The sequence below is a fragment of the Pseudomonas sp. S1(2024) genome (genome assembly GCF_046557535.1).
Map to the genome: position 1 here is coordinate 1 of NZ_JBKGFP010000087.1, position 57363 is coordinate 57363.

Genomic DNA, 57363 nt, shown 5'->3' on the forward strand with positions numbered 1-57363 from the left:
AAAGGGCCAGTGAAACCCTCATCAAAGCAAGGGTGATCCCCCATTACAGACCAAGGGGTGAAAACCTCCCCCCCGGATGCAGTACAATCGCCCCCTTTTTCTTGGCAACGAGTCGAAGCCAATGATCGAACCCAAGCGCGTCCTGCGCGCCCTAGCCGAACACTGGGCCCTGATCGAGCCGCTGTGCGAGCGTTTCGACCAGGGCACCCTGAGCCTGGTCGAATTGCGTCAGCATGTGGCCCGCCAGCAGGTCGAGAGCACCCCGCAGGACATCACCCAGCTGCTCGACGTGTGGATCCGCCTGGATATCCTGGTCCCGGTGGCCAAGAGCCCGAACCGTTTCGAGCTCAACGCGCAGATCCACGACTTCCTCGCCTACCTGCGCCGCGAACACCGGCTGGGCCTGTGCCTGGAGATCGAAGCCTACCTGCGCCACCTTGAGCGCCTGGCCGGGCATATCCAGGACGCCTTCGACAACCGCGACAGCGACGACCTGGCGCGCCAGCTGCGCCTGCTCGACATGCGGGTGCGCGATGTACTGAAGAAGCTCGACAACGACGAACAGGCACTGGTGGCCGTGGCCGAGCGGGCCAAGACCAGCAACCGCCAGATCCCGCTGCGCCAGCGCTATGCCGAAGTACTGGCGACCTGGGACGAGTACGTCGAGCCGATGATCCAGCTGGTCAACGCCGACGGCGCCTTCGAACAGGGCGTGCGCAAGGTCGAGACCGTGCTGCTGAAGCTGCTGGGCGAACAGGCGCGCCTGGGCCACCTGGTCGACGACGACATGCTGCTGCGCACCCACGCGCGCATCCTGGAAATGCAGACCAGCGCCCAGCTGACCCTGCGCCACGCCCGCGAATTGCTGTTGCCGCTGCGTGAAGAAGCCCGCCGGCACAACGCCGTGACCCGTGGCGCCGCACTGGCCCTGTCGGTGATCCGGCGCAAGGGCATCGACGCCGTACCGCAAGCGGCCATGCCGATGTTCACCCGCCCGCAAAGCACCTTCCTCGGCAGCGCCAGCCAGGTCGAGGCCTATGTCTACGCACTGGCCCGCTTCGAGCCCAAGCCGGCGCGCTTCCCCAAGGCCCACAAGACCCAGTCCGGCGCCCTGCCCCGCGCACCGCGCACGGTCAAGGAAATGGCCGAACGCTGCGAACAGGCCCTGCCGCTGCCCGACCTGATGGTCTGGCTGCTGGAGCAGGAACCCGAAGGCGCCACCGACGAGCTGCTGTACTGGTTCTCGCGCCTGTCGCGGGAAAAGCGCTTCAAGCGCGAACGCCTCGACCGCCGCGAGTACATCACCCAGGAACACCTGGTCAGCCTGCGCTCGTTCGCCCTGACCTCCAGCCGCGAAGACGCCGCCAGCGCGCCTACCGAATCCAACGCGAGCCCAGCCCATGCATCTTGATCTTTCCGAACTGTCCCAGCTCGCGCCGATCTTCCGCGAGCTGTTCAAAGGCTTCCACGTCAGCCGCCGCGACCCCGAGCTGTACGCCCAGCTGTCGAACTTCCAGGACCAGTACCGCACCCTGTTCAAGGCCCTGGGCTTCGAACTGGTGTGCGACACCCGTGGCTTCTACTACTTCGTGCCGGACATGACCGCCGCGCAGGTCAACAAGACCGCGCAGCGCCTGTCGCTGTTCACCTTCATCCTGGTCGAACACCTGGCCGACCAGGGCCGCGACCCGATGGCCGTGCTCGATGGCGGCAGCATTGGCCGTGACGAACTGCCCTCGCTGCTGGACAAGTACCGCGACCTTTTCCTGCAGGCCGAAGTGCAGACCGTGGACGAGCTGGAAGAAAAAATCCTGCGCCGCATGACCCAGCTCGGCTTCGCCTTCGAGGAAGGCGGCATCTACCGCTTCCTGCCGCCGATGCATCGCTTCCTCGACGTGTGCCTGGCCGTGCAGCAGGACCGCGACCTGGCCGCCACCCTGCACAGCGACCTGCCGCTGCCGACCCCGGTACTGGTCGAGGAAGAAAGCCCCGAAGAACTCAACCGCACCGACGACCCGCTCGACCTCAGCCCCTTCGAGGGCGAGGAAAGCGAAGAGGAAGCCCTGGCCCGGGCCATCCGCGAAGAGCAACAGGAGATTGACGCATGAGCCAGGAACGCTACGGCATCCGCCGCTTCGCACTGCTCAACACCGCCGGCTACAGCCTTGGCCTGTTCCCGCTGGAGCACCCACTGTCGGTATACGGTGCCAACAACCTGGGTAAATCGGCGTCGATCAACGCCCTGCAGTTCCCGATCCTGGCGCGCATGTCGGACATGAGCTTCGGCAAGTACAGCCTCGAGCAGTCGCGCCGCTTCTACTTCGCCAGCGACACCTCGTACATTCTCTGCGAACTGAGCCTGCCACACGGCCCGCACGTCATCGGCGTTGTCGGCCGCGGCCCGGGCGGCGGTTTCGGCCACCAGTTCTTTGCCTACAAGGGCGAACTGGACCTGGCCCACTACCAGAAGAACGACACCTGCCTGCGCCAGAAAGAGCTGTTCACCAACCTCGAGCGCCTGGGGATCAAGGCCTACGAGCTGAAGCCTGACGAACTGCGTCGTCTGCTGGTCGGTGGCCACACCTCGGTGCCGCTGGACCTGACCATGATCCCGCTGCGCTCGACCAGCGAGCAAAGCCTGAAAACCTTCCGCGCGCTGTTTATCAACCTGCTGCACATGCGCGAAATCACCGCCGCCAAGCTCAAGCAACTGTTCCTCGACGCCTTCGAGCACAGCCTGCGCTCTGGTAGCGTCGACTATATCGCCGCGTGCGAGGAAGCCTTCCGCGACGTGCGCCGCATGGAACAGGACTACAACGCCCTGGTCGCCGCCGGCCCGCTGGTCGAGGCCCTGGCCGGTGGCGTGGCCCAGCGCGACATCCTGCGCGGCAAGCTGCACCGCATTTCACCAGTGCTCGACACCCTGCTGGGCACCTGGCAGGAATACGCCATGGCGCGCAAGGAAGAGCTGGTGATCCAGGCCGAGCACTACCGTGGCGAGCAGGACCGCCTGCAGAACGACCAGCGCGGCGGTACTCAGGAACTGATGCGCCTGGAGCGTGAAATCACCGGTATCCAGCGCTGGCTGGGCGAACTGTCGGTGCTCAAGCATCGCTTCGCCCTGGTCGATGACGTCAAGGTGCTTGAGCAGCAACTGCTGGCGGCCAAGGACGCCCACGACGAACTGGCCGGCGCCCTGGCCCAGTCGCGGCAGTTCAGCGCCGAAGACCTGGACGAACGCGTCCGCGACCTGGAAAAGCGCCTGAAGCAGGTCAAGCAACAGCTCGACCACGCCGACAACAACAGCTACGCCCGCCTGCGCGAAGAGTTCTCGCAGCAGGACGTCGACCGCCTGATGCGCCTGTTCAATGGCGCACTGTTCAGCCTGCCGCTGGGTGAGCGCGGTATCGAACTGGACGACAGCGACCTGTGGGTAAAATCGCTGGAAGCGGTGCTCGACGGCTTCAAGGGCGAACGCTTCGAAGCCCCGGGCCTGTCCATCGACCTGTCGCACATCGACCCGCCGGCACTGCAGGCCCTGGCCGACCGTGCCGCCCTGCGTGACCAGAAAGAGCGCCTGGAAAAAGAGCTGAAGCAGCTCAAGACCCAGCAAGCCGTGGCCGCCGACCGCTCCGCCTCCAAGGCGCAGACCGAAGCCCTTTACCAGGAAGTACTGGACGCGCAGAAAGCGCTGGAAGACTTCCGCCGCAGCGAAACCCTGGCCGCCGAAGAGCCCGAGAAGCTGGAACAGCTGTCGCAGCTCGAAGCCGCCCAGGACGAACTCAAACGCTCCAGCGACGCCTTCACTGAACGTGTCCAGCAGCTGTCGGCCAAGCTGCAGCTGGTCGGCCGGCAGATCGGCGACCTCGAGGCCAAGCAGCGCACCCTGGAAGACGCCCTGCGCCGTCGCCAGCTGCTGCCGGCCGACCTGCCCTACGGCACGCCGTACATGGAAGCCATCGACGACTCGATGGACAACCTGCTGCCACTGCTCAACGACTACCAGGACAGCTGGCAGAGCCTGCAACGGGTCGACAACCAGATCGAGGCGCTGTACGCCCAGGTGCGCCTGAAAGGCGTAGCCAAGTTCGACAGTGAAGACGACATGGAACGCCGCCTGCAGCTGCTGGTGAATGCCTACGCGCACCGCACCGACGAAGCCCTGACCTTGGCCAAGGCCCGCCGCGCTGCGGTCACCGACATCGCCCGGACCCTGCGCAACATCCGCAGCGACTACGACAGCCTCGAGCACCAGTTGGCGCTGTTCAACCGCGAGATCAACAAGCGCCAGGTATCCAACCTGGAGAGCTTCCGCGTGGTGCTGGCGCCGAACAAGGAAGCGCTCAAGCACATCGACCAGATCATTCACAGCGCCGGTCAGTACGAAGAAGGCGAAACCCTGTCGGTATTCGACCTGACCCAGAGCGCCGAGCAGGACAACAAGAACGAAGAGGCCAAGGAATACCTGGCACGGCTGGTGGCGGCCAACCACAACCAGCTGGGCCTGAAGGACCTGTTCGAGCTGGCATTCGAGATCACCAAGGTCAACGGCCAGCCGGTGATCCATGCCGACATCGACGGCGCGGCATCCAACGGCACCACCATGACCATCAAGGCGCTGACCAACATGTACCTGTTGCTGCACCTGATGGACCGCGACCTGGCCGGGCGTATCCGCCTGCCGTACTACCTGGACGAAGCGGCGGACATCGACGAACGCAACCAGGCTGCACTGCTGGAGACCAGCCTGCAGCTCGGCTTCGTGCCGATCCTGGCGAGCGTGAAGCCGCAGGTGTCGGCGCGCGTGGCGATCGACCTGGAAGGTGGCAGTGGGCCGAATGGCATCTACATCGACGAGGCGGACTGGAAGTTCATCAGCCGTCGCGATGAGGTGAAGGCGGTTGTGCGTGAGGATCATCAGGCCGAGGAATTGGCCTGAGGTAATTGGGGCCGCTTTGCGGCCCTTTCGCCGGCAAGCCAGCTCCCACAGATATTGCACAAGCCCCGAGGCCTGCAATGTACCTGTGGGAGCTGGCTTGCCGGCGATGGAGGCCAAAGGCCTCCCGGCGATCTGTCAGGCTATCAATGAGCCCAAGGCAGAATCGGAATCGCGGTCACCGCATTCTGCGGGCTGCCTTCGATCATGCGGTCGCTGTACACCAGGTACACCAGCGTATTGCGCTTCTTGTCGAGGAAGCGCACCACCTGCATGGTCTTGAACACCAGCGAGGTGCGTTCCTTGAACACTTCCTCGCCATCCTTCAGCTCACCCTTGAAGTTGATCGGCCCGACCTGACGACAGGCAATCGATGCCTCCGCCCGGTCCTCCGCCAGCCCCAGCCCACCCTTCACGCCGCCGGTCTTGGCCCGCGACAGGTAGCAGGTCACGCCCTCGACCTTGGGGTCGTCGAACGCCTCGACCACAATACGATCATTCGGCCCGAGGAACTTGAACACGGTGGACACCTGGCCGATTTCCTCGGCCCCGGCCAGCATTGGCAGCACCAATGCCGCCACGCCGATTACCCGTTTCAGCACGCTCATACCAGCACCAGGTTGTCGCGGTGCACCAACTCCGGTTCTGCGCTGTAGCCCAGCAGGCTTTCGATGGCATCGGAGGGCTGGCCGATGATCTTCTGCGCCTCAAGGGCGCTGTAGTTGGCCAGCCCACGGGCTACTTCCAGGCCGTCCGGGCCGACGCACACCACCATCTCGCCACGACGGAAGCTGCCCTGCACGGTCTTCACGCCAACCGGCAGCAGGCTCTTGTTGGCCTGGCGCAGCGCCTGCACGGCACCGGCATCCAGCACCAGGGTGCCACGGGTCTGCAGGTGGCCGGCCAGCCACTGCTTGCGCGCGGCAAGCATGCCGCGCTCGGGCGACAGCAAGGTACCCAGGCGTTCGCCAGCCTTGAGGCGATCCAGCACGCGCTCGATGCGGCCACCGATGATGATGGTGTGGGCACCGGAACGGGCAGCCAGGCGCGCGGCGCGCAGCTTGGTCTGCATGCCGCCACGACCCAGCGCGCCACCGGTACCGCCGGCCACGGCATCCAGTGCCGGGTCGTCGGCGCGAGCCTCGTAGATCAGCTGGGCTTCGGGATTGTTGCGCGGATCTGCGTCGAACATGCCATCGCGGTCGGTGAGAATCACCAGCAGGTCAGCCTCGACCAGGTTGGCCACCAGCGCCGCCAGGGTGTCGTTGTCGCCGAAGCGGATCTCATCGGTGACCACGGTATCGTTTTCGTTGATCACCGGCACCACGCCCAGGTCGACCAGCGTGCGCAGGGTGCTGCGGGCGTTCAGGTAGCGCTTGCGGTCGGACAGGTCGTCATGGGTCAGCAGGATTTGCGCGGTGTGCTTGCCGTGCTCGCCGAAGCTCGACTCCCAGGCCTGCACCAGGCGCATCTGGCCGATCGAGGCAGCCGCCTGCAGCTCGTTCATCGCACTCGGTCGCGACGTCCAGCCCAGCTGGCTCATGCCGGCAGCCACGGCCCCGGAGGAGACCAGTACCAACTCCACGCCTGCCTCACGCAGCGCGACCATCTGCTCGACCCAAACGGCCATGGCACCGCGATCGAGGCCTTTGCCATCGGCGGTCAGCAGAGCACTGCCAATCTTCACGACCCAGCGCTTGGCGCCCGTCACCTTGCTTCGCATCTTCTTCCAACCTATGTCGAATCTGTAGATACCGTGGATACAAAAACGCCGCTCCAAAGAGCGGCGTTTAGTGTACTGCAACCGGTCAGTCGCGCACGTAAATGATTTCCGGGCCGTCTTCGTCGTCCTCGAAATCATCGTCCCAACCATCATCGTCGCCGATGTCGTGCACGCTCTTGACACCAGTACGGCGCAGGGTACGGGCATCGTCCAGGGCCTGCAGCTGGGCACGGGCTTCGTCTTCGATGCGCTGGTCGAGGTCGGCCAGCTCTTCGGCGTAGGCCGGGTCGTTGGCCAGGCGGTCGGCGCGGTCTTCGAGGTAGCGCATCAGGTCGTGGCTGAGCTTTTCGGTGCCCTGCTTGGAGATGGCCGAAATCACGTAGACCGGGCCCTCCCACTGCAGGCGCTCGACCACCTCCTTGACCCGCTCGTCGCGCTCGTCATCCATGACCATGTCGGCCTTGTTCAGCACCAGCCAGCGCTCACGCTCGGCCAGCGACGGGCTGAAGCGGGTCAGCTCGTTGACGATGACTTCGGCGGCATCGGCTGGGCTGCTTCCGTCCAGCGGCGCCATGTCCACCAGGTGCAGCAGTACGCGGGTACGCGCCAGGTGCTTGAGGAAGCGGATACCCAGGCCGGCGCCTTCGGAAGCACCTTCGATCAGGCCGGGAATGTCGGCGATGACGAAGCTCTTCCAGCGGTCGACGCTGACCACACCCAGGTTCGGCACCAGGGTGGTGAACGGGTAGTCGGCCACCTTCGGCTTGGCGGCCGAAACCGAGCGAATGAAAGTGCTCTTGCCGGCATTCGGCAGGCCCAGCAGGCCGACGTCAGCCAGCACTTTCATTTCCATCTTCAGGTCACGCTGGTCACCTGGCTTGCCCGGGGTGGTCTGGCGCGGTGCACGGTTGGTGCTGGACTTGAAGCGGGTGTTGCCCAAACCGTGCCAGCCGCCCTGGGCGACCATCAGTTTCTGGCCCGGGGTGACCAGGTCACCGATCACTTCCTGGGTGGAGGCGTCGATCACGGTAGTGCCGACCGGCACACGCAGGTACAGGTCGTCGCCCTTCTTGCCGGTGCAGTCGGTGCTGCCGCCGTTGGCGCCACGCTGGGCCTCGTGGTGACGGGTGTAGCGATAGTCGACCAGGGTGTTGAGGTTTTCGTCGGCGATCATGTACACCGAACCACCGTCGCCACCGTCACCACCGTTGGGGCCACCGTTCTCGATGAATTTCTCGCGACGGAAGCTCATGCAACCGTTGCCACCGTCACCGGCCTTGACCCGAATGGATACTTCGTCAACAAACTTCATTCAAAACCGCCTCTCGCCTGCTGGCGAGTTGAATACCTGAAAAACCTGAGGCTCTTGCAAAAATGAGCGCGGCGGCCCCGTACGACCGTAGAAACCCACGCCGGCAGCCCATACAAACAGCTTTGCAAGAGGCTCACCACAAACGAAAAAGCCCCGTCGCATGACGGGGCTTCTGGAGCGACGTCGCGATTAAGCGGCGACGATGCTCACGTAACGGCGCATGAACTCGCCTTTTTTCTCGAACTTGATCACGCCTTCGATCTTGGCGAACAAGGTGTGATCCTTGCCCATGCCAACACCGTAGCCAGCGTGGAATTCGGTGCCGCGCTGACGGACGATGATGTTGCCTGGCTTGATAACCTGGCCGCCATACATCTTCACGCCAAGGCGTTTCGATTCTGAGTCGCGACCGTTACGAGTACTACCACCAGCCTTCTTGTGAGCCATGGTTCAATTCTCCAAATAAATTCAGGGGATCTAGGGGATTAAGCCTGGATACCGGTGATTTTGATCTCGGTGAACCACTGGCGGTGGCCCATACGCTTCATGTGGTGCTTACGACGACGGAACTTGATGATGCGAACCTTGTCGTGGCGGCCTTGCGAAACGACTTCGGCCACTACTTTAGCGCCAGCAACAACTGGAGCACCGATGGTGACTTCTTCACCGTTGGCGACCAGCAGGACGCGATCGAAGGTCACGGATTCGCCAGTGGCGACTTCCAGTTTTTCGATCTTGAGGAATTCACCTTCAGCGACTTTGTACTGCTTGCCGCCGGTAACGATTACTGCGTAAGACATGGTATTTCTCCGATAATCCTGCTCACCCAGCGCTTTATATGATGAGTATTGGCTGGCATGGCTGCACAGGGCTGGAACGGCCCGGCGCAATTGCGTAAGGCAGGTGCTGCCCAGGAAGTTAGGGTGCGCGATTGTACGCAACCGCGGTTTTGCTTGCAAGTGCCGCCCCCGGGGCGCTGGCACCGCGCCTTGACACACCGGGACCCGCGACCTAGCATGCCGCGCAACCTCACTGGAGCAGCCGATGCAACCCCAATCCTTCTACCGCGCGGTGGCTGATGATTTCAGCGCCGTCGACGAGATCATCAAGAAGCAGCTGACCTCGCGCGTGCCGCTGGTATCGAAGATCGGCGACTATATCACGTCCGCCGGTGGCAAGCGCCTGCGCCCCCTGCTGGTGCTGCTGTGTGGCAAGGCCCTGGGCCGCGAAGGCGACGACCTGCGCCTGCTGGCTGCCACCATCGAATTCCTGCACACCGCTACCCTGCTGCACGACGACGTGGTCGACATGTCCGGCATGCGCCGTGGCCGCTCCACCGCCAATGCCCTGTGGGGCAACGCGCCGAGCGTGCTGGTGGGCGACTTCCTCTATTCGCGCTCGTTCGAGATGATGGTCGAACTGGGCTCGATGCCGGTCATGCAGATCCTGTCCAAGGCCACCCGCGTGATTGCCGAAGGTGAGGTGCTGCAGCTGTCGCGGGTACGCGATGCCAGTACCACCGAGGAAGTCTACATGGAGGTCATCCGCGGCAAGACCGCGATGCTGTTCGAGGCTTCGACCCACAGCGCCGCCGCACTGGCCGAAGCAACCGACGAACAGCGCGAGGCCCTGCGTACCTTCGGTGACCACCTGGGCGTGGCGTTCCAGCTGGTCGACGACCTGCTGGACTACAAGGGCGACTCGCAGACCCTGGGCAAGAACGTCGGTGACGACCTGGCCGAAGGCAAGCCTACCCTGCCGCTGATCTACACCATGCGCGAAGGCACCGCCGAACAGGCTGCGCTGGTGCGCCAGGCGATCCAGAAGGGTGGCCTGGAAGACCTGGAGCAGATTCGCGTGGCAGTCGAGGAGTCAGGTGCTCTGAAGTACACGGCGGAGCTTGCGCGTGACTATGTGAAGCGTGCCATCCAGTGCCTGGAAGTGCTGCCGGCCAGCGAATATCGTGATGCGCTGGTCGAGTTGAGCGAGTTTGCTGTCGCGCGTACTCACTGATAGACCGAGTCGTCTTCATTCGCGGGCAAGCCCGCTCCTACAGGATTGCGTCGCCTGTATGAGCTGGCTTGCCCGCGATGCTTTTGTCCGGACATAATCACTTCTGAAAAAATACCTTATACAATTCGGGTTTTTAACCGCCCGTCTGTTTGTTTGAGGAACCGAAGTGAGCACTCTGCCACCCTGCCCGAAATGCAACTCCGAATACACCTATGAGGATGGCACGCAGCTGATCTGCCCTGAATGCGCCCACGAGTGGTCGGCCAGCGGCGACGCCGAAGCGGCCAGCGACGAGGTGGTGAAGAAGGACTCGGTCGGCAACATCCTGCAGGATGGCGACACCGTCACCGTGATCAAGGACCTCAAGGTCAAGGGCTCGTCCCTGGTGGTCAAGGTCGGCACCAAGGTCAAGAACATCCGCCTGTGCGACGGCGACCACGACATCGACTGCAAGATCGACGGCATCGGCGCCATGAAGCTGAAGTCCGAGTTCGTACGCAAGGTCTGATTTTCCATAAAACCGCCAATTGGCGCTTGCTATTCAGATAATAAGAATTATTCTCATTGGGACTGCTATCCAAGGAGAATAGCCATGACTTATCTGATCGACGCCTGGCTGGACCGCCCTCACCCCTACCTGCGCATTCTTCATCGGGAAACCGGCGAAGTGTGCGCGGTGCTTGAAGAAGAAGCACTCGACGAGCTGCGTGACCAGGGCGACCTGGACATGAGCGGGCTGAATTCGAGTGAACCGGGGGTACTCAAGGAGCTAGTGCGGAATCTGTTTCTGTTCTGCTATGCGCGGGCGTTGCGCCCCGGAGGGATAGACTGGAACTGACGGACCTGGCGAGGGCTTCGCCCTCGATCACGACACAAGGCCGCTCCTACAGGTGTATGCGTTCCCCTGTAGGAGCGGCCTTGTGTCGCGAATGGGCCGCAAAGCGGCCCCGAGGGCATTACAGAACGTCGAGCAGCTCGACGTCGAACACCAGCACGCTGTGCGGCGGGATGCTGCCAACGCCTTGGGCGCCGTAGGCCAGCTCGCTCGGCACGTACAGGCGCCATTTGCTGCCAGCGTTCATCAGCTGCAGGGCTTCGGTCCAGCCAGCGATCACACCACCTACCGGGAATTCAGCCGGCTGACCACGGTCGTAGGAGCTGTCGAACACAGTGCCGTCGATCAGGGTGCCGTGGTAGTGGGTGCGCACATTGTCTTCGCGGGTCGGCTTGGCGCCTTCACCTGCGGTCAGTACTTCGAACTGCAGGCCCGAAGCCAGGGTGGTGATGCCGTCACGCTTGGCGTTCTCGACCAGGAATGCCTTGCCAGCGGCAGCAGCGGCTTCAGCCTTGGCAGCTGCTTCGGCTTGCATCACTTCGCGGATCACCTTGAAGCTGGCCGACAGGTCGGATTCGCTAACGCGGCTGTCGGCGCCGTTGAAGGCATCGGTCAGGCCAGCCAGGATGGCTTCCAGGCTGACGCCCGGTGGCGGGTTGTCGCGCAGCTGGCCGCCCAGCTGACGGCCGATGCCGTAGCTGACGCGCGTTTCGTCGGTGGACAGGTTGAGTTCGGACATTATCGTGCTCCACTGCAGGGCGCAGTGAAGCCGCGCCCTTGATGAAAAGGGCGAGCAGCCTAGCACACTGGGGCGCTGCGAGCAGCTACCAGGCCGAGCGCTGGGAAATCGGCACCTTCAAGTCTTCTTCCGGGTGCGTGCCCATGCCGCACATTTCGTCCTGCACCGACCAGTGCACCAGGTTCATCGAGACCATGGGGATGGTTTGCAGCAACTTGCGCGCATCCTCCACCGAATGCACGCGCAAGCGTTCACCACGGGCATCGGACAGGGGATGGGGGTGGCCTTTGATCCGCGCTTCGAGCAGGTAGTCACCGCCTTCGATGGCGATCAGGTTCAGTTCGTCGACATGGCCAGCCCTGGCCTCGGTGTTGAGCTGATGCAGGTTCATGAGAGCACCTCGCGATGGGAACCACGCATGAGAGCTCATTTTTTGTACAGAAAGGGCGAATGCACAAGGCATGACTGACGCCGCTCGTCAGTTAGACCGTGCCGGCCTCTTCGCGGGCTTGCCCGCTCCCACAGGGATTGCGAAGAGGCCTGAAAGGTTCAGTGCTTGGTCAGCTTGTCCAGGTAACCCATGCAGAATGCCGAGACCACGAAGGTCATGTGGATGATCACGTACCACATCAGGTAATCGGTGGAGATGTTCTGTGCGTCCATGAACACCCGCAGCAGGTGGATGGACGAAATGGCCACAATCGATGCAGCAACCTTCATCTTCAGCGACGAAGAGTCCATCTTGCCCAGCCAGTTGAGCTTTTCCTTGCTCTCGTCGATGTCCAGTTGCGAGACGAAGTTCTCGTAGCCGGAGATCATCACCATCACCAGCAGGCCGCCCACCAGCGACATGTCGATCAGCGACAGGATCACCAGGATCAGGTCGGCTTCGCTGAGGGCGAAGACGTTGGGCAGGACGTGGACCACTTCCTGGAAGAATTTCAGCGCCAGGGCCAGCAGGCCGAGGGACAGGCCGAAGTAGATGGGGGCGAGCAGCCAGCGCGAGGCATACATCGCATTTTCGAGGATACGTTCCATGGAGTGTCGGGACTCATCAGGTGACTAAAAAAGCGACGGCGAGTATAGCCAGCCACCTGTTACAGCAAAAGCCCGGTGAACGGGGCTGCTTTGCAGCCCAATCGCCGGCAAGCCAGCTCCCACAGGTTGAGCACCGACCTGTGGCCTTTGCTTTACCTGTGGGAGCTGGCTTGCCGGCGATGAGGCCAGTAAAAGTTACTCAGGTCTCAGGATGAAACTGGTAATCCCCCAGATTCCGACACCGCTCACCGTTGATCCGCCGCAACTGCGCCTGCAAATGCAAACACCAGATCTGCGGATCCTCGGCCACCTGGTACCCATGCAAGGTCAAGCTGTCGACAATGGCATTGAGCACAGATTCGGCCACCAGCGGCCCATGGAACGGCCCTTGGGCCTTGATCGCGGACGGTTGTTCACCGGCCATGCCGGCGGCGAACAGCAGCGTCCACATGCCGTTATCCCCGGCCAGCGGACGGATGCTGCATTCGATGCGGGTCACCAGGCCCAGGCACTGGCGTGTGAGGCTGAGATTGCGCATGGCCGCGCCCCCTCCAATAAGCCTTGTTCAGCCTGAACCTCAGGCTGTTTCCATCCTGAACGCTGTTACCGTCCTTAAGTTCCAGCATAGAAGAACGGTACAGAAAGATGGAAAACCGGCGCTGAACGGTAGCACATCGCCGCCAGCGCCGGCTTTTTGACTCAGGCCGGCTTGGCCTGGGCAATCACCTCTTCCAGGCGCTCTTTCTCCGCCTTCTCGATTTCTTCCTCGCTGATCATCTCGGCAATCTCACGCAGGCGCTCCACCACCCGGGCGTTGACGCTGCCTTCGGTGAACTGGCCCTTGTCATCCAGCACACCGGCCTCCTCGCCCACCAGCAGGCTCAACGCCTCGTCGGCCTGGCTGACCGCGTACACGTGGAACATGCCGTTCTCCACTGCTTGCAGCACACGCTCGTCGAGCATCAGCGTGGCAACGTTGGCACGCGGGATGATCACCCCCTGCTCGCCGGTCAGGCCACGCGCCTCGCACAAGCGGAAGAAGCCTTCGATCTTCTCGTTGACCCCACCCACCGCCTGCACTTCACCAAACTGGTTGATCGAGCCGGTGATGGCGAAGCACTGCTTGAGCGGCGTACGCGACAAGGCCGAGATCAGCGTGCAGGCTTCGCCCAGCGAGGCGCTGTCACCGTCCACATAGCCGTAGGACTGTTCCAGGGCGATGCTCGCCGAGATCGCCAGCGGGAACTCCTGGGCATAGCGGCTGCCCAGGTAACCGGTGAGGATCATCACACCCTTGGAGTGGATCGGCTGCCCGAGGTTTACCTCACGCTCGATGTCGACGATACCGCTGCCGCCCGGGTACACGGTGGCGGAGATACGCGCCGGCATACCGAACGCCGAATCACCCACTTCCAGCACGGTCAGGCCGTTGCATTTGCCGATGGCCGCGCCTTCGGTGTCGATCAGGATGATGCCGGCGAGCATGTCGTCCAGCACCCGCTGCGAAACACGCCCGGTGCGGGTGGCCTTGGCCTTGAGCGCACGCTCGATGTGCCCGGCGTCGGTCATTTCGTCACTGGCCAGCTGGCGGATGAAATCAGCTTCGCTGACCAGCTGGAACAGGTCGCCGATACGTGCCGACAGGCGCGACTGGTTTTCTGCCAGGCGGGCGCTGTAGGTGGCCAGACGCGCCACCGCGTCACTGGTCAGTGGCGCCATGCCCTCTTCGTTGGTGCGGGTGCGCAACAGCTGGGCGAACTGCTCCAGGTTCTCATCGACCATGGGCATGTCTTCGTCGAAGTCCACCAGCACCCGGAACATCTCCTGGAAGTCCGGGTCGTGGTCCTGCAGCGCGTAGTAAAGCTGGCGCGAACCGATGATGACCAGCTTGATGTTCAGCGGGATCATCTGCGGCGTCAGGCTGACGGTAGCCACCCGCCCCAGCTCGCCCAGTGGCGACTCCATCTTCAACTTGCGCGACTGCAGCGCACGCTTGAGCGCGTCCCAGACGAACGGCTCGCCCAACATTTTCTCGGCTTCCAGAATCAGGAAGCCGCCGTTGGCGCGGTGTAGCGCGCCTGGGCGCAGCTGACGGTAAGAGGTGTACAGCGCACCCTGGTCGGTGCTGTATTCGATACGGCCAAACAGGTTGTCGTAGGTCGGGTGCGGCTCGAACACCACCGGCGCACCGCCGTCGGCGTGGTGGCCGACCACCAGGCTTGGCGCGTACTGCTCTTCCAGCAGCTTGCGCGCAGCCGCGTCGGTCTTGCTGTCATCGACCAGTTGCTCGACCACGGTACGCAGCAGGTTCAGCTGCACCGACTGCAGGTAGGCGCAGACCGCAGCGTTCTCGGCGTACTTCTCCGACAGCGGCGCCAGCAACGGCTGCAGGGCCAGGGTGATGGTTTCCTCGTTGAGCTGGCGCAGCTGGTTGTTCGACTCGCGTTTCCATTGCGGCAGGCTGGCCAGCTCTTCGTTCAGGCGTTCCTCGAGCAGGGCGATATCCTCGTGGAACTGCTCGCGCACCTCTTCCGGCAACTGGGCGAATTCGGCTTCATCCAGCGCCTTGCCGTCGGCCATCGGGGTGAAGGCGACGTTGCTGGCATCGCGGTACAGGGCCACGTCCTTTTCCAGCGAGGCGCGCTCGATCACATCCAGGGCGCGGTCGTAACGCTGGTTGAAGGCGCGGTCGATGGCGCCTTTCTTCTGCTGGTACGACGGGTGCTCGAATACTGCAGGGAAGGTCGACAACAGGTTGTCGATCAGCCCGTTCATGTCGGCGATGAACGCCCCGGCGGTGCCGGACGGCAATTCCAGTGCGCGGGGTTCGCGTGTGTCATCGAAGTGGTTGACGTAGACCCAGTCGGCCGGGGTCTGCTGACGCTTGCCCTCGGCCTTGAGGTAGCGCTTGACGAACGAGAAGCGGCCGGTGCCGGGCTCGCCCATCACGTACACGTTGTAACCAGGGCGCGGCATGGCCACGCCAAACTGCAGGGCCTCGACAGCACGCTCCTGGCCCAGGACTCCGCGAAACGGCTCCAGATCGTCGGTATTGGTAAAGGCAAACTGCTCGGGGGAGAAACGCCGGGTCAGGGCTTCAGGCGCGAGACGCAGGCGCGCAGCGACAGGATCGGGCATTGGGTTTCCTTACTTCGGCGGGGCAGATACGCAGCATTCTGGCGCTGCCCGCGCGCGCCTTGCAAGGCTCCGCAGGACTTTATGTCGCAGCCGGTGCGGGTCATGCAGCAGCAAATTTTTCGCAATCAACAACGCAACTCTTAGATCGTGCCTAAACTCCAAGCTGCGCGGGTGGGTGAAAAGCTTTCCCGACCTGGCAACCGAGTTGCCAGAAACCCTGACCCTTGGTTAAGTCAAATAGAGAACAAATGCTATGAAACGGATTCTTCTGGGTACTCTGTTCACCGTGGTCTCGATCAATGCCATGGCCGAAGCGCCAGGCGGCCCGAACTGCGGCTGGGGCAACATGCTGTTCGAAGGCCAGCGCGGCACTCCGGCACACTTCCTGGCTTCCACCACCAACGGCACCTCCGGTAACGCCACCTTCGGCATGACCTCCGGCACCAACGGCTGCTCGACCAAAGCGTCGCTGACCTACGGCGGCAAGTCCTGGTTCGCCATGAACGGCATGATGAATGAACTTTCCGAAGACATGGCCATGGGCCAAGGCGAAGCACTGACCACCTATGCCGTGGTTCTCGGCGTGGCGCCGGAAGACCGTGGCTACTTCGCATCGGTCACCCATCAGCACTTCAACCAGATCTTCAGCAGCGCCGACGTCACTGCCGAAACCGTCCATAGCAACACCCTGGCTGTTCTGAAGAACGACCCACGCCTGGCCAAATACGCAACCGAGGCCTGAGTGCAGCTCCTCCCGCCCCGGCCCCGGGGCGGGTTTCGCCTTTTTTCGGCATCGTTAAGAAGTAGTTGCCCGACATGCTCAAACGCTTCGTATGCCTGGCGCTGTGTGCCTGCGCCCCTGTTCATGCCGCGCCCGTGCTGGACCAAGGCCGTGTCCAGCAACTGGCCAACACCCCTTACTGGATTGCCCTGGGCCATTACGAAACCGCCAAGCTGGGTGGTTGGCGCAGCTACGTGGATGATGATGCGTTCTTCCTCGCCGAGGATGGCGCGCACCACCCCGACCAGGAACTGAAAGCCACGGTCGAAGCGCTGTACGCCCCGGCCAGCCTCGGCGACAAGCATGCCCAGTGCGTATTCCCGGCGCGCACCCGCTGGCTGCGCGAACAGCTCGACCTGCAAGACTTGCCGCAACCTGACTGCCAGGAGTTCACCACCTGGTACCAGTCGATCGACCCACACAGTGCGGCGCTGATCTTCCCGGCGGCCTACCTGAACAGCCCGTCATCGATGTTCGGCCACACCTTGCTGCGCATCGACCAGTCCAACACCCGCAGCGACGACACCACGCTGCTGAGCTACGCAATCAACTTCGGCGCCTACATCGAAGGCAGCGACAACAGCATCCTGTATGCCTGGAAGGGCCTGATGGGTGGCTACCCGGGCCTGTTCGCGCTGATGCCCTACCAGGAGAAACTGTCCGAATACCGCAGCCTGGAAAACCGCGACCTGTGGGAGTACCAACTGGACCTGACCCCGGAAGAAACCGGGCGCATGGTCGAACATGTGTGGGAGCTGAAGCAGATCCAGTTCGACTACTTCTTCTTCGATGAGAACTGCTCGTACCGCCTGCTGGAGCTGCTGCAGGTGGCCCGGCCGGGCATTGACCTGACCTCGCAGTTCCCGCTGACCGCCATCCCGACCGACACGGTGAAGGCCGTGAAGCAGTCAGGCATGGTCGCCAGCGAGACGTACCGCCCCTCTCGCGAACGTGAACTGCTGGCCCGGGCCGAGCCGCTCGATCACGACGAAAAGCGCCAGGTGCTGGCTGTAAGTGCCGACACCGGGCAACTGCAGAGCCCCGAATTCAAGGCTCTCCCCCGCCAGCGCCAGGCGCTGGTGCAGGACGCCGCGTACCGGCTGGAGCGTTACCGTGCCAATGGCCAGGAGCGCGACCCTGGGCAGGCGAAACGCAGCTTCGATCTGCTGCGGGCAATCAACAGCAACCCGCCCCCGCCCCTGCAGATCGAGCGCCCAGGCCTGCCCGAGGACGGCCATGACTCGCGCACCTGGCAGCTGGGCGTAGGCACCCGCGAAGACCGCGCCTACGCCGAGTACGGCCTGCGCATGGCCTACCACGACCTGAATGACAACGCCTATGGCTTCCCGCTGGGGGCGCAGATCGAGATCCTGCAGCTGAAGCTGCGCCAGTACGAAGGCAATGACTGGCAGGTGCAGCGCCTGGACCTGGCCACCATCCGTTCGCTGACACCGCGCAACGAGCTACTCAAGCCCTGGTCGTGGCAGGTGGCCGGCGGGCTGGAGCGCGTGCCGGGCAAGCATGATGACGAAGTGCTGGTAAGCCATGTGAACGGCGGGGCCGGCGGCACCTGGCAACTGGCCGACGGGTTGCTGGGCTTTGCCCTGGGCACGGTGCGGGTCGAGCACCACAATGATTTTGCCCAGTTCATCGCCCCGGCGGCGGGCTTCAATGGCGGGCTGCTGTGGCGCAACGGGCTGGGCAACATGACGCTGGAGGCCAAGGGCGATTATTTCACCAATGGCGAAGTACGGCGCAGTGTGAGCCTGAACCAGCAATGGGAGATCAGCCAGAACCTGGGCCTGCGGTTGAGTGCTTCGCGAGAGTTCAGCCACCTGGCTACGGCGCAGAACGAGGTGATGCTGGAGTTGAAGTGGTATCACTACTGAGGCCGCTTTGCGGCCTTTCGCGGGCATGCCCGCTCCCACAGGTACTGCACTGGCCTCGAATCCTGGGGTGATCCTGTGGGAGCGGGCGTGCCCGCGAATGGGCCAGTGAGGTCAGCAGAGCAGTGTGAACCAACCGACTCTTTGACACTGTTTTGACGGCCCCCCGACAAATCGCCACCTAGACTTTCCAGTATCAACCGGAGGGTTTTGTGGTTATGTCGCGGTACTGGTTCGGCGTGTGCATGGCGTTGTTGCTGTCTGGTTGCGAAACCACCCACGAGCAGATGGTCCACCAGGGTTATCCCCCTGCCTATGCCGATGGCTTCCAGGACGGCTGCAGCAGCGGCCGACAGGCGGCAGGGCTGATGGTCGGCGCTTTTCGCAAGGACGTGCCGCGCTACCTGCACGAGCGCCAGTACGAAAGCGGCTGGGACGACGGCTTTCGCCAGTGCCACGCCATGCAGAACAGCGAAGAACAGCGCCAGTACCACGAGCGCTTCTGGGACCAGCGCGAGCGCGACTGGGAGCAGGAAAAGGACCGCGACGCCGCACGCGCCTATCGCCACAACTGAGTCGCAAACGGACATCCCTTGAAACCGGCGGCCTGCGATGATGGTCTCCTGCAAAAGGAGGCCACGCATGAGCCGAGCATTCGTCAACGAAGACCAGGCCGCCGCCCAGGCTGATCAGCCGGTCGAGCGACGGGTCAGCGAACAACCCAACTACGTCACTGCCAGTGGCCTGCGCCAGCTGCAGGAGCGCGTGACCGAGCTGAATGCCCTGCGCAGCGAACTGCAGGCACAAGGTGAACGTGGCGACAAGCAGCGGCTGGCGGATACCGAACGGGACCTGCGCTACTTCAGCGCGCGAGTGCAAAGCGCCCAGGTTGTGCCGGCGGCGACGTCGCGCAGCAAGGTGCAGATTGGCAGCCGGGTGCGGTATGTCGATGCGCAGGACCAGGAACATGTGGTGCGGCTGGTGGGCGAGGATGAGGCGGATGCCGGGCGGGGGTTGATAAACTGGGGTTCGCCGTTGGGGCGGGCTTTGCTCGGGGCAGGGCCTGGGGATGAAGTGGTCTGGCGGCGGCCGGTGGGGGAGCAGGTGATCGAAGTGGTTGAGGTTTTTGGTGAAGATTGAGGACCTGGGGGCTGCTTTGCAGCCCATCGCGACACAAGGCCGCTCCTACAAGGACCGCGTCATTTCTGAACATGCGCGATACCTGTAGGAGCGGCCTTGTGTCGCGAAAGGGCCGCAAAGCGGCCCCAACGGCCTCAGATCAAACCACGCCCTGCGCCAACATCGCATCAGCCACTTTCACGAAGCCCGCGATGTTCGCACCTTTGACATAGTTGATGCTGCCATCCGCCTCTTCACCGTAATGCACGCAAGCATGGTGAATCGACTGCATGATGTTGTGCAGCTTGCTGTCCACCTCACCGGCAGTCCACAGCAGGCGCATGGCGTTCTGCGACATCTCCAGGCCCGACACGGCCACGCCGCCGGCGTTGGAGGCCTTGCCCGGGGCGTACAGGATGCCGGCCTCCAGGAAGATATCCACAGCCTCCAGGGTAGTCGGCATGTTGGCGCCTTCGGCCACGCAGATGCAGCCATTGCGCAGCAAGGTGCGGGCGTCTTCGGCGTCCAGTTCGTTCTGCGTGGCACACGGCAGGGCGATGTCGCACGGCAGGCTCCACGGGGTCTGGCCCTTGCGGAACTCCAGGCCGAACTGCGCGGCCAGTTCGCTGATGCGACCACGCTTGACGTTCTTCAGCTCCATCACCGCATCCCACTGGGCATCGGTCAGGCCAGCTTCGGCGTACAGGGTGCCTTCGGAGTCAGACAGCGAAATCACCTTGCCGCCCAGGTCCATGACCTTGCGCGCGGCATACTGGGCCACGTTACCCGAACCGGAAATCGCCACGCGGCAGCCATCGATACGCTTGTCCTGGCGCTTGAGCATTTCCTCGGCGAAGTACACGCAGCCGTAGCCGGTGGCTTCCGGACGGATCAGGCTGCCGCCGTAGGTCATGCCCTTGCCGGTCAGCACCGAAGTGAACTGGTTGGCCAGGCGCTTGTACTGGCCGAACATGAAGCCGATTTCGCGGGCACCCACGCCGATGTCACCGGCCGGGACGTCCAGGTCAGCGCCAATGTGGCGGTACAGCTCGCTCATGAACGCCTGGCAGAAACGCATGACTTCGGCGTCGCTCTTGCCTTTGGGGTCGAAGTCCGAGCCGCCTTTGCCGCCGCCCATGGGCAGCGAGGTGAGAGAGTTCTTGAACACCTGCTCGAAGGCCAGGAACTTCAGCACGCCCAGGTTGACCGACGGGTGGAAGCGCAGGCCGCCCTTGTACGGGCCGATGGCGCTGCTCATCTGGATGCGGTAGCCGCGGTTGACCTGCACCTTGCCCTGGTCATCGACCCAGGACACGCGGAACAGTACGGCGCGCTCGGGCTCGACCATGCGCTCCAGAATGCCGGCCTGCAGGTAATGCGGGTTGGCCTCGAGGAATGGCCACAGGCTGCGCAGCACTTCTTCCACAGCCTGGTGGAATTCAGGTTGGGCCGGATCGCGTTGCTTCAGGCGCGCGAGGAAATTGTCGACAGATTCGATCATGGTAGACATCTCACCAAGAGGATTGGACTTATTGGTTTTTTTCAGGAATGTACCAAGAAGCAATCGCACCGGAATAGGGCGAAATGTCGTTTTTTTGAAATTATTTGGTGCGTTTTCTATAAGTGTATACAAAACCTTGGTCGGTGGTGGCTTCATTCGCGGGCGCGCCCGCTCCCACTGGTTCATCACAGGCCTTGGTTCCAGGGGCTCCTGTGGGAGCGGGCATGCCCGCGAATGAAGCCAGCACCACTTTCCAGCCAGGCACAAAAATGGGGCCGCAAAGGGCCCCATTCTTGTGCATCAGAACACCGGCTTACTGGGCCAGCTTCTTGTGCCGTACACGGTGCGGCTGGGCAGCAGCATCGCCCAGGCGCTTCTTGCGGTCGGCTTCGTACTCGGTGTAGTTACCCTCGAAGAACACCACGTTCGAGTCGTCTTCGTACGCCAGGATGTGGGTAGCCACACGGTCCAGGAACCAACGGTCGTGGGAGATCACGATCGCCGCGCCCGGGAAGTCCAGCAGGGCTTCTTCCAGCGAACGCAGGGTTTCGACGTCGAGGTCGTTGGACGGTTCGTCGAGCAGCAGGACGTTACCGCCCTCCTTCAGGGTCAGGGCCAGGTGCAGGCGGCCACGCTCACCACCGGACAGGTCCTTGACGAACTTCTGCTGGTCGCCACCCTTGAAGTTGAAGCGGCCCACATAGGTACGCGACGGGATCTCGTAGTTGCCGATGCGGATCATGTCAGAGCCGTCGGAAACCTGCTGGAACACGGTCTTGCCGCCGTCCAGGTCTTCGCGGCTCTGGTCGACGCAGGCCAGCTGCACGGTTTCACCGATCTCGATGCTGCCCGAGTCCGGCTGTTCCTTGCCCATCAGCATGCGGAACAGGGTCGACTTACCGGCACCGTTACCACCGATCACACCGACGATGGCGCCTTTAGGCATGGAGAACGACAGGTTGTCGATCAGCACGCGGTCGCCGTAGCCCTTGGTGACGTTCTTGAACTCGATGACCTTGTCGCCCAGGCGCGGACCGGCCGGGATGTAGATCTCGTTGGTTTCGCTGCGCTTCTGGAATTCCTGCGACTGCATTTCTTCAAAGCGCTGCAGACGTGCCTTGGACTTGGACTGGCGGGCCTTGGCGCCTTTGCGCACCCACTCCAGTTCCTCTTTCATGGCCTTTTCGTGGGCGCTCTGCTGCTTGGATTCCTGCGCCAGACGCTCGGACTTGGCTTCCAGCCAGCCCGAGTAGTTGCCTTCGTACGGGATACCGGCGCCGCGGTCCAGTTCCAGGATCCAGCCAGCGACGTTGTCGAGGAAGTAACGGTCGTGGGTAATGGCTACCACGGTGCCTGGGAAGTCGTGCAGGAAGCGCTCCAGCCAGGCCACCGAGTCGGCGTCCAGGTGGTTGGTCGGTTCGTCCAGCAGCAGCATGTCGGGGGCCGACAGCAGCAGGCGGCACAGGGCCACTCGGCGCTTCTCACCACCGGACAGGTGCTCGATGCGTGCATCCCAGGCCGGCAGGCGCAGGGCGTCGGCGGCAACGTCCAGCTGGCGCTCCAGGTTGTGGCCGTCAGCGGCCTGCAGGATGGCTTCCAGCTTGGCCTGCTCGGCGGCCAGCTTGTCGAAGTCGGCATCCGGTTCGGCGTAGGCAGCATAGACCTCGTCCAGGCGCGCCTGGGCGTCCTTGATCACGCTGACCGCTTCCTCGACCACTTCGCGCACCGACTTGTTCGGGTCCAGTTGCGGTTCCTGTGGCAGGTAGCCGACGTTGATGTCGGGCATCGGACGGGCTTCGCCGTCGAATTCCTTGTCGACGCCCGCCATGATCCGCAGCAGGGTCGATTTACCCGCGCCGTTCAGGCCGAGCACGCCGATCTTGGCGCCCGGGAAGAACGACAGGGAAATGTTCTTGAGAATTTCCCGCTTCGGCGGCACGACCTTGCTCAGCCGATGCATGGTGTAGACGTATTGAGCCAAAACCAAGCCCTCTAATCAGATAGGTAAAGACATCGACGATCGCCCCGGCGCGCTGGCCAGGGGGATGTATTTACGGGGTGTCATTGAACAAAGTCGACCATTCTACGCCAACGCGCGGCGTTGCATAGGAGGGGCGGATGGTGGGGGGTAGGACCGGGGAGAATCTATTGCCTGTACCGGTCTCTTCGCGGGCACGCCCGCTCCCACAGGTTGACCCACAGGCCCTGAGCAATCAGGGATCCCTGTGGGAGCGGGCGAGCCCGCGAAAAGGCCGGCACGGCAGCCAGAGATGACTCAGACGTGACGCTGCTTGGCCTTGCCCCGCGGCAAGCGGCAACGGTCGCCCTGCTCGGCCAGGCGCGCGGCCCAGGCGGACTTCACGCTGAAGCCACCGCTACGAGCCGGCTGCTGCTCGGCAGCTTTTGCCGGTTTGGCGGCCGCAGGCACGCTGACAACCTTGGCCGTCGGCTTGACCTCGGCCACGGTAACAGCCGGCTCAACTGCCGCCTTGGCGGTCTTGCGCAGTTCAGCCAGCGATGGGCTCTTGCTCTTGGCGACAGCTGCCGCCTCGGGTTTGCTCAGCGAACGCTGGCAAGACTTGCAGGATACATCCTCGGTCACGGCAGTGCTGACAAGGGTCTGACTGCTGCGCCCGCAGGCGGAATCGAGGCCATTGGAGGAAAAGTGAGTAACCAAAACCGAACATCTCCGATGCGTTGTCATTTGAAGCGGGCGCTATTCTCGCACAGGTTGCAGGGGCTTGCCGAACCACCGGGCAGGCACCACCGGTCACATCGGCTGGCACTTTGCCATAATCCTAGGCATGCTAGCCCGTTTCGGGTGTCCGGCCTTATAGTGCGCCACCGCGGTCTGGCAACCAGACACCGGCACACACCGTGCATGATCCATCCCTGCCATCGCCAGCCCAATCGCAGGATCAACGCTTGACCAATCTTACTCATCCGTCGACATTGCGTTCCGCGCCACAGGCGCCCGTGGCCTCGCTGCGCGGGTCGATCAAGGGTGCGCTGGCGCTGCTGGCCCTGATCCTGCTGGGCCTGCTGCTGTGGCAGCTGTTCGCCCAGTTCAACCATACCCAGGCCGACCTGCGCAAACAGAGCCTGGACGCCACCGCCGAACTGGCCGACCACCTGAGCCTGAACATGGCCCTCAAGGCGCAACAGGCCGTGAATGTGGTGCAGCCCTACCTCAAGGCGCCGACGCCCTCGGCCCTGCCCAGCCTGCTGGGCACCCTTCGCGAGCGCCTGCCGGCCCTGCAGAGCATGGCCTGGCTGGACGCTACCGGGCAGGTGCAGGCCGACAGCCTGGCCGGCAGCCCCGACCGCCATTTGCTTGACGAGCTGCTTAGGCTGAACCAGGGCAGCCCGTACTTCTTCACCAATTCGGGCGACAACCGAACCGTCTACCTATTGCTACGCCAGGCCACCGAACAGGGCCGCGGCTACTGGCTGCTGCGCCTGTCGCCGGACTACTACCGCACCCTCACCCTCCACCTGGATGGTGCCGGCCACCCGCTGTGGCTGCTGGAAAACAGCCGCAACGGCGAGGTACTGCAAAGCCATGCGCCGGCCGTTACCAGCAACGAACCGCTGCAAAGCGTGATGCTGGCTTTCATCGACAACAGTACCTGGCAGTTGCGCGGCCTGTTCGACGCCAAGCTGGCCCAACAGAAGCTGCTGCCGGCGCTGCTCGGCAAATGCCTGCTGGTGCTGTTCTGCGCCCTGCTGCCGATGCTGGCCCTGGTCAACATGCGCCGCCGCCAACGGGCGCTGCAGGACGACCGCCGGCGCTATCAGGAAATTTTCGAAGGCACCGGCGTGGCCTTGTGTGTGCTCGACCTGTCCAGCCTGCCCGGCCAACTCGACCGTTACCACCTGCGCAACCGTGCCGCGCTCAAACACAGCCTGGCCCTGGACCCCAACCTGCGCCGCTCGCTGCTGCTGGAGCTGAAGATCACCGAGATCAACCAGGTCGCCCGCCAACTGTTGAACATCGACAGCCACGAAGGTGCCTGGCAGCGCCTGATCGATGGCACTGGCGATGGCCGCGACAGCATCGGCATGCAGCTGATCGACGCGCTGATCGAGCAACGCCCGCTGCTGGAGCTGGAGGTGCGCCTGCCGGCGCCGCTGGGTGGCGAGCTGCACCTGTGGCTGATGGCCCGCCTGCCGCAGCAGCGCCGCGACTACCAGGCGGTCATCCTCAGCATCAGCGACATCACCAGCCGCAAGCAGGTGGAGCTGTCGCTGCTGGAGCGCGAAAGCTTCTGGTCGGACGTGGTGCGCACCGTGCCCGACCAGTTGTATGTGCAGGACGTGCTCAGCCAGCGCATGATCTTCAGCAACCGCCACCTCGGCCAGACCCTGGGCTACGACCGTACCGAGCTGGCGCAGATGGGCGAGCGCTTCTGGGAGCTGCTGCTGCACCCCGAGGATGCCACGCACTACCAGGCGCTGCGCCAGCAACAGCGCGACAGCGGCCATGACCAGCCGCTGCACTGCCAGCTGCGTTTCCGCCACCGTGATGGCGGCTGGCGCTGCTACGACATCCGCGAACAAGTGCTGACCCGTGACGCCGACGGCCTGGTGACTCGCATCATCGGCGTGGGTAAGGACGTGACGGTGCAGATCGAGGCCAGCCAGTCGCTGCGCGACAGCGAGCAGCGCTACCGCATGCTCGCCGAAAGCATCAGCGACGTGATCTTCTCTACCGACAGGCTGCTCCAGCTCAACTACGTAAGCCCCTCGGTGCAAAGCGTGCTGGGCTACCAGGCCGACTGGATCTTCGCCAACGGCTGGCAGTCGATCATCGCCAACCCGTCCCAGCTCACCGGCATCTACAGCCTGATGGAGCGCGTCAGCAAGGCCATGGGCGACCCGGCCCAGCTGGCCCAGCTACGCAACCAACTGCCCACCCAGCTGTTCCTTTTCGACTGCCTGCGCGCCGATGGCCGCAAGATCCCCATCGAACTGCGCCTGGTGCTGGTGTGGGACGATGAAGAGCGCTTCGAAGGCGTGCTCGGGGTTGGCCGCGACATCAGCCAGCAACGCCGTGCCGAGAAAGACCTGCGCATGGCCGCGACGGTATTCGAGCACTCCACCTCGGCCATCCTTATCACCGACCCGGCGGGCTATATCGTCCAGGCCAACGAAGCGTTCAGCCGCGTCAGTGGCTACGCCGTCAGCGAGGTGCTCGACCAGTTGCCGGGCATGCTTACCGTCGACGAGCAGCAGGAAGGCCACCTGCGCTACGTGGTGAAGCAGCTTTACCAGCGCGGCAGCTGGGAGGGCGAAATGTGGCTCAAGCGCCGCGACGGCGACCACTACCCGGCCTGGGTCGGCATTACCGCAGTGCTGGACGACGAAGGCGACCTGGCCAGCTACGTGTGTTTCTTCACCGACATCAGCGAGCGCAAGGCCAGCGAACAGCGCATCCACCGCCTGGCCTACTACGACGCCCTCACCCACCTGCCCAACCGCACGTTGTTCCAGGACCGTCTGTACAACGCCCTGCAGCAGGCCGAGCGGCAAAAGGCCTGGGTGGTGCTGATGTTCCTCGACCTGGACCGCTTCAAGCCGATCAACGACTCCCTCGGCCACGCTGCCGGCGACCGCATGCTCAAGGACATGGCCCAGCGCCTGCTGGCCTGCGTGGACAACGACGACACAGTGGCGCGCATGGGCGGCGACGAGTTCACCCTGCTGCTGCAACCGCGCGCTACCCGTGAGATGGCACTCAACCGCGCCATCCACGTGGCCGAGAACATCCTCGGCAGCCTGGTGCGGCCGTTCGTGCTGGAAAACCGCGAGTTCTTCGTTACCGCAAGTATCGGCATCGCCCTCAGCCCGCAGGACGGCAGCGAGCTGAGCCAACTGATGAAAAACGCCGACACCGCCATGTACCACGCCAAGGAGCGCGGCAAGAACAACTTCCAGTTCTACCAGGCGGAGATGAACGCCAGCGCCCTGGAACGCCTGGAGCTGGAGAGCGACCTGCGCCATGCCATGGAGCAGAACGAGTTCATCCTCTACTACCAGCCGCAGTTCAGTGGCGACGGCAAGCGCCTGACCGGCGCAGAAGCCCTGCTGCGCTGGCGCCACCCGACCCGCGGCCTGGTCCCGCCGGGCGAATTCATCCCGGTGATCGAAGAACTGGGCCTGGTGGTGGACGTGGGCGACTGGGTGCTGCGCGAGGCCAGCCGCCAGCTCAAGGCCTGGCACAAGGCCAAGGTGCGCGTGCCCAAGGTGTCGGTGAACATCTCGGCGCGGCAGTTCTCCGACGGCCAACTGGGCACGCGCATCGCCACCATTCTGGAAGAAACCGGCCTGCCACCGGCGTGCCTGGAGCTGGAGCTGACCGAAAGCATCCTGATGCGCGAAGTGAACGAAGCCATGCAGATTCTCGCCAGCCTGAAAAACCTCGGCCTGAGCATCGCGGTGGACGACTTCGGCACCGGTTATTCGTCGCTGAACTACCTCAAGCAGTTCCCGATCGACGTGCTGAAGATCGACCGCACCTTCGTCGACGGCCTGCCCGAAGGCGAACAGGATGCGCAGATTGCCCGGGCGATCATCGCCATGGCCCACAGCCTCAACCTGGCGGTGATCGCCGAAGGGGTGGAGACCCACGAGCAGCTGGAGTTCCTGCGCGAGCATGGTTGCGACGAGGTGCAGGGCTACCTGTTCGGGCGGCCGATGCCGGCGCATCAGTTCGAGGCGCAGTTCGCCAACGAGAAGCTCTTCATGTTCCATTGAGCAGTTGCCTGCACTGGCCCTATCGCCGGCAAGCCAGCTCCCACCTCGACCGCACAGACCTCGAGCCCTGTGCAGTACCTGTGGGAGCTGGCTTGCCGGCGATGGGGCGCACAGCGCCCCCAAAAAAACGGACCTGCGAGTCAACTCCAGTTCCCGCCCAGCCCAGACACGGCGCGGGATGCAACGTGAAGCCCATTGGTCCGCGACTTGATGCCACTTCATATGCCAGCCGCGGATCAATCGGTTAGAATGCCCCCCCAATTCACCCCGATCCTTGAGGACCGCCATGTTCAGCCGTGATTTGACCATTGCCAAGTACGACGCCGAGCTCTTCGAAGCCATGCAGCAAGAAGCTCTGCGCCAGGAAGAGCATATCGAGCTGATCGCTTCGGAAAACTACACCAGCCCGGCAGTCATGGAGGCCCAGGGCTCGGTCCTGACCAACAAGTACGCCGAAGGCTACCCAGGCAAGCGCTACTACGGTGGTTGCGAGTACGTCGACGTCGTCGAGCAGCTGGCCATCGACCGTGCCAAGGAACTGTTCGGCGCCGACTACGCCAACGTCCAGCCGCACGCCGGCTCCCAGGCCAACGCCGCCGTCTACCTGGCCCTGCTGTCGGCCGGTGACACCATCCTGGGCATGAGCCTGGCCCACGGTGGCCACCTGACCCACGGTGCTTCGGTAAGCTCCTCGGGCAAGCTGTACAACGCCATCCAGTACGGCATCGACAGCAACGGCCTGATCGACTACGACGAAGTCGAGCGCCTGGCTGTCGAGCACAAGCCGAAGATGATCGTTGCCGGCTTCTCGGCCTACTCGCAGGTTCTGGACTTCGCCCGCTTCCGCGCCATCGCCGACAAGGTCGGTGCCTACCTGTTCGTCGACATGGCCCACGTTGCCGGCCTGGTTGCCGCTGGCGTGTACCCGAACCCTGTTCCGTTCGCCGACGTGGTCACCACCACCACCCACAAGACCCTGCGCGGCCCGCGCGGCGGCCTGATCCTCGCTCGCAAGAACGAAGAGATCGAGAAGAAGCTGAACTCCGCCGTCTTCCCTGGCGCCCAGGGTGGCCCGCTGGAGCACGTCATCGCTGCCAAGGCCATCTGCTTCAAGGAAGCCCTGCAGCCTGAGTTCAAGGCTTACCAGCAGCAGGTCGTGAAGAACGCCCAGGCCATGGCCAGCGTGTTCATCGAGCGTGGTTTCGACGTGGTTTCCGGTGGCACCCAGAACCACCTGTTCCTGCTGTCGCTGATCAAGCAGGAAATCTCCGGCAAGGACGCTGACGCCGCCCTGGGCAAAGCCTTCATCACCGTCAACAAGAACTCGGTACCGAACGACCCACGTTCCCCGTTCGTCACCTCGGGCCTGCGTTTCGGCACCCCAGCCGTTACCACCCGTGGTTTCAAGGAAGCCGAGTGCCGCGAGCTGGCTGGCTGGATCTGCGACATCCTGGCTGACCTGAACAACGAAGCGGTGATCGACGCCGTGCGTGAGAAGGTCAAGGCCATCTGCAAGAAGCTGCCGGTTTACGGCAACTGATTGGCGATTGCCTGACAGGAAAAAGCCCGGCCTAGTGCCGGGCTTTTTCGTTTGACGCAGGCTGCAAGACTTGAAGTCGATACGGTCAATGTGGGAGCGGCCTTGTGTCGCGAAAGGGGCGCGCAGCGGCCCCACGATTGCAACTTCGCCATCGAGATTGCCGGGACCGCTTTGCGGTCCTTTCGCGACACAAGGCCGCTCCCACAAAAACCGCGACACCGTGCTGCTATCTCGTATTACCCTGTGCCCCCTCCACAGCACCGAGCACAGGCCGGACCTTGACCAGAGAGCAACTCGAAACCCACCAGATCCCGATCTACTTCGCCGCCGTGCTGGCCGCCGTCGCTTTCGGAGTGCTGACCAGCGACACTGCGCGCCACATGGAAGTCCTGGTCACCCCCGCCATCGCCGTGCTGATGTACGCGATGTTTCTGCAAATCCCCTTCCTCGACCTGCGCCAAGGCCTGGGCAACCGCCGCTTCACTTCCGCCCTGCTGCTGGCCAACTTCGTCCTCGTGCCGCTACTGGTATGGGCCATCACCCGCGGGCTGGTCGAGCACCCGGCGATCCTCATCGGCGCGCTGCTGGTGTTGCTGACACCGTGCATCGATTACGTGGTGGTTTTCACCCACATCGGCAAAGGCGACTCCCGCCTGACCCTGGCCGCCACCCCTGTGCTGCTGTTGGTACAACTGGCAATGCTGCCGCTCTACCTGGCCCTGATGCTGGGTGACAACAGCAGCGTGGCCATTTCCACCACCCCGTTCGTGGAAGCCTTCGTGCTGCTGATCGTGCTGCCGATGGTCCTCGCTGTACTCACCAGCGCCGGCGCCCGTCGCTCACGCACGGTCTCGACCTGGAACGACGCCTGGGCGTGGATGCCGGTACCGGCCATGGCTCTGGTGCTGGTGGTGGTCATCGCCTCGCAGATTGCCGTGGTACTGCGTGATTTCGACCGTTTGCTGCCGGTGATTCCGGTGTACATCGGCTTCATGCTGCTGGCGCCAGTGCTCGGGTTCGTTGCGGCGCGCTTGCTGCGCTTGCCGGTGACCGAGGCACGCTCGGTAACCTTCAGCGCCGCCACGCGCAATTCGCTGGTAGTGCTGCCGCTGGCGCTGGCGTTGCCGGAAGACATGCGCGGTTTGGCGGCGGCAGCTGTGATTACGCAGACATTGGTGGAACTGCTAGGCGAACTGGTCTACGTAAAGGCGATACCCCGGTTTGTGCGCTGACCCGGGGCGTCAGCCGCTTTGGGTCAGGAGCGCTCAGGGCACACGGCAAACACCTGCACCTCGACCAGGTACCCCTCTCCCAGGTCTGCGCCTACGCAAGCCCGTGGAGGTTTCGGATACCCCTTCAACCAGGCGTCGTACACCTCATTGACCAGGTCGAAGTGGCTGTAGTCGGCAATCCATAACTGAACCCGGGTCAAATGTTCCTTGCCGACGTTGGCCTCAGCCATCAGCCCATCGATCGTACTCAACGCCTGGCGCAACTGCCCCTGCACATCCTGCTGCAGGTCGTCCGCGACCACGCCAGCCGTTTCGAACAGGCCCCTGTAGCTCACCGCCAGCGACATCCGTTCGCCTTGTCCATACCGTTCGATCATCAAGATTCCTCCTCTTAGCCCATCTGGTTGAGGCAGACGACTTTGGGCTGGGTCATGTCCTCGTAGGCGAACCGCACCCCCTCGCGCCCAAGGCTCCCATATTTGGAGCCACCGAATGGCATGGCATCGAAGCGGTAGTCGGACGAGTCGTTGATCATCACGCCACCCGCCTCGATACGCCGCGCCAGGCTCAATGCCAAGGACAGATCGCGGGTAAACACACCGGCGTGCAAGCTGTACTCCGGGGCGTTGGCCAATGCAATCGCCTGCTCGATATCCTCGAAAGGCGCCAGCATCACCACCGGTGCGAATACCTCTTCACGCCACAGCCGGCTGCCATGGTCAACGCCTTCCAGCACCGTCGGCACATAGGTAGCCCCTTGCCGCTTGTGGCCGCAGAGCAGGCGAGCGCCGCCCTGAAGGGCCTGGCTCACGCGCTCTTCAATCTGCCGTGCCGAGCCTTCGGTGATCATCGGCCCCATGTCGGTTTCGCGCAGGCCAGGATCACCCACCACCATCGCCTGGGTCAAGGCAACGAAGCGCTGGCGGAACGCCTCATAGATCGAAGCGTCCACCAGGATGCGCTGGGTGCCGATGCAGTTCTGCCCGGCCGCCCAGAATGCGCCTGACACACATGACTCGACAGTGGCCTCGAGGTCGCAGTCCTTCAGTACCAGCACCGGGGCGTTACCGCCCAGGTCCATGGCAAGTTTTTTCAGGCCCGCCCCGCGGGCAATCTGTTCACCCGTGGCGAAGCCGCCCGTGAAGGAAATCATCCGCACTTCACGCACGGCCACCAGCGCCTTGCCCAGTTCGGCACCGCCAGTGGCCACGGTGACGACAGCCTCCGGCAGCCCTGCATCAACCAGGTACTGCACCAGCTTCAACGCAGAAAGCGGGGCCAGCTCCGAAGGCTTCAGAATGACCGCATTGCCTCCAGCAATCGCTGGCCCCAGCTTGTGCGCCACCAGGTTGAGCGGGTCGTTGTACGGGGTAATGGCCAGGATCAGCCCCAACGGCTCGCGGGTGAACCAGCCCTGGCGCGACTCGGAGCCTTCATAGGCATCGAAAGGCACCACCTCGCCGGCGTTGCGCCGCGCTTCCTCGGCAGACAGCTTGAGCGTGTTGATGCAGCGTTTCACCTCCTTCTCGGCCTGACGCAGGGTCTTGCCCGCTTCGTCGACAATCAGGCCGGCAAAATCCGCGGCGTCACGTTCGATCAGCCGGGCGGCCTGCTCCAGAATGCTGGCGCGACGGTGCCGAGGCAGCGCAGCACTTTCGTGCACGCCCTGCCGAGCACGCACGAGCAGACCTGGCACGGCATCGGCAGCAAGGTTGGCGACGCTGCCGACCAGGCTACCGTCGAACGGGCTGTAGACATCGATCAAGGCGGGTTGCTGAACGGCTACCCGGGACACGGAAGTCAGGCTCATGAAGGTTGCTCCTCAGGCCGAGCGGCCAGCAGTGTGGATGGCGACGATATCCGACAACAGGGCGAATGCCGTTTCGACACGCCCCGCACCCGGGCCGGACACGGTTACAGCGCCCAGCAATTCGGTGTTGAACGCAACCGCATTGGTGGCACCGGAAATACCCGCCAGAGGGTGGTTGCCGGGCAACAGGCGCGCTTCGACGCTGGCACGCACCGAACCATCGGTTTCACGGCTGGCACTGCCGATCAGTTTCCAGCGCTGGCCCGCCGCCTGCGCTTGCTGGATAGCAGCGCTATCGAGGCTGCTGATCCCGCTGCAGGTGACATCACTCACCTGCAAGCAAGCGCCGAGCAGCTCGTTGGCGAGGATCACCACTTTCAGGCGTACGTCATACCCCTCCACATCGGCGCTCGGGTCCGCCTCGGCATAGCCAAGTGCTTGCGCCTGGGCCACTGCATCGGCAAAACCGAGTCCCTCTTCCATACGCGTCAGCACATAGTTGGAGGTGCCGTTGAGGATGCCCTCGAACCCCACCAGGCCTGCGCCGGCCAACGTCTGGCGCGCCATGCGCAGCACCGGCGTACCGCTCATGACCGCGCCTTCGTACTCGAACGACACACCATTGGCCTTGGCCAGGGCCTTCAGCGCCGCAGCATGCAAGGCGATCGGCCCCTTGTTGGTAGTGACCACGTGCTTGCCAGCTTCCAGCGCCCAACGGCAGAAGGTTGCCGCCGGTTCACCGTCCTTGGGGTTGGTGAATGTGGCCTCGGCGATGATGTCGGCACCGGACTGCTTGATCACCGATTCGTTGAACGCTTCAGCCGAACCTTGCGGGATCTGCGCCAGCGCCCCCTTCTGAGCAGGCAGAGCAGCCAGCGTGGCCGCATCCAGGCCGTTGCGGTCGATTGCCGACCCCAGGAACAGGTCGGTGACGCCAACGATCTTCAGGCCAAAGCCCAGCTCTTGCTGCCAGCGCGCATTGCGTTCGGCGATCAGTTGGGCCAGGGCACGGTTCACACCGCCAAAGCCAACAAGTGCAATTTTGTATTCGGTCATGGTTCGCTGTCCTTTCCAGGCGGTTGGTCGATGGGGACAAGCGTAAGAGCCGTGCAATGCCAGTTGAATATGGCAATCCGCTGTATTTACTGGCCAATCTGACCAGTAGCCGATGCACGCCTGCGCGCCGCCGGAATGCAAAACGCCGCCAGGGCGCAAACCCGGGCGGCGTTGTTGTAGCAATGGGCCAAAAGGCAAACGCGCGTCTCAGATCACCGTGGCCAGGACGAACGATGTCACGGTGTTCTCGACCCCTGGCATGGCGGCAATCTCCTTCCATACATGGTGCACCCGTTCCGGGCTGGAAGCCTCGACGCGCAGCAGCAGGTCGAATTCGCCGCTGAGCACTTCACACTGGATCACCTCGGGGATCTGGCGCAACGCATCGAGCACAGCCTCTCCGCGCATGCGGTCGTAGCGGTAGACGAAGATGACCGCGTTGATCAGCGAGGTCGGTCGTCGCCCTTCACCGATACGCAGGGTATAGCCCTGGATGGCCCCGTCACGCTCCAGGCGCTCGATGCGCTGGCGTACCGCATTACGCGACAGGTTCACCTTGAGCCCCAGTTCGGCATGGGCAATGCGTGCATTGGCGGTGAGTTCGGCGAGAATTCGCTCGTCCAGGGGGTCGAGGATGCGCTTCATCGTCCTGCCTGCAACCGGGCCAATATCTCATGAACCCCCGCCAGGTCCTCTGGCGCCAGCAGCGGCCCAACGCCTGCGCTGCCAACACCACAGGCCGGCACCTCGCCATGCCAGGCCCCAAGCTCCGCCAGCAACCCGGCAGACTTTTCCGGGGCAAACTGGCCCAGCGTGACGATCGGCGCACCAATGTTGCGCCGGTGCAGGCGCCCGGCGAATGCCCCGGTAGCAGCGTGTGGGTCTACTGCGCAGCCGGTTTCCTGGAACAGCGTGACGATTTCTTCGCGAATCAGCGCGTCATCCACGGCATAGGAGTCGAACAGCATGCGCGCGTGCAGCCACTGGCGGTTGCCGATGCTCAACTCGCCACAATCCTCGAAATGCTCCATCAGTGCCCGGGTCGCCCCACCATCGCGGTCATACAGCTCCCAGACGAAACGTTCCAGGTTGGAGAACAGCGAAAAGTCCATGACCGGCGACAAGGTCTGGCTGGTGGAACCACGGCTGTAGCGATTGCAGTGGATGAACCGGTGCAAGGCATCGTTGCGGTTGGTGGAAACAATGATCTGGTTGATTGGCAGGCCCATTTTCTGGGCAATGAACCCCGCGTAGATCTCGGCAAAACTGGCCGTGGGGATGCTGAAACCCACCGGCCGAATCCCACCACCCAGCTGAAGCGCCGCGTGGAAATAGAACACGATCTGCGCCAGCACGCCGACCCAGTTGGTCGAATTGAAGCTCACGGGTATCAGCCCGGGGCACGGCCATGCACGCAGCAGCGCCGACACCAGCGACTGGCAGTCATCGAAGCTGCCGTCCACGGCCACGCAGCTCACGCTTTCGGAAGCGGCACTGCGCATCACCGCCGCCCGGTCGGCCGGTGTCCCGGCACTGGGGTAAAGCGCCAGCAAGCGTGCCGTAGGGCAATGCCGCAAGGCTTCGATAGCGGCCACCGCCGTATCGCCGTTGCTGGCACCGACCAGCATGACCCGTTCGCAATCGGGGCCCAGGAAATGGCGGATGAGCCGCGCCTGCAACTGCGCGGCGAAATCCTTGGAGGAACGGGTAGGCCCGTGAAACAGCTGCAGGATCCATTCGTTATGGCCAATCTGCTGCAGCGGTGCGATGCCACGGTGCTTGAAGCCGCGGTAGCTGTCGCTTACCAGCGCTCTCAGGGTCGGCTCATCGAGCGTGTCGCCGACAAACGGCGCCATTACCCGCCAGGCCAGTTCGTCGAACGGCAACCACGACCAGCTGGCAATATCCTGCTGGCTGAACGTCGGCACCGCAGTCGGCACGTACAGCCCGCCATCGTCGGCCAGCCCGGAAAGCAGCGCCGTGCGGAAATCAACCCGTGTCTCGTTGCCGCGCGTGGATGTGTACTGCATCGGTGCTCCAGGTAAATATTTGATTAACGGTGGGCCATCGCCACCAACCAGTGGCTGAAGGCTTGGGCATCCGTGGACAACGCCTCACCCAGGCCACGTACCAGGTAAAACGACTCGCTCGCCTCGATGCGCTGCGCAAAAGGCGCCACCAGCCGCCCCTCCCGCAGCAAGTCCTCGACCAGCGACGAGCGCGCCAGTGCCACCCCAAGCCCCAGTTCCGCCATGCGCAAGGTCGCCACCAGGGTGTCGAACTGCAGGCCGCTGGAAGAGTCGACCTGATCGGCGCCCACCCGCTCCAGCCAATAACCCCACCCCTCCTCGTAACCCAGCACATGCAACAACGGGACGCGGGCCAGGTCGCGCGGCTCGCGTAGCGGGGAGCCGGCAATCAGCGCAGGGGAGCAGACTGGCACCAGCAGGTCGCGGGTCAGGCGCTGCGCCTCCACGCCAGCCCACTGGCCGCTGCCCCAGCGGATTTCCAGGTCATCCTCTGCATCCAGTTCCTTGACCCACAGGTTGCTGATGTAGCGGATGTCCACCTGTGGGTGCGAACGGCGAAAATCGGCCAGGCGGGGCGCCAGCCAGAAATGCAGGAACGACAGGCTGCCGCGCACTTTCAGAGGCCGACGCTGGCGTTGCCCGAAAATTTCATTGGTGCCTACCGCCAGGCGGCTTATCGCATCCTGCACCACCGGCAGGTAGGACTGGCCTTCTTCGGTCAACCCCAGCCCCCGGGGCAGGCGCTTGAACAGCGCCACTCCCAACTGGCTCTCCAGGTGGCGGATCTGCTGGCTCACGGCCCCTTGGGTGAGGTGCAGTTCCTCGGCTGCATGGGTGAAGTTCAGGTAACGCGCCGACACTTCGAAGGCTCTGAGCCAGTTCAAGGGGGGCAGGGTTTTCTGGGTCATCGGCGGTTTCTCGTGGCAACGTTCCGGTGCCCTAGTATCACCCTGCTCTGGCGGCCTCGGAACCTGTTGCCAAGGCTTCCGGTTGCAGCGGGCGACGGTCGCGGTACTTGCGGGTCAGCCAGTAGGCCAGGTAACACCAGGCGATAAATGGAAGACCAAAGTACAGGGCCACGCGCTGGGCCGGGTCGAAGGCAATGCCGACGCAGGCCAGCACGCAGCAGAAGATGGCCGCCAGCGGCACGAACGGGTAGCCGCGCACGCGGAACTTGAGGTCTTCGAGCTTGCCGCCATTGGCGATGTAATGGCGACGGAATGCCATCTGGCTGGCCGCGATGCTGATCCACACCACCACCACCGCCAACCCGGAAATGGACACCAGCGCCAGGTAAATGGTGTCGGGGGCAAACACACTGCTCAGCAGCGATGCCATGCCACCGGCCATGCTCAGGACGATGGCATTGAACGGCGTGCCACGACGCGACAGCGCCGCGTACCGGCGGGGCATGTTGCCTTGGTCGCTGAGGGTCCACAGCATGCGCGCCGCAGCATAGAGCCCGGAATTGGCTGCCGACAGCAACGCAGTGATGATGACGAAGTTCATGATGTCTGCGGCATAGGGGATACCGATCATGGCAAACACCATCACGAACGGGCTTTCAACCAACCCTGCCTGTTCACGTGGCAACAAGGTTGCCAGCACGAAGATGGTACCGACGAAGAACAGTGCCAGGCGCAGGACCGTGGTTCGGATGGCCTTGGGTACGTTCTTTTCCGGGTCGCGGGTTTCGCCGGCGGCGATGCCGATCAACTCGGTACCCGAGAACGCGAAGGCCACCGCCAGCAGGGTCATGGCGATCGACCAGAAGCCCGTAGGGAACAGCCCCTCGCGGGTGAAGTTGCCCAGCCCGACACTGTGCGCCTGGGTGATTTCGAAAACGCCCAGGATCGCGCCGCCGCCCACCACCAGGAAGGCAATCACCGCAAGCACCTTGATCAGTGACAACCAGAATTCGGTTTCGGCAAACGACCGCACCGAAATGATATTGCTGATGAACACCGCAAACCCGAACAGCGCACTCCATATCCACACCGGCGTATCGGGGAACCAGCGCACCATCAGGATACCGGCGGCGGTGAATTCCGAGCCGATGGCCACGGTCCAGGTCAGCCAGTACATCCAGGCCACCATGTAGCCTGTTCCCGGCCCGAGGTAGCGCGTGGCGTAACTGCTGAACGAGCCGACTTCCGGCATGTGTACCGCCAGTTCGCCCAGGCACATCATCACCAGGTAGACCATGATCGCGCCGAGGATATAGGCGATGACCGCCCCCAGCGGGCCCGCCTGGTTGACGGTGTAGCCCGACGTCAGGAACAGGCCGGTACCGATGACACCGCCCAGCGCCAGCATGACGATATGGCGGGTTTGCATATCCTGCTTGAAGCTATGCGCCGAAGCATTTCTCGTTGTCGTTGTCTGCAGGGACATTGTGGTTTACTCATGAAAGTTGGCGGGCAAGGACGTTGCAACGACCTCGTCTTGGCAGAGCGAAGCGAATTGCCTTGCATATTGTTTTTGTTCGACTTCATGAAGTGGCACCCACCGCAAGGAGCGGGTGCTACACGCCTGTCTCAGGCCTGTGCTTCGGCCAGGCAGGCGTCTTCGTCACCGTGCAATTCCTTTGCTGCGGCCAACTCCTGGCGCACCGATGCACAGGCCTGTGCCAGGTCTGCCAGCAGGTCCTCGGTGTCTTCGATGCCCACCGAAATGCGCACCAGCCCTTCGGAAATGCCCAGGGCCAGCCGTTCTTCGAGGGTGTTTTCCACATGGCTGGTGGTACGCGCCGGGCCGTAGATGGTTTCTACCGCGCCCAGGTTGCCCGCCCGATGGGCGTACTTCAGGCGCGGCAGCAGCCGCGCTACGGTGGGCATGCCGCCTTTGAGCACGAAGCTGACAATGGCGCCGAAGCCACGCATCTGCGCCTTGGCAATCGCATGGCCCGGATGCTGGGGCAACCCCGGGTAGTTGACCGCTTCGACCAGCGGTTCGGTAGTCAGGTAATGCGCCAGGGCCTGGGCACTGGCCTGTTGCTGACGCAGGCGCAGGGCCAGGGTCTTGATACCGCGGATGATCAGGTAGGCGGAAAACGGGTCCAGCGCCGCACCGTTGATCTCGCGGTAGTGGCGCACCTGGGCCATCAACGACTCGGCACCGCACACCACCCCGCCCAGTACATCACCGTGCCCGGACAGGAATTTGGTGGCACTGTGCACCACCACATCCACGCCCAGGGCCAGCGGGTTCTGGTTCAGCGGGGTGGCGAAGGTGTTGTCGGCCACCACCACGGCGCCAGCCTTCCGGGCGGCAGCGCTCAGGCGCTGGATGTCCAGTACCTTGAGGGTGGGGTTGGTAGGGGTTTCCAGATACAGCAGGTCGCAACCCGCGGCGATCTCGCGCTCCAGCGCTTCGGTGTCGAGGGTGTCGCACAGGCAGACCTGCACACCCATGCGCGGCAGGAACTCTTCGAAGATCTTGTTGGTACCGCCGTAACTGTCGCGGGTCGATACCACACGCTTGCCGCTTGAGAGGAAGGTATGCAGCACGGCACTGATGGCAGCCATGCCGCTGCTGAATGCCACCGCCGACTCGGACTGCTCCAGCTCGCAGAGCTTGGCTTCCAGGGTAGCGACTGTCGGGTTGCTCATGCGGCTGTAGATGTAGCCGGGCAGCTTGCCCTGCGCCACGTCGTACCAGGCATCGATGTCGTTGTAGCCGTAGGCGGCACTGACCACGATCGGGGTCTGGGTAGCGTTGTACGGATGCTGAACCTGCTCCCCGCTCCACACCACACGCGTACCGATACCGGCCGCTGCATTGCCCTCGAATTTCTCGTTCTTGTTCATATCCGGTTCCCGCACCGCTGAGTTGTGTACACCGATTCGGCATCGGCTTTCAGCGGACTATAGGGGCATGGCGGGGGGACTGAAAAACGATGGAATCCGGGTCTGAGTAACGTTTTTTTTAATGGCTGGGGCCGAGCGGGTGCGGAAGCCGCCCTGCCCCTTCAAGGCTTTACGCCAGGTTGCGTTTCAGCTCGGCGATATGCTCCGGGCCAATGCCACAGCAGCCACCGATCATTCTGGCACCCCGTTCACGCCAATCGTTGGCCCATGCCAGGTAACCCGGCGGGTCAAGGTCTTCGCGCAGCTCATCCAGGCCGTCGTTGGCGGTGGCTTCCTTCGGCTGTGGCGGGAAGGCGTTGGCATAGGCGCCGATGGCGATGTCGGCGTTGTGTCGCTCGATTACCGAGCGCGCTACATCCAGTGCAGCGCCAATGACCTCGGGCTGGCTGCAGTTGAACAGCACGGCCGCCGCGCCCAGGCCGACCACGGCTTCGATGGCATCGGCCACTGGCTCGCCGGAGCGCAGGCGTGGCACCTCGTCGACCTCTTCGTCCTGCAGGGTGAACGACACCCAGAACGGCCTGCCGTCTGCCGGCAATTGGCTGTGAATGGCTCGCACCTCGGCAACCGAGCTCTGGGTTTCGGCCAGCCACAAGTCAACATGCGGGGCCAGGCCCTGCAGCAACGGGGCCAGCACCTCCTCGACGCGCTCGGGCTGGAACAGGTCCGGGCGATAGGAGCCGAACAGCGGCGGCAGCGAGCCCGCCACCTTGACCGGGTGCGCTGCGGTATCGGCGGCATGCCGCGCCAGCTGGCCTGCGATATTGGCCAGTTGTCGCCCTTCCTTTGCAAAACGCTCTTCGCCGATGTGGAACGGCACCACCGCATAGCTGTTGCTGGTAATGACCTGGGCACCGGCAGCGATGAACGCTGCGTGCACACCAACCACCGCTTCCGGCGCCTCGCTCAGCGCCAGCGCCGACCACTCGGGCTGACGAAACGGCGCCCCACTGCGCTGCAGCTCACGGCCCATGCCACCGTCGAGAATTACCATCGCTCGCTGTTTCATATAACTACTCTAAAGGTGCTTATGAATAAAATTCATTATGTAGGTGACATTTATAACTATTAAATACCGCTTCCTATAATTGGCCAACATTTCAGGTATGTCCATGCGATTTTCTACTGTGCTCGGTGCGGGCCTTGTGCTGCTCGCAACTGCTTCCCAGGCCTTTGCCGGTGCCACGCTGGAGCGGGTTGAATCGCGCAAGGAACTGGTCAACGTTTTGATGGAAAGCTACCCACCGTTTTCCTTCCTCAATGACCAGAACCAGCTGGACGGTTTCGACGTGGATGTGGCCAAGGCCGTGGCGGACAAGCTCGGCGTCAAGCTGCGGCTGGAAACCCCTTCGTGGGACGTGATCGCCGCAGGCCGCTGGAGCGGCCGCTACGACATCTGCATCTGCTCGATGACCCCGAGCAAGGCCCGCGCCGAAGTGTTCGACTTCCCGGTGGAGTACTACGCATCGCCTGCGGTGATCGTGGTCAACGCCAAGGATGAGCGCATCCATGGCGCCAAGGACCTGGAAGGCCGCAAGGTAGGCCTGACCAGTGCATCGAGCTACGAGAGCTACCTGAACAAGAACCTGGTGATCGAAGGCGACGAAGACAAGAAGCTCGAATACCCCTTCGATTTCGTGCAGATCGCGCCCTACGACACCGACAACGTCGCCTTCCAGGACCTTGGCCTGGGTGCCGGCGTACGCCTGGACGCCATCCTCACCAACCTGGTGACCGCGCAGCCGCGCCTGGACCAGGACAAGCGCTTCAAGCTGGCAGGTGCCCCGCTGTATGAAGAGCCGAACTCGGTGGCCATCGAGAAAGGCGACCCCGAGTGGGATGCCAAGGTGCGCCAGGTGTTTGCCGAGTTGAAGGCTGACGGTACCCTGGCCAAGCTGTCGCAGAAATGGATTGGCGCCGATATCAGCAAATGAGCACCTTCCCCTCCTCCCCCAAGCCCGTGGCCAAGCCCACGGGTGCCGGCCTGTTCGGCTTTCGCACCCGGCTGCTGCTGACCTGGCTGGCGCTGTTTGGCCTGTTCGTTGCGTTTTTCCTCAGTTTCGATCTGAAGTTCTCGATCATCCTGGAGAAGTTTCCGAACCTCGCAGGGTTCAAGCTGGGGCCCAACGGCTTTCTGCAAGGCGCGGCACTGACCCTGTTCCTGTGCCTGTGCTCGATGCTGGTGTCGGTACTGTTCGGCTTCGCCGCCGCGCTGGCGCGGTTGTCGAACAGCGCGGTGCTGGTGGGTGTCGCCAGCTTCTACACCTCGTTCTTCCGCGGCACACCCCTGCTGATCCAGATTCTGCTGATCTACCTGGGGCTGCCACAGCTGGGCCTTGTACCGGGCGCCATCAGCGCCGGCATCATCGCCTTGTCGCTGAACTACGGGGCCTACCTGAGCGAAATCTTCCGCGCTGGCATCCTCGGCGTCGCGCGCGGGCAACGTGAAGCGGCACTGGCGCTGGGCATGCGCACGCCGCAGATCTTCTGGCATATCGTCCTGCCCCAGGCCATGCGGGTGATCATTCCGCCTACGGCCAACCAGTTCATCTCGATGCTGAAGGATTCATCGCTGATATCGGTGATGGGGGTATGGGAGGTGATGTTCCTGGCGCAGTCGTACGGGCGGTCGAGCTATCGATACCTGGAGATGCTGACCACGGCGGCGGTGATCTACTGGGTGCTGTCGATCCTGCTCGAGCTGGTGCAGGCGCGGCTGGAGCGGCATTTTGGCAAGGCTTACCAGCGCTAGGGGCCAGGCTGGGTTGGCAGCCCCCCCTTATTGAACTGCACGTAAAATCATTGAATTAGCAGGGACACTGTGGGAGCGGCTTTAGCCGCGAACACCGGCGCAGCCGGTGCCATGCACCGCGTTGGATTCTTCGCGGCTAAAGCCACTCCCACAGAGTCACAGCGCCTTCATTTCAGCAATGTCCCGCGCCACCTGATCAGCCGATTGGTCGAACATCGCCTGCTCCTGCGCATCCAGCGGCAACTCGATCACCCGCGCCAGCCCCTCCTCTGCCAGGACGCAGGGCACACCCATGGCAATATCCGTGCGCCCGTACTCGCCTTCCAGAATCGCCACCGCCGGCAAGATGCCGTTTCGCCCGTTGGCGATCGCATCGACCATCTGCGCAATCGCCACGCCCGGCGCATCGCAGGCGCTGCCCAGCTTCTTCAGCCCCAGGATCTCGCCACCACCCTTGCGGGTGCGCTCGACGATCTGCTCGATCTGCTCACTGGACAGGAAGTGCGACAACGGCACCGAACCGATCTGGCAGTAGCGCATCAGCGGCACCATGCTGTCGCCATGCCCGCCCAGGACCAGCGCCGTGATATCCCGGGCAGAAAACCCGGTCTGCTCGGCGATGAAACACTTCATGCGTGCGGTATCCAGCACCCCCGCCTGGCCGAACACCTTGGTGCGCCCCAGCCCGCTCAAGCTCCAGGCGCGATAGGTGAGCACATCGACCGGGTTCGACACCACCAGCACCGTCGCAGTTGGTGCATGCAGCTTGATGTCGGCCATGATGCCGTCGAGGATTGGCAGGTTGATACTCAGTACATCCTGACGCGACTGCCCCGGCTTGCGCGGCACGCCTGCAGTGATGACCACCAGCTCAGAGCCGTCCAGCATTTCAGCCTTGGCCCCGCCGTGAACCCGGGTATCGGAACCCGACTCGACTGCCGCCTGCCACACATCCAGCGCCTTGCCTTGCGCCATCTCGCCCTGCACATCCATCAACACCAGCTCACGGCACAACTCTTCCCGAGCGATGATCTGCGCCGCCGCCTCGCCGACCATGCCGGCACCCACGATTGTCAGTTTGTTCACACGACACCTCCCAGCGGCGCGCGCCACCAGGAACACGCCTGCGATACAGAGAAGTATCGCCTGCTGAGGCGAAAAGACCACACAAAGGCAAATGGAAGCGGTACGCGTACCCCGTGGGAGCGGCTTTAACCGCGAAGAATCCAACGCGTTGCCTGGCACCGGCTGCACCGGTGTTCGCGGCTAAAGCCGCTCCCACAAGGACCGCGCCACCTTCGAGTGCAGTGCAGTACCTGTGGGAGCGGCTTTAGCCGCGAAGAGGCCGGTGCAGGCTGGCCTCGAACTCGAAGGTACTGGACAAGCTCACCTGCCGCGCATCGCCAATGGCCACAAAGTACTGGTTCACCGCCAAGCGCCCACAGAGTCACTGCTAATTCAACCGACCCTGTCCTTGCACGGCGATTTTCCATCTGGCAAGGTTGCCATCAGAACGCCCACCGACTGACCAGCGGTGCCCCACATCAAAGGAAACCTGACCTGTCACTGCAACCCTCCGTTCGCCGCGATCTGCTGATTCTGTGGCTTTCCATTGCCGCAGTTGCGCTTGTGCTGGGATGGCTGCTGCTGATAATCAGCCGCCAAGGCGCCGGCCCTCAGATTGCGCAGGCGCGCCAACTCACCTCGACCAGTTGCCAGGCGCTCCAGGCGGGTGCGGCACGGGTTCGCCAGCAGCTCCCGCCTGCACAAGACCACCCTGATCTCATGCCCCCCGCTGCCGCACAGGCAGTGCTGGATTTGGCACTGCGCGATCAGCCGGGCATGGAGGGCGGCTTCTGGCGAGCGGATGCGGGTGTGGTGGCCTACGCCTTCCCAACCTACGACGGCACGGGAATCAAACGCGACCCGCCGAGCGCCGAGTTGCAGCGCATTGCCTCCACGGCCCAGCGTGCGCAGGATTCTGCAGGCCTGGTGGCGGACGTCCGACCGGGCTTACGCGAAGCCGTGGCCTTCGCCGCCTGCCCCGTTCAGGCCTATGACCGGCAGCTGATCGCCTGGACCCTGATGCGCGTTCCGCTTTTGGCCACAGAAACAGTCAATACCTTGATACTCGCGGTAAGCCTGCTGCTGGCGCTGGTCGTTGTCTCCGGGGCATGGCTGGGCTGGATGATTTCGCGTTGGCAGCGCCAGTCGGCGCATTTGCGAAAGCAACTGGCCCAGTCCGAGCGCCTGGCCACGCTGGGGCGCGTTTCCGCCGGGCTTGCACACGAGATCCGCAACCCTTTGGGCACGATGCGCATGAAGGTGGAAAACGCGATGGCTGCCCCGGCTGACCGGCGCGAAGCACGTGTGGTTGGCGCCCTGGAGGCCGTACTGTCGCAAACGGCACGCCTGGAGACGCTGGTGTCGAGCCTGTTGGCGTTGACCCAGCCGTTCCGCGCCGAGCGCCAGGCAGTTGACCTGCAGGAATGGCTGGAGGAGCGGCGTAATGCCCACGCCGAAGCAGCGCAAAAGAAAGGCGTACGAATAACACTGGCCGTTGAACCGGAGCTGACCGCTAGCGCGAAGCAAGTTGCGCTGTTCGACCCGACACAAATGGCGCGGGTCTTTGACAACCTGCTGCTCAATGCGTTGGCGCACACGGAAGAACGCGGTGAAATCGAGCTCGGTGCGCATCGCACGCACCGCGGCACATTGCTGTTGTGGGTGGCGGACGATGGTTCCGGCATTCCGCATGACCTGCGCGATACACTGTTCGAACCGTTCTCCACCAATCGCGCTGGAGGTACCGGCCTGGGGCTGGCGCTGGTGCGCGAGATCGTGCAGGGTCACGGCGGGCGGGTCGGTCTCGCCGAGTCGGCCAAAGGAACGCGCATAGAGATGGAGCTACCGTGGCCCGAATCCTGATCGTCGACGATGACGCCGCATTCCGCGACAGCCTTGCAGAAATGCTGCAAGACCTGGGGTATGCGGTGCTGCAGGCTGAAACCACCGATGCAGGCCTGCACAGGCTGCGCACCGAGGACGTGGATGCGGCCATCGTCGATCTGCGGCTGCCGGGCGAGGATGGCCTGGTGTTCCTGCGCCGCGCGGCGCGCATCTCGCAGGTGCCTTGCATCATGCTCACCGCCTATGCGAGTGGCGGCAACACCATCGAGGCGATGAGCCTGGGCGCGTTCGACCACCTGACCAAGCCCGTGACCAGGGCCGCCCTGATCGAGACGCTCGAACGGGCCCTGCGACGGGCAGCCAACACCCCAGACAACCCCCAGGCGGCCGGGGCATCACCTGCCGCCAAAGAGCCCGTGGATGGCACCGAACTGGTCAGCAGCAGCGAGGCCATGCGCCAGGTCTTCAAGCGTATCGGGCTGGCCGCGAACTCCGATGCCACTGCGTTGATCCTGGGCGAGACGGGCACAGGCAAGGAACTGGTCGCGCGCGCCTTGCATCGCAACAGCGGGCGAGCCACCGGCCCCTTCGTCGCCGTCAACTGCGCGGCGATCCCGGCCGAACTGATGGAAAGCGAGCTGTTCGGTCATGTCAAAGGCGCGTTCACCGGTGCCATCACTGAACGCACCGGGCGCTTTCGCGAGGCCGATGGCGGCACCCTGTTCCTCGACGAAATAGGCGATATGCCGCTGGCCACGCAGGCGAAGATCCTGCGGGTGCTGCAGGAACGCGAAATCACCCCCGTGGGCGCCAATCGTGCCCAGCCGGTGAACGTGCGCATCATCGTGGCCACCCACCGGGACCTGCCCAGCGCAGTCAAGGAAGGGCGCTTCCGGGAAGACCTGTGGTACCGCCTGCAGGTAGTACCACTGTGGCTACCACCGCTGCGTGAGCGCCTGGGCGACGTGCTGCTGCTGGCCGAACACTTTCTACGCCTGCTGGGCGGCGACTCGCCCAAGCGGTTGAGCGCGGCGGCAGCCCGGCTGCTGCTGGCCCATTCCTGGCCGGGCAACGTGCGCGAACTGCGCAATGCCATGGAGCGCGCGGCCATCCTCAGCCACGGCCCGGTCATCGAGGCCGAACACATCGGGTTGCAGACGGCGGCGGCGCCCCCCCCGGGCCTGGACATTGACTGGGAAGGCCCAATGGCACAGGCCGTTGCCCAGCTGGAGCGCGAAATGATCGTACGCGCCCTGGCTGCGACGGCGGGCAACCGCGCAGAGGCGGCGCGGCGCCTCGGTCTGTCTCGCCAGCAGCTCTACCGCAAGCTGGCCGAGTTCGATCTGAACTAACCCCTTCGCACGCAAAGGAGGTGTCCGATTCCGTGACACCTTAGCGTCACGGAATCGGACGGCACATTACTCCTATCAATCATAACTGATTGATTTAATTAACAATTTTATCTGGCATAGTGTTTGCGCTACAGGTTGGGTGTTCCCACCCAAAAGAGCTTCTCCAATGTCCAGGTATTTCATCGCCACATCTCTTGCACTGGCAATTGGCCTGGGTAGCCTCAGCGCGCATGCCATGCCGCCCGCCGCCGCCCATCTGCCTCCAACACCGCATCAGGGTGTGGAAACACCTGGCCTGGTGAGCCAGTACGTGGTGGAAGGCCAGGTGCAACGGATGCTCATCAATCCCTATGGTGAGGTCGACGGGCTGCGCCTGAGCGACGGGACCATTGCAAAGTTTCCACCGCATATGGCCGATGCGCTCACAGCCACGGTCAAAGTGGGGGACGCCGTCCGCATCATCGGGCGGGCGGAAACGCGAGGCACGGTCAAAGCCGACGCCATCATCCACGCCGACAGCGGGCGCACCGTGTACGACCAGCCGCCACCGGTCGGCGAAGGCCGAGCCCTGCCGCCACACCTGCGCGCCCAGCGTTTGCAGCCGCAACAGGTGGAAGGCCAGGTGGAGACCGTGCTCACTGGCCCACGGGGCGAGGCCAACGGCGTCATCCTGAGCGATGGCAGCATCGTACGTTTCCCGTCAGAGAGCCTGCGTATTTCCGTGCAGACGGGCGCACCGTTCGCAGCATCCGGGCTGGGCACGCGCAATGCCTTTGGCACCGCTTTGGAAGCGGTCAGCATGGGCACCACGTTATCCACCCTGCAGCCGCTCTATGACCGCGCGCCATAAGGGAATGCCTCTATGCACCCGGCAATGCCTTTCATAACTCCGGCGCATGCCAGCTCACGGCGCTGGCTGTCCGGCCTCAACTTCTTCCTGGCCGATGTCCGTGACGGCCTGGGCCCCTTCCTCGGTGTGTTTCTGGCCAGCCACGGCTGGCGAGCCGATGACATTGGCTACGTGATGGCCGCTGGCGGCATCGCAGGCATGTTGGCGACCACGCCGATGGGCGCGTGGATCGACGCCTCGCGCCACAAGCGACTGCTTCTGGCAAGCGGCGCCATTGCACTCATTCTCGCCACGGCAGCGCTATGGACGGCGCCAACGTTCGGCGTCGCCGTCGCCTCTCAAGTGGTGACGGGTGTTGTGGGTGCGTTGATGGGCGCCGGCATCATGGGCATCACCTTGGGCATCGTTGATCAAAAAGACTTGTCTCGGCAGCTAGGCATCAACGAAGCCTGGAACCATGCCGGCAACGTGGTAGCGGCTGCCTTGGCCGGGCTGGCAGGCTACCGCTGGGGGCTGTCAGCCGTATTCGTCCTGATGGCCCTGATGGCGTGCGCGGCCCTTGCCTGCTTGCGCAAGATCGATCCACATGACATCGATCATGAGCGTGCCCGCGGTGGTGACCTCACTGGCAACCAGCCTGCGCAAGGTAGCAGCCCCTCGCCTTCCCTGGTGCGGGTTTTGACGCACTCGCGCGAGCTGGGCCTGCTCGCGATCACCATGCTGCTGTTCCACCTTGGCAATGCCGCGATGCTGCCCTTGCTGGCACAGTCGGTTGTCACGCGTGGGCTGGCCGACCCCAGCGTGTTCACGGCATCCACCGTCATCGTGGCGCAGCTGGTCATGATTCCCGTCGCGCTTTGGGCCGGGCGGCATGCCTCTCGGCACGGGTATCGGGCACTGATCCTTGCCGCCCTCCTGGCCTTGCCCTTGCGCGGGCTGATCGCCGGTTGCTGGGAGTCCCCTTGGGCCCTGATTCCGGTACAGGCCCTTGATGGAATCGGGGCAGGCCTGCTGGGTGTCGCCTTGCCAGGGCTTGTCGCTTCCATCCTGCGCGGCACTGGGCACATCAATGCAGGGCTTGGTGCAGTGATGACGATACAGGGAATAGGCGCGGCCATGAGCCACGCACTTGCCGGCTGGATCGCGCAACATTTCGGCTATGGCACAGCCTTCGTCGTTCTGGGTATCGTGGCTGCAATCGGGCTACTCACCTATCAGACAGGCCTTAGGAAGGAACACCCAAGCCGGCAATTGCCAGCTCAGCCAAATAACGTTGACACGATATAGCGTGCTGCACGCCATCCACCAAAGGCTGGCACCCGGCCAAGCCGCGCCAACTCATTCATTCACCTGAGTAAACTGCATGCCTGTATTTGATCCATCCTCGCTCATCTGGGCCGTCGCCGCCGTTGCGACCGGTGGGGTAATCCTGCGCCCCTGGCGGGTGCCGGAATATGTCTGGGCAGTCGGCGCCGCTGTATTGCTGACCGCGTTTGGCCTGGTGCCACTACCCACGGCCCTCGGCGCTGTCGCCGAGGGTGGCGATGTTTACCTGTTTCTGATCGGTATGATGGTGCTGGCCGAACTGGCACGCCAGGAAGGGCTGTTCGACTGGCTGGCCATGTACGCGGTGCAGCATGCCCGGGGCTCCGGCCAGCGCCTGTTCGACCTGGTATTCCTGGTGGGGGTACTGGTAACGGTGTTCCTCTCCAACGATGCCACGGCTGTGGTGCTTACCCCAGCAGTGTATGCCGCATGCAGGGCGGCCAAGGCCGAGCCGCTGCCCTATCTGTTCATCTGTGCCTTCATCGCCAATGCCGCCAGTTTTGTGCTGCCCATTTCCAACCCGGCCAACCTGGTAGTGTTCGGCAGCCAGATGCCGCCGTTGCTGGATTGGCTGCGGCAGTTCACCTTGCCGTCGCTTGCGGCCATCGGCCTGACCTACCTGGTGCTGCGGCTGGCCCAACGCAAACAGATACGCCAGCCCCTGGCAACGACTATCGACATGCAACCGCTGTCCAGCGGTGCACGCTTGTGCGCGCTGGGTATCGTGCTGACAGGCGCCCTGTTGCTGCTGACCTCCGCCCTGGACCGGCAGCTCGGCTTGCCCACCTTCTGCGCCGGCATCGCCACGGCCGGGCTGATCCACCTGCGCCAGCGGCGCAACCCGATGCCGGTGCTCAAAGGTGTGGCATGGGGCGTACTGCCGTTGGTCGCGGGCCTGTTCGTGCTGGTGGAAGCGGTGGCACAGACGGGTGTGATCGAGCACCTGGCCCATGGCTTGGCCGCGCTGGCGCGCAGCTCCGAGCACCAGGCGAGCTGGGGCGCCGGCGTGGTCGCGGCTATCGCCGGCAACCTGATGAACAATCTGCCGACCGGCCTGATCGCAGGCTCCGTTGGCCATATTGTCGATTTACCCGCGAGAACCACTGCGGCGCTGCTGATTGGCGTCGACCTCGGGCCGAACCTGTCGATTACCGGCTCCCTGGCCACTTTGCTCTGGCTGGTTGCCGTTCGCCGTGAAGGCGAACACGTCGGTGCCTTGGACTTCCTGCGCCTGGGGGCGCTGGTAATGCCGCCTGCCTTGATCGGGGCGTTGGGGTTGCTTCATTTGTGAAGCGCTCGCAAGCGGTCCGCGTACCGTGTGGGAGCGGGCGTGCCCGCGAAGAATCCAACGCGGTGCCTGGCACCGGCTGCGCCGGTGTTCGCGGCGGTTCGATGCCTCGACACGCCCGCGCCCACTAGGTCACTGCCAACTCAATGAGTTATGTGTTGTGGAGAGCGTGGGAGGCGCCGGGCAATTTACGCCTTGAACAAACGCTCGGCGATGAAGTCGACGAACACACGGATCTTCGGCGACAGGTGGCGGCTCGATTGCCACAGCGCCCAGAACTGGCCCTGGTCGGAGGTATGCGCATCAAGCAGGCTTTCCAAGGCGCCAGTCCTGACCGATTCACGTACCAGAAAGTCCGGCATGTAGGCGATACCATGGCCGTCCACCGCAGCCATCAGCATTGCCTCCATGTTGTTCAGCGTCAGCACCGTGGGTAAGCGCAACTGGGTAATCTCGGGATCGGCGCCGAGGCTCCAGTCCATGATCTTGCCGGTCGTGACAAAGCGATAGCGCAGGCAGTCGTGTCGCTCCAGGTCGGCTAGCGTCTGGGGCCGCCCCTTGCGTGCCAGGTAGGTAGGCGCTGCGCACATGACAAAGCGGAACGGCCCGAGCTTGCGCGACATCAATTTTGAATCGGCTAGCCCACCACTGCGGATCACCACATCGAAGCCATCGTCGATCAGGTCGACCAAGTGGTCGTTGAAGTCCATTTCCAGTTCGATTTCAGGGTATGCCTTGCGAAAAGCCGGCATCAACGGCAGCAGAAAACGGTAGCCGATGGTCGGGAGGCTGACCCGCAAGCGACCACGCGGGGCCTGTATCGCATGGGACAGCATGGCCTCCGCATCCTGGAGGTCGTCGAGGATACGCCGGCAGCGCTCATAGAACAGCTGGCCTTCCGCCGTCAGGCTGACCTTGCGCGTACTGCGCTGGAACAGCCGCACCTTCAACGAACTCTCCAGGCGGGCAACGTTCTTGCCAACCGCCGATGCGGAAATACCCATCGCCCGCGCCGCGCTGACAAAGCTCAACGACTCGGCGGTTTTCACGAAGGCGAGGATGCCGTTCAGGCTTTCCATGGCATTACTTCCCTTTTGTCCATTATGAGTGGAGTTCCAGCCTGTTTATCCAGCATTGCGGCCACTATAGATTTAACGCACACGGAGCTACAACAGGAGGGATAGCGCAATGGATCAGGCTACTGATCACACCCCGCACGCGGGCCGTTACCATGTTCTGGCAGCCATCTGCCTGGCCGCCCTGGTGCTGCCGCTGAGTTTCACCGGTGGCGCCGTGGCCACGCCTGCCATCGGCAAGGCCTTCGATGCCGAGCCGTCCTCGCTTACCTGGATCACCAACGCCTTCATGCTCAGTTTCGGCAGCCTGCTGATGGCAGCCGGAACCCTGTCGGACATTTACGGGCGAAAGCGCCTGTTCACGCTGGGCCTGGCCCTGTTCGTCATCGTCAGCATCCTGCTGGCGAGCGTCTACAGCATTGTCTGGCTTGATGCCCTGCGGGCGGTGCAGGGCGTTGCCGCCGCCGCTGCCCTGGCCAGCGGTTCCGCCGCCTTGGCCCAAGAGTTCGAGGACCAGGCCCGCACGCGCGCGTTCAGCCTGCTTGGCACCACGTTCGGGCTGGGCCTGGCGTTCGGGCCGATGGTCAGCGGCCTGCTGATCGAACAGTTCGGCTGGCGCTCGATCTTCGTCAGCACCGCGGCCCTTGCTGCGATCTCGCTGCTGGCAGCGTTGTCACGGATGCGCGAAAGTTTCAACCCCGAAGCGCCCAAGCTGGACCTGCCCGGTGTGCTTGCCTTCTCGAGCATGCTCGCACTGTTTACCACTGCGATCATCCTGGGGCCGCAGGCCGGCTGGCGCTCCCCGCTGATCCTGGGCCTGTTCGGCGGCGCGGCACTGAGCTTGCTGGCGTTCGTGACCATCGAGCTGCGCGCCAGGCAGCCGATGCTCGAGCTGAGCCTGCTGAAATACCCGCGCTTTGTCGGGGTGCAGATTCTGCCGATCGGCACCTGTTATTGCTACATCGTGCTGATCGTACTGCTTCCGTTTCGCTTGATCGGCGTAGAAGGCATCGCCCCGATGCAAAGCGGCCTGATCATGCTGGCACTGTCGGCGCCGATGCTGGTGGTCCCGCTGCTGGCCGCCTGGTTGACCCGCTGGGTAAGTGCTGGCGTGCTGTCGGCTGCAGGCTTCCTGGTGGCGGCTGCGGGGTTGTACCTGTTGGCCCATGCCGCTATTGGCGATTACCAGCAACTGGTGCTGGCAATGCTGGTGATTGGTATCGGCACCGGTTTCCCTTGGGGCCTGATGGACGGGCTGGCGGTTAGCGTGATCCCCAAAGAGCAGGCAGGCATGGCCGCCGGCATCTTCAACACCACCCGGGTAGCGGGCGAAGGTGTCGCCCTGGCGATCACCATCGCCCTGCTCACCGCGTTGGTAGGTAACAGTCTTGGGCGCGTACTGCCTGCCGGCGATTACAGCGAACTGGCGCAGCGCCTGGTGATGGGCGACCTGGGCCAGGTTCAGGGCGTCGATCCGTTGCTGCTGCAGGCTGCGTATCTGGACGGCTTCGGCACCTTGGTTCTGGTGCTGATCGGATTCACCGTGTTGTCGGCTGGAGCGGCGTTCTTCTTGCTTGGTCAAGACGAGCAGGCAAGGCGTGCCAAAGCGCCTCACAGCAGCCTGCCAGCCTCCGATTCGGTGCGGGGCTGACGACGGCATGGCGATTACACGCAACAACGGGATCTTGCCTAACGCTCAGGGGCCTGGCCGCTTCGCTCCATGACCTTCCCACACCGCTCACTGGCCAAACGGCTGATGATCCGGATCGCCTGATGGATACCGGCCGTGTTGCGAAAGCTCAGGTGGAGGTTGTGTTCGCACTCCAGCATTTCGCCGTGCTGGAGGGACTAGCGCGGTCCCTGTAGGAGCTGGCTTGCCTGCGATGGGCTGCGCAGCAGCCCCATAACCCTACCCGACAGGAATACACCACCAGAAGGCCATTAGCAGAAGGCCAGCCGCAAGCGTGATATCCGGCCCGCCGCTCATCAATGATCCTGCCTAACTAACAGGGTCCTGCCCGTTTCGCTCCATCACCTTCCCACACTGCTCACTGGCCAAACGGCTGATGATCCGGATCGCCTGGTGGATACCGGCAGTGTTGCGAAAACTCAGGTGGAGGTTGTGTTCGCAGTCCAGCATTTCGTCGTGCTGGAGGGACTAGCGCGGTCCCTGTAGGAGCTGGCTTGCCTGCGATGGGCTGCGCAGCAGCCCCATAACCGTACCCGACAGTAATAAACCACCAGGCGGCCTTGAGCAGAGGGCCAGCCGCAATGGTGATATCTGGCCCGCCGCTCATCAATGATCCTGCCTAACCAACAGGGTCCTGGCCGTTTCGCTCCATCACCTTCCCACACTGCTCACTGGCCAAACGGCTGACCGTGCCGTAGTGGCCGCCGCCGAACATGTCTTTCAGCGCCTGCGGCCCTGCGTAGCTCAATTGCCTGCCGTATCCGAAATTGCGGCCATCCCGCCTACCTACCAATGCCATGTCGATCACCTCATCGCCTGTTCTCTGATCCTCGCCCCACGTCATCCCGCCAAGAATGCTGAGTGTTATCAGGGATCAAGGCCCCTGCGACCTGTGGGGAGTGTCCACTACGCGGGACTGGCGGCTCCTTACGACCGGGAGCAAGGGCATCTCATGATCTGGCCTCCTGAGCACCGTTACCGGTGGGCGGGTGGAGGCAGCATTGGCTGACGAGACCAGTGCCTGAAGATCCTGAGCCATGTGCAAGCAGCACTGCGATGACCGGGGCATGCCTGACTGTCAATCAGGTGCAGTCCATTCCCTGGTCTGCGGCACCATCATCTACATGGCTGTTGCTGGTGACATCGGCGTTTGTCACGCCGATTGTCACGAGGGGGAATGCCGCAAAGCCTTGTGCGATCAGGGCTGCAGCAGTGGTAGAAGTGCCCGTCTCTTTCCAGAAGAAAGAGACGGGCACAGGTTGGCGCAATATTCGGTCAAGCGGATAGGTTGCTGCAGGGCAGCGAGGTACGGTGTGTCTGGCGCACGAGCGCCATAGGTGTAAGAGCATCCATCACATGGGTAGTGACCGGGCGAGCTGCCGGATGCGAATCGCCCTTGGGGAGAACCACCGCGAGAGCGGCGTGACCTTGAAGGCTCGGGTCACCTGGGGTGCTGTCAACGACAGCCTTTGCACTGTCTTTTCTACGCCCGCAATCCGAGGGGGTCAAGCGACTCGCCTGCAGGATTTTGTGGTTGAAAATGGCATGGGGCGTGTACGGAATCCCGTGGTTTCCAGTGGCCGATTTGGTGTTTTTGATATTTTTGGTGAGGTCCATCCAAACAGGGCGGCTTTGCAGCCCTGTTTGGATGGACCCGCATGGAAAGCGGATCACCGAACTTTCAAAGCCGTGCGCTCACTCGACTGCGCCACGCCTTGCTCTAAGGCTCGATACGTTTGCCCCGGTCTGATTCGCGAACTCATGCGGCGAGATATGCTCCTGCCGATTCGCTTCGAGGTAGCGGCTCCACCAACTCATGATCATTCGCCGTTCCTCCAGAAACTCGGCCTTGTGGATATACGCCGCCCGAACGTTGTTGCGCTCCCTATGGCTCATCTGCCGCTCAATAGCCGTCTCTGACCACAGCCCGGATTCGACCAAGGCACTGCACGCCATGGACCGGAAGCCATGCCCGCAGATTTCGGTCTTGGTGTCGTAGCCCATGTTCCGCAAAGCGCTGTTGACCGTGTTCTCGGACATAGGCTTCCACGAGCGAGCGTCACTGGTGAACACCAGATCGAAATACCCCGTGATCGCATGAATCTGTTCGAGCAACGCCACCGCTTGCGGTGACAGAGGGACAAGATGGATGTCTCCCGCCATCTTCGTTCCTCTGGTCGAATACGGTACGCCGTCCAACGCAGGTCGCGTATCCGGTATCTCCCATATGCCGCGCTTCAGGTCGAACTCACTCCAACGTGCGAAGCGCATTTCGCTGGAGCGTACGAACACATGCAGCGACAGCATGACTGTCAGCCGAGTGAGCGTGCGCCCTTTGTAGTTCTCGATGCGGTCCATCAACTCAGGCAGGCGTGACAGCGGGAGTGCTGGCCGATGCGTAACCCGTGGCGCGCTGATGAAGCCCTCAAGGTCATATGCCGGGTTCACCGTGATCAGCCGTAGCCTCTTCGCCTCACGCATGATGCTCTGCAGGTAGTTTTGTACCCTCAAAGCCACATCAATCGTGCCGCGCTTCTTTATCGCCTCAAGCGGCTGCATGAGGTCAAAGGTATCCAGATCAACGACGGCGCGTGCGCCGAGCAGCGGGAAAACGTGAGTCTTCAAACGACTCAGCACGGTCCTCGCATGGCCAGGCGCCCACTTCACGGACATTTCCTTATGCCAGTCCAAGGCAACGCGCTCGAATGTGTGGCCTCTGACAACCGCCTCGGCCTTGGCCTGTTGCTTGGACGCAATCGGATCAATGCCTTCAGCCAGCATCCGCTTAGTCTCCAGACGCTTCTGCCGAGCATCTGCGAGCCCGATGACGGGGTAGTTGCCAAACGAGGTCAGCCCCTCTCGCCCATCCGGTTTCACATACCGGAAGCGCCAGCCTTTGCGGCCATTGGGGTAAACGAGGAGGTAAAGACCGTCACCGTCGAAAAGCTTGTAGGGGCGGTCAGTAGGCTTGGCCGAGCGGCATGCGGTGTCGGTCAGGGGAGCAGTAGTACGAGCCATAAGGGTAAACCCCTTTATCGAATCGACTTTATCCCAAACGTTACCCCTAAATCGGCTGGCAGCTGTCGGAATCCGACGGAACGCCATAACGAAAAAACCCGCCAGAAGGCGGGTTTTACGGGGGTTCCAGAGATTTTGGTAGCCTTCACTGGAACCTGAACTGGTGCCGGAGACAGGAATCGAACCTGCGACCTTCGCGTTACGAGTGCGCTGCTCTACCGACTGAGCTACACCGGCGTGTAGCGCAACGTACCACTGCTCGCACCCGTTACGCAAACCCCTGTTTCCGCTAGTTTATTGCCCCCCCCTCAAGGCGCCTTGCACCCCTTCGGCGCCAGGTCTTCCTCGATGTTGGTCGTACACGCCCATCCGGTAGCCGAACGCGTCAGGGTCAGTGCCTTGCCCAGCACGGTCGCCGGCGCATCCACCAGCGTGCAAACGATGCTCCCAGTGCCATCCGCCGCCTTGCCGCTAGCCGTGATCGCACAATGCGCCGTCGCCGGCTGGCCACCCAACGCGGCCACATCCGCCACATCCTTCCCATCATTCAACCGCAGGTCCATCGCCGTCTTCAGCGCGCTGATCTCCAGCAACCCGGCCGCGGCCTTGGAGCGTGACTGGTGGTTGGTGTACATCGGTAAGGCGATGGTCGCCAGAATGCCGATGATCGCGACGACGATCATCAGTTCGATCAGGGTGATACCGCGTTGCCCTTTCATGAACGTTTTCCTTTTTGATACGCGTACTCGTTGAGGTCAGGCTCGACCCCGGCTGGCAGCGGCGCAGTAGGCCTGAACAGACACCTTTTGTCACCCCTGCCCGCTCGGGCGTCGTCTTCGCTGAACTACTCTAGTGAGCATCTCGGAAGCACGCCCTTGCATGGGCGCGGCAAGCTGTTTCCAGGCTTGTCGCACGGGCAGAAAAAGGACCTTGCATGACCCAACCCACACTCCTCTACACCTGGCACGGCACCGACGCCAACGGCGCGCCGGTCAGCGGGCAAACGTCCGGGCGCAGCCCGGCTTATGTGCGTGCCGGGCTGATCCGCCAGGGTATCAAGGTCGCCAGCTTGCGGCCTGCCGGTGGGCTGACGCTCAGTTTGCCGAAACGGCGGGCAAAGGCCGATCCGTCGGGGTTCAGCCGGCAGTTGGCGACCTTGCTCAAGGCCGGGGTGCCGCTGCTGCAGGCGTTCGAGGTGATGGGGCGCAGTGGCTGTGATGCGGCGCAGGCGGCATTGCTGGATAGATTGAAACAGGATGTGGCCTCGGGCCTGGGGCTGGCGGATGCGTTGCAGCGCCACCCGGGGTGGTTCGATGCGCTGTACTGCAACCTGGTGCGCGTCGGTGAGCAGTCCGGCACGCTCGACCGGCAGCTGGAACAGCTGGCAGGCATGCTGGAGCAGCGTCGGGTGCTGCACAAGAAGGTGCGCAAGGCGATGATCTACCCGTTGCTGCTGTTGCTGACGGGGTTGGGGGTGTCGGCGATCCTGTTGCTGGAGGTGATTCCGAAATTCGAGGGCATGTTCTCTGGCATGGGCGTGGCGTTGCCGGCATTTACCCAATGGGTGATCGACTTGTCCACAGGGCTGAGCCGCTTTGCGCCGCTGTTGCTGGTGATGGGCGTGGTGCTGGGTTTTGCCATGCGCCAGCTCTACCGGCAGCACGCGCCAGCGCGCCTGTGGATATCTCGCCGGGTGCTGGGCTTGCCGGTGTTTGGCACGCTGCTGGGGCAGGCGGCTCTGGCGCGGTTTGCGCGTAGCCTGGCAACGTCCTACGCCGCCGGGGTGC

The 57363-nt window shown here is 63.2% G+C and carries 48 protein-coding genes, 1 tRNA gene and 1 pseudogene (1 of these 50 only partly in view); 22 read left to right on the forward strand and 28 right to left on the reverse strand.

The features are described 5' to 3' along the window. Positions 1-121: 121 nt before the first annotated feature. Genes mksB through mksF form a run of 3 tightly spaced genes read left to right on the forward strand, consistent with a single transcriptional unit; the run spans position 122 to position 4939 of the window. Positions 122-1411, forward strand: coding sequence for an Mks condensin complex protein MksB (gene mksB / locus ACLCGK_RS23850; RefSeq protein WP_024086237.1), 1290 nt, complete (start codon positions 122-124; stop codon positions 1409-1411). Continuing rightward, positions 1401-2108, forward strand: coding sequence for an Mks condensin complex protein MksE (gene mksE / locus ACLCGK_RS23855; protein WP_013970824.1), 708 nt, complete (start codon positions 1401-1403; stop codon positions 2106-2108). The genes mksB and mksE overlap by 11 nt, the downstream gene beginning before the upstream one ends. Continuing rightward, on the forward strand, positions 2105-4939 hold the full coding sequence (mksF, locus tag ACLCGK_RS23860) for an Mks condensin complex protein MksF (RefSeq protein WP_410952053.1): 2835 nt from the start codon (positions 2105-2107) through the stop codon (positions 4937-4939). The genes mksE and mksF overlap by 4 nt, the downstream gene beginning before the upstream one ends. Before the next feature lie 143 nt (positions 4940-5082). On the opposite strand, the gene ACLCGK_RS23865 is transcribed toward mksF, so the two are convergent. The 5 genes from ACLCGK_RS23865 to rplU all read right to left on the reverse strand — a co-directional run bounded on the left by ACLCGK_RS23865 (position 5083) and on the right by rplU (position 8771). Next, on the reverse strand, positions 5083-5544 hold the full coding sequence (locus ACLCGK_RS23865) for a CreA family protein (RefSeq protein ID WP_003256322.1): 462 nt from the start codon (positions 5542-5544) through the stop codon (positions 5083-5085). Continuing rightward, positions 5541-6659 (reverse strand): glutamate 5-kinase, encoded by a 1119-nt coding sequence (gene proB / locus ACLCGK_RS23870; RefSeq protein WP_015268899.1) that lies wholly within the window; start codon positions 6657-6659, stop codon positions 5541-5543. Before proB ends, ACLCGK_RS23865 begins: the two co-directional genes overlap by 4 nt. Positions 6660-6744: 85 nt before the next feature. Then, positions 6745-7971 (reverse strand): Obg family GTPase CgtA, encoded by a 1227-nt coding sequence (cgtA, locus tag ACLCGK_RS23875; protein ID WP_013970821.1) that lies wholly within the window; start codon positions 7969-7971, stop codon positions 6745-6747. Between the two features lie 189 nt (positions 7972-8160). Continuing rightward, positions 8161-8418: a 50S ribosomal protein L27 gene (gene rpmA, locus ACLCGK_RS23880; protein WP_003247464.1), complete on the reverse strand. Its 258-nt coding sequence runs from the start codon at positions 8416-8418 to the stop codon at positions 8161-8163. A gap of 38 nt (positions 8419-8456) precedes the next feature. After that, positions 8457-8771 (reverse strand): 50S ribosomal protein L21, encoded by a 315-nt coding sequence (gene rplU, locus ACLCGK_RS23885; protein ID WP_003247466.1) that lies wholly within the window; start codon positions 8769-8771, stop codon positions 8457-8459. A gap of 244 nt (positions 8772-9015) precedes the next feature. On the opposite strand from rplU, the gene ACLCGK_RS23890 reads away from it, so the two are divergent. The 3 genes from ACLCGK_RS23890 (at position 9016) to ACLCGK_RS23900 (ending at position 10822) form a co-directional block, all read left to right on the forward strand. Next, positions 9016-9984, forward strand: coding sequence for a polyprenyl synthetase family protein (locus ACLCGK_RS23890; protein WP_003256318.1), 969 nt, complete (start codon positions 9016-9018; stop codon positions 9982-9984). A gap of 166 nt (positions 9985-10150) precedes the next feature. Further along, positions 10151-10492 carry a zinc ribbon domain-containing protein YjdM gene (locus tag ACLCGK_RS23895; RefSeq protein WP_009686103.1) on the forward strand — a complete coding sequence of 114 codons (342 nt, stop codon included), beginning with the start codon at positions 10151-10153 and terminating at the stop codon, positions 10490-10492. Between the two features lie 84 nt (positions 10493-10576). Continuing rightward, on the forward strand, positions 10577-10822 hold the full coding sequence (locus ACLCGK_RS23900; RefSeq protein ID WP_253138618.1) for a hypothetical protein: 246 nt from the start codon (positions 10577-10579) through the stop codon (positions 10820-10822). 118 nt (positions 10823-10940) lie between these two features. On the opposite strand, the gene ACLCGK_RS23905 is transcribed toward ACLCGK_RS23900, so the two are convergent. The 5 genes from ACLCGK_RS23905 to ACLCGK_RS23925 all read right to left on the reverse strand — a co-directional run bounded on the left by ACLCGK_RS23905 (position 10941) and on the right by ACLCGK_RS23925 (position 15734). Then, positions 10941-11558, reverse strand: a complete 618-nt coding sequence (locus ACLCGK_RS23905) for an FKBP-type peptidyl-prolyl cis-trans isomerase (RefSeq protein WP_410952054.1) — start codon at positions 11556-11558, stop codon at positions 10941-10943. Positions 11559-11643: 85 nt separating this feature from the next. Continuing rightward, positions 11644-11949 (reverse strand): DUF6482 family protein, encoded by a 306-nt coding sequence (locus ACLCGK_RS23910; protein ID WP_015268897.1) that lies wholly within the window; start codon positions 11947-11949, stop codon positions 11644-11646. 158 nt (positions 11950-12107) lie between these two features. Continuing rightward, positions 12108-12596: a TIGR00645 family protein gene (locus tag ACLCGK_RS23915; protein WP_003247486.1), complete on the reverse strand. Its 489-nt coding sequence runs from the start codon at positions 12594-12596 to the stop codon at positions 12108-12110. A gap of 199 nt (positions 12597-12795) precedes the next feature. After that, on the reverse strand, positions 12796-13134 hold the full coding sequence (locus ACLCGK_RS23920) for a hypothetical protein (RefSeq protein ID WP_003247487.1): 339 nt from the start codon (positions 13132-13134) through the stop codon (positions 12796-12798). Between the two features lie 161 nt (positions 13135-13295). Further along, on the reverse strand, positions 13296-15734 hold the full coding sequence (locus ACLCGK_RS23925) for a Lon protease family protein (RefSeq protein WP_013970817.1): 2439 nt from the start codon (positions 15732-15734) through the stop codon (positions 13296-13298). A gap of 253 nt (positions 15735-15987) precedes the next feature. Here ACLCGK_RS23925 and ACLCGK_RS23930 point away from each other — a divergent pair, with 253 nt between their 5' ends. From ACLCGK_RS23930 to ACLCGK_RS23945, 4 genes are all read left to right on the forward strand, one after another. After that, positions 15988-16476 (forward strand): DUF3015 domain-containing protein, encoded by a 489-nt coding sequence (locus ACLCGK_RS23930; protein ID WP_003256313.1) that lies wholly within the window; start codon positions 15988-15990, stop codon positions 16474-16476. A 74-nt stretch (positions 16477-16550) separates the two neighbouring features. Next, entirely contained in the window at positions 16551-18404 is a 1854-nt protein-coding gene (locus tag ACLCGK_RS23935; RefSeq protein ID WP_410952055.1) for a DUF4105 domain-containing protein, read from the forward strand. A 215-nt stretch (positions 18405-18619) separates the two neighbouring features. Further along, positions 18620-18976: a hypothetical protein gene (locus ACLCGK_RS23940; protein WP_013970815.1), complete on the forward strand. Its 357-nt coding sequence runs from the start codon at positions 18620-18622 to the stop codon at positions 18974-18976. A gap of 67 nt (positions 18977-19043) precedes the next feature. Continuing rightward, positions 19044-19541, forward strand: a complete 498-nt coding sequence (locus tag ACLCGK_RS23945) for a GreA/GreB family elongation factor (protein WP_410952056.1) — start codon at positions 19044-19046, stop codon at positions 19539-19541. A gap of 139 nt (positions 19542-19680) precedes the next feature. Here ACLCGK_RS23945 and gdhA read toward each other — a convergent pair whose 3' ends face one another. The 3 genes from gdhA to ACLCGK_RS23960 form a co-directional block, all read right to left on the reverse strand. Further along, the gene (gdhA, locus tag ACLCGK_RS23950; protein ID WP_015268894.1) at positions 19681-21021 is read right to left on the reverse strand and encodes an NADP-specific glutamate dehydrogenase; all 1341 of its coding nucleotides are present in this window, start codon (positions 21019-21021) and stop codon (positions 19681-19683) included. Between the two features lie 313 nt (positions 21022-21334). Continuing rightward, positions 21335-23002 carry an energy-dependent translational throttle protein EttA gene (gene ettA, locus ACLCGK_RS23955; RefSeq protein ID WP_015268893.1) on the reverse strand — a complete coding sequence of 556 codons (1668 nt, stop codon included), beginning with the start codon at positions 23000-23002 and terminating at the stop codon, positions 21335-21337. Between the two features lie 294 nt (positions 23003-23296). Further along, positions 23297-23698, reverse strand: coding sequence for a hypothetical protein (locus ACLCGK_RS23960; protein ID WP_410952057.1), 402 nt, complete (start codon positions 23696-23698; stop codon positions 23297-23299). Positions 23699-23946: 248 nt separating this feature from the next. Between ACLCGK_RS23960 and ACLCGK_RS23965 the strand changes: the two genes are divergently transcribed. The 3 genes from ACLCGK_RS23965 to ACLCGK_RS23975 all read left to right on the forward strand — a co-directional run bounded on the left by ACLCGK_RS23965 (position 23947) and on the right by ACLCGK_RS23975 (position 30549). Then, the gene (locus ACLCGK_RS23965) at positions 23947-27777 is read left to right on the forward strand and encodes an EAL domain-containing protein (protein WP_410952058.1); all 3831 of its coding nucleotides are present in this window, start codon (positions 23947-23949) and stop codon (positions 27775-27777) included. A gap of 286 nt (positions 27778-28063) precedes the next feature. Then, positions 28064-29317, forward strand: a complete 1254-nt coding sequence (glyA, locus tag ACLCGK_RS23970; protein ID WP_003256308.1) for a serine hydroxymethyltransferase — start codon at positions 28064-28066, stop codon at positions 29315-29317. Between the two features lie 278 nt (positions 29318-29595). Continuing rightward, complete coding sequence (locus tag ACLCGK_RS23975) at positions 29596-30549, forward strand: arsenic resistance protein (RefSeq protein WP_410952059.1); 954 nt, start codon at positions 29596-29598, stop codon at positions 30547-30549. A 23-nt stretch (positions 30550-30572) separates the two neighbouring features. Here the strand turns inward: ACLCGK_RS23975 and ACLCGK_RS23980 are convergent, their stop codons facing one another. The 9 genes from ACLCGK_RS23980 to ACLCGK_RS24020 all read right to left on the reverse strand — a co-directional run bounded on the left by ACLCGK_RS23980 (position 30573) and on the right by ACLCGK_RS24020 (position 40308). Next, a complete protein-coding gene (locus ACLCGK_RS23980) occupies positions 30573-30896 on the reverse strand; it encodes a RidA family protein (protein ID WP_322265735.1) in 324 nt (107 codons plus the stop codon). A gap of 44 nt (positions 30897-30940) precedes the next feature. Beyond that, entirely contained in the window at positions 30941-32359 is a 1419-nt protein-coding gene (locus ACLCGK_RS23985) for an aldehyde dehydrogenase family protein (RefSeq protein ID WP_123085685.1), read from the reverse strand. A 12-nt stretch (positions 32360-32371) separates the two neighbouring features. After that, positions 32372-33415, reverse strand: a complete 1044-nt coding sequence (locus tag ACLCGK_RS23990; protein ID WP_013970806.1) for a homoserine dehydrogenase — start codon at positions 33413-33415, stop codon at positions 32372-32374. 207 nt (positions 33416-33622) lie between these two features. Next, positions 33623-34060 (reverse strand): Lrp/AsnC family transcriptional regulator, encoded by a 438-nt coding sequence (locus tag ACLCGK_RS23995; RefSeq protein WP_015268886.1) that lies wholly within the window; start codon positions 34058-34060, stop codon positions 33623-33625. Further along, positions 34057-35445 (reverse strand): threonine synthase, encoded by a 1389-nt coding sequence (locus ACLCGK_RS24000; RefSeq protein WP_015268885.1) that lies wholly within the window; start codon positions 35443-35445, stop codon positions 34057-34059. The genes ACLCGK_RS23995 and ACLCGK_RS24000 overlap by 4 nt, the downstream gene beginning before the upstream one ends. A 23-nt stretch (positions 35446-35468) precedes the next feature. Next, complete coding sequence (locus tag ACLCGK_RS24005; protein ID WP_410952060.1) at positions 35469-36353, reverse strand: LysR substrate-binding domain-containing protein; 885 nt, start codon at positions 36351-36353, stop codon at positions 35469-35471. Between the two features lie 37 nt (positions 36354-36390). Further along, a complete protein-coding gene (locus ACLCGK_RS24010) occupies positions 36391-37839 on the reverse strand; it encodes an amino acid permease (RefSeq protein WP_013970802.1) in 1449 nt (482 codons plus the stop codon). Positions 37840-37982: 143 nt separating this feature from the next. Then, complete coding sequence (locus ACLCGK_RS24015) at positions 37983-39254, reverse strand: cystathionine gamma-synthase family protein (protein ID WP_015268882.1); 1272 nt, start codon at positions 39252-39254, stop codon at positions 37983-37985. Positions 39255-39423: 169 nt separating this feature from the next. Continuing rightward, complete coding sequence (locus ACLCGK_RS24020; RefSeq protein WP_410952069.1) at positions 39424-40308, reverse strand: homocysteine S-methyltransferase family protein; 885 nt, start codon at positions 40306-40308, stop codon at positions 39424-39426. A 118-nt stretch (positions 40309-40426) separates the two neighbouring features. Between ACLCGK_RS24020 and ACLCGK_RS24025 the strand changes: the two genes are divergently transcribed. Then, positions 40427-41248 (forward strand): ABC transporter substrate-binding protein, encoded by an 822-nt coding sequence (locus ACLCGK_RS24025; RefSeq protein WP_023663597.1) that lies wholly within the window; start codon positions 40427-40429, stop codon positions 41246-41248. Continuing rightward, the gene (locus ACLCGK_RS24030) at positions 41245-42066 is read left to right on the forward strand and encodes an amino acid ABC transporter permease (RefSeq protein ID WP_015268879.1); all 822 of its coding nucleotides are present in this window, start codon (positions 41245-41247) and stop codon (positions 42064-42066) included. Before ACLCGK_RS24025 ends, ACLCGK_RS24030 begins: the two co-directional genes overlap by 4 nt. Positions 42067-42222: 156 nt before the next feature. Here ACLCGK_RS24030 and ACLCGK_RS24035 read toward each other — a convergent pair whose 3' ends face one another. After that, positions 42223-43152 (reverse strand): malate dehydrogenase, encoded by a 930-nt coding sequence (locus tag ACLCGK_RS24035; protein ID WP_410952061.1) that lies wholly within the window; start codon positions 43150-43152, stop codon positions 42223-42225. 699 nt (positions 43153-43851) lie between these two features. Here ACLCGK_RS24035 and ACLCGK_RS24040 point away from each other — a divergent pair. From ACLCGK_RS24040 to ACLCGK_RS24060, 5 genes are all read left to right on the forward strand, one after another. Then, the gene (locus ACLCGK_RS24040; protein WP_013970795.1) at positions 43852-44994 is read left to right on the forward strand and encodes a sensor histidine kinase; all 1143 of its coding nucleotides are present in this window, start codon (positions 43852-43854) and stop codon (positions 44992-44994) included. After that, entirely contained in the window at positions 44979-46328 is a 1350-nt protein-coding gene (locus ACLCGK_RS24045; RefSeq protein ID WP_410952062.1) for a sigma-54-dependent transcriptional regulator, read from the forward strand. The genes ACLCGK_RS24040 and ACLCGK_RS24045 overlap by 16 nt, the downstream gene beginning before the upstream one ends. Positions 46329-46494: 166 nt before the next feature. Next, entirely contained in the window at positions 46495-47178 is a 684-nt protein-coding gene (locus ACLCGK_RS24050; protein WP_013970793.1) for a hypothetical protein, read from the forward strand. Between the two features lie 24 nt (positions 47179-47202). Beyond that, a complete protein-coding gene (locus ACLCGK_RS24055; protein WP_410952063.1) occupies positions 47203-48465 on the forward strand; it encodes an MFS transporter in 1263 nt (420 codons plus the stop codon). A gap of 76 nt (positions 48466-48541) precedes the next feature. Further along, complete coding sequence (locus ACLCGK_RS24060; protein WP_330142726.1) at positions 48542-49795, forward strand: arsenic transporter; 1254 nt, start codon at positions 48542-48544, stop codon at positions 49793-49795. Positions 49796-49980: 185 nt separating this feature from the next. Here the strand turns inward: ACLCGK_RS24060 and ACLCGK_RS24065 are convergent, their stop codons facing one another. After that, entirely contained in the window at positions 49981-50871 is an 891-nt protein-coding gene (locus ACLCGK_RS24065; RefSeq protein WP_410952064.1) for a LysR substrate-binding domain-containing protein, read from the reverse strand. A gap of 109 nt (positions 50872-50980) precedes the next feature. On the opposite strand from ACLCGK_RS24065, the gene ACLCGK_RS24070 reads away from it, so the two are divergent. After that, positions 50981-52519: an MFS transporter gene (locus tag ACLCGK_RS24070; RefSeq protein WP_410952065.1), complete on the forward strand. Its 1539-nt coding sequence runs from the start codon at positions 50981-50983 to the stop codon at positions 52517-52519. Positions 52520-53243: 724 nt separating this feature from the next. Here the strand turns inward: ACLCGK_RS24070 and ACLCGK_RS24075 are convergent. The 4 genes and pseudogenes from ACLCGK_RS24075 to ACLCGK_RS24090 form a co-directional block, all read right to left on the reverse strand. Continuing rightward, a pseudogene (locus ACLCGK_RS24075) lies at positions 53244-53357 on the reverse strand (integrase); the annotation flags it as partial. 896 nt (positions 53358-54253) lie between these two features. Continuing rightward, the gene (locus ACLCGK_RS24080) at positions 54254-55576 is read right to left on the reverse strand and encodes a tyrosine-type recombinase/integrase (RefSeq protein WP_410952066.1); all 1323 of its coding nucleotides are present in this window, start codon (positions 55574-55576) and stop codon (positions 54254-54256) included. A gap of 161 nt (positions 55577-55737) precedes the next feature. Beyond that, positions 55738-55813: transfer RNA gene (locus ACLCGK_RS24085), tRNA-Thr, on the reverse strand. 71 nt (positions 55814-55884) lie between these two features. Further along, a complete protein-coding gene (locus ACLCGK_RS24090; protein ID WP_075043667.1) occupies positions 55885-56295 on the reverse strand; it encodes a pilin in 411 nt (136 codons plus the stop codon). Positions 56296-56510: 215 nt separating this feature from the next. Between ACLCGK_RS24090 and ACLCGK_RS24095 the strand changes: the two genes are divergently transcribed. Then, positions 56511-57363, forward strand: partial view of a type II secretion system F family protein gene (locus ACLCGK_RS24095; protein ID WP_410952067.1) — the 5' portion only. It continues 356 nt past the right edge of the window; the window shows 853 of its 1209 coding nt (coding positions 1-853); its start codon is at positions 56511-56513; the stop codon falls past the right edge of the window.

What these genes read in the sequence shown, in the direction of transcription:
- mksB (WP_024086237.1), top strand. Translation starts at nt 122, where the DNA reads ATGATCGAACCCAAGCGCGTCCTGCGCGCCCTAGCCGAACACTGGGCC.
- mksE (WP_013970824.1), top strand. Translation starts at nt 1,401, where the DNA reads ATGCATCTTGATCTTTCCGAACTGTCCCAGCTCGCGCCGATCTTCCGC.
- mksF (WP_410952053.1), top strand. Translation starts at nt 2,105, where the DNA reads ATGAGCCAGGAACGCTACGGCATCCGCCGCTTCGCACTGCTCAACACC.
- ACLCGK_RS23865 (WP_003256322.1), bottom strand. Translation starts at nt 5,544, where the DNA reads ATGAGCGTGCTGAAACGGGTAATCGGCGTGGCGGCATTGGTGCTGCCA.
- proB (WP_015268899.1), bottom strand. Translation starts at nt 6,659, where the DNA reads ATGCGAAGCAAGGTGACGGGCGCCAAGCGCTGGGTCGTGAAGATTGGC.
- cgtA (WP_013970821.1), bottom strand. Translation starts at nt 7,971, where the DNA reads ATGAAGTTTGTTGACGAAGTATCCATTCGGGTCAAGGCCGGTGACGGT.
- rpmA (WP_003247464.1), bottom strand. Translation starts at nt 8,418, where the DNA reads ATGGCTCACAAGAAGGCTGGTGGTAGTACTCGTAACGGTCGCGACTCA.
- rplU (WP_003247466.1), bottom strand. Translation starts at nt 8,771, where the DNA reads ATGTCTTACGCAGTAATCGTTACCGGCGGCAAGCAGTACAAAGTCGCT.
- ACLCGK_RS23890 (WP_003256318.1), top strand. Translation starts at nt 9,016, where the DNA reads ATGCAACCCCAATCCTTCTACCGCGCGGTGGCTGATGATTTCAGCGCC.
- ACLCGK_RS23900 (WP_253138618.1), top strand. Translation starts at nt 10,577, where the DNA reads ATGACTTATCTGATCGACGCCTGGCTGGACCGCCCTCACCCCTACCTG.
- ACLCGK_RS23905 (WP_410952054.1), bottom strand. Translation starts at nt 11,558, where the DNA reads ATGTCCGAACTCAACCTGTCCACCGACGAAACGCGCGTCAGCTACGGC.
- ACLCGK_RS23910 (WP_015268897.1), bottom strand. Translation starts at nt 11,949, where the DNA reads ATGAACCTGCATCAGCTCAACACCGAGGCCAGGGCTGGCCATGTCGAC.
- ACLCGK_RS23915 (WP_003247486.1), bottom strand. Translation starts at nt 12,596, where the DNA reads ATGGAACGTATCCTCGAAAATGCGATGTATGCCTCGCGCTGGCTGCTC.
- ACLCGK_RS23920 (WP_003247487.1), bottom strand. Translation starts at nt 13,134, where the DNA reads ATGCGCAATCTCAGCCTCACACGCCAGTGCCTGGGCCTGGTGACCCGC.
- ACLCGK_RS23925 (WP_013970817.1), bottom strand. Translation starts at nt 15,734, where the DNA reads ATGCCCGATCCTGTCGCTGCGCGCCTGCGTCTCGCGCCTGAAGCCCTG.
- ACLCGK_RS23930 (WP_003256313.1), top strand. Translation starts at nt 15,988, where the DNA reads ATGAAACGGATTCTTCTGGGTACTCTGTTCACCGTGGTCTCGATCAAT.
- ACLCGK_RS23935 (WP_410952055.1), top strand. Translation starts at nt 16,551, where the DNA reads ATGCTCAAACGCTTCGTATGCCTGGCGCTGTGTGCCTGCGCCCCTGTT.
- ACLCGK_RS23940 (WP_013970815.1), top strand. Translation starts at nt 18,620, where the DNA reads ATGTCGCGGTACTGGTTCGGCGTGTGCATGGCGTTGTTGCTGTCTGGT.
- ACLCGK_RS23945 (WP_410952056.1), top strand. Translation starts at nt 19,044, where the DNA reads ATGAGCCGAGCATTCGTCAACGAAGACCAGGCCGCCGCCCAGGCTGAT.
- gdhA (WP_015268894.1), bottom strand. Translation starts at nt 21,021, where the DNA reads ATGATCGAATCTGTCGACAATTTCCTCGCGCGCCTGAAGCAACGCGAT.
- glyA (WP_003256308.1), top strand. Translation starts at nt 28,064, where the DNA reads ATGTTCAGCCGTGATTTGACCATTGCCAAGTACGACGCCGAGCTCTTC.
- ACLCGK_RS23980 (WP_322265735.1), bottom strand. Translation starts at nt 30,896, where the DNA reads ATGTCGCTGGCGGTGAGCTACAGGGGCCTGTTCGAAACGGCTGGCGTG.
- ACLCGK_RS23985 (WP_123085685.1), bottom strand. Translation starts at nt 32,359, where the DNA reads ATGAGCCTGACTTCCGTGTCCCGGGTAGCCGTTCAGCAACCCGCCTTG.
- ACLCGK_RS23990 (WP_013970806.1), bottom strand. Translation starts at nt 33,415, where the DNA reads ATGACCGAATACAAAATTGCACTTGTTGGCTTTGGCGGTGTGAACCGT.
- ACLCGK_RS23995 (WP_015268886.1), bottom strand. Translation starts at nt 34,060, where the DNA reads ATGAAGCGCATCCTCGACCCCCTGGACGAGCGAATTCTCGCCGAACTC.
- ACLCGK_RS24000 (WP_015268885.1), bottom strand. Translation starts at nt 35,445, where the DNA reads ATGCAGTACACATCCACGCGCGGCAACGAGACACGGGTTGATTTCCGC.
- ACLCGK_RS24005 (WP_410952060.1), bottom strand. Translation starts at nt 36,353, where the DNA reads ATGACCCAGAAAACCCTGCCCCCCTTGAACTGGCTCAGAGCCTTCGAA.
- ACLCGK_RS24010 (WP_013970802.1), bottom strand. Translation starts at nt 37,839, where the DNA reads ATGTCCCTGCAGACAACGACAACGAGAAATGCTTCGGCGCATAGCTTC.
- ACLCGK_RS24015 (WP_015268882.1), bottom strand. Translation starts at nt 39,254, where the DNA reads ATGAACAAGAACGAGAAATTCGAGGGCAATGCAGCGGCCGGTATCGGT.
- ACLCGK_RS24020 (WP_410952069.1), bottom strand. Translation starts at nt 40,308, where the DNA reads ATGGTAATTCTCGACGGTGGCATGGGCCGTGAGCTGCAGCGCAGTGGG.
- ACLCGK_RS24025 (WP_023663597.1), top strand. Translation starts at nt 40,427, where the DNA reads ATGCGATTTTCTACTGTGCTCGGTGCGGGCCTTGTGCTGCTCGCAACT.
- ACLCGK_RS24030 (WP_015268879.1), top strand. Translation starts at nt 41,245, where the DNA reads ATGAGCACCTTCCCCTCCTCCCCCAAGCCCGTGGCCAAGCCCACGGGT.
- ACLCGK_RS24040 (WP_013970795.1), top strand. Translation starts at nt 43,852, where the DNA reads ATGCCCCCCGCTGCCGCACAGGCAGTGCTGGATTTGGCACTGCGCGAT.
- ACLCGK_RS24050 (WP_013970793.1), top strand. Translation starts at nt 46,495, where the DNA reads ATGTCCAGGTATTTCATCGCCACATCTCTTGCACTGGCAATTGGCCTG.
- ACLCGK_RS24055 (WP_410952063.1), top strand. Translation starts at nt 47,203, where the DNA reads ATGCCTTTCATAACTCCGGCGCATGCCAGCTCACGGCGCTGGCTGTCC.
- ACLCGK_RS24060 (WP_330142726.1), top strand. Translation starts at nt 48,542, where the DNA reads ATGCCTGTATTTGATCCATCCTCGCTCATCTGGGCCGTCGCCGCCGTT.
- ACLCGK_RS24065 (WP_410952064.1), bottom strand. Translation starts at nt 50,871, where the DNA reads ATGGAAAGCCTGAACGGCATCCTCGCCTTCGTGAAAACCGCCGAGTCG.
- ACLCGK_RS24070 (WP_410952065.1), top strand. Translation starts at nt 50,981, where the DNA reads ATGGATCAGGCTACTGATCACACCCCGCACGCGGGCCGTTACCATGTT.
- ACLCGK_RS24080 (WP_410952066.1), bottom strand. Translation starts at nt 55,576, where the DNA reads ATGGCTCGTACTACTGCTCCCCTGACCGACACCGCATGCCGCTCGGCC.
- ACLCGK_RS24090 (WP_075043667.1), bottom strand. Translation starts at nt 56,295, where the DNA reads ATGAAAGGGCAACGCGGTATCACCCTGATCGAACTGATGATCGTCGTC.